Below are 57,061 nucleotides of genomic sequence, written 5' to 3' on the forward strand. Positions count from 1 at the left end.
GGCCAGGCGCAGTCCGTACGTCGCTAAACGGGCACTTGCGCTTTTGTTCTTACCATCGGTTTACGCGACTACATCACCCCACCCCAGCATGGCTAGAAGCAATCACGTCGCTAGGGTGAACGATTACGAGTTTTTCTACACATAAGGAATGGAAGTCTAGCATGATATTTTCTACTGCTATATTAGTTAGTTAAGTTCTTAACTTTTTATTCGGTTCATAAGATGAATGTGAGAGGGGGATGCATACGTGAAAAAACTCAGGCAGCGTGTCCAATCATTATTAATTAACTCTTTTGCACTTCCTTCTGATGTAATTCTCGAGTTACCTCGAATTACGGTTATTGGACAAATTCACGTGTATATTGAAAATCATCAGGGATTAGCAACATACTCAGATACGGAACTAAAATTAAAAATCAATAAAGGGTACGTTCAAATAAAGGGGAAATCCTTTGTTTTAAAAATGATGCTTCCAGAAGAAATTTTACTTGAAGGCACGATAACAGAAGTCAAATTTTTGCCAAATTAATATATTTTTTAGTTATAGGAGGAGGAAATGAGACAGGTACAGGGCACTTTTTTTTCAGGATATGTCACCATATTAATAAAAGGAAATCACCCTGAGCTATTTTTTCAAGAATGTACGAAAAGAGGAATCTCCGTTTGGAACATTAGAAAATCGGCGGACGATACTTGTGAGGGAAATATTAGGTTACGGGATGTAAAACACGTTAGGAAATTGATCAGGGGAACTCCTCATAAATTAACTTTTGTACGTAAAAAAGGCTATCCTTTTTTATTTAACCGATTTACTAAACGAAAACCTTTACTAATAGCGCTATTATTAAGTGTATTATTGGCTGTATTTCTATCCAATATTCTTTGGAAAGTAGAGATAACTGGTGTTCCTAAAGAAATTGAAGAGAAGATTATGAAACAATTAGACAGTTATGGTATTCACCGTGGTGCTTGGATTTTTTCTTTGGAACAGCCGAATACGATTCAACAAAAGCTGGTGGAGGATGTTCCTGAATTATTATGGGTTGGTGTGGACCAAAGAGGGACAACCTATCACCTTGAAGGTGTTGAGAAAGTTATCGTGACAGAAGAAGAAAAAAATGAACCAAGAAACCTTGTAGCAGCCAAAAAAGGTGTCATTAAAAATATGTATGTAGCAAAAGGACTACCAATGGTACAAGTAAACGATTATGTAGAACCGGGAGATTTGCTCGTATCTGGTGAAATTGGAGCCAATGATTTAGAAGAAAATGATGAGGAAAACGAGGAAGAAGATGAAGAAGAAAAAGCCAAAAAAGTTGATTATGTGGCTGCAGACGGAGAAATTACTGCCCAAACATGGTATGAAGTAAAGGTGACTGTTCCTTTGGAATATAATTATGAGGAATTAACAGGAAATAAAGAGAGAAAATACTTTATAGAAATTGGCGATTTTAAATTCCCGATTTGGGGATTTGGGGATCCGTCTTTTGATGAAGTGCATTATGAAACGAACGAAAGTCCAATTAATTTCCTCAAATGGGAATTACCAATAAAAATTGTGGATACAGTACTAAGTGAAAAGGTATATCGAAAAGGGGAAAGAACAAAAGCAGAAGCAATGGAAGCAGGAATTGAGCAGGCAAAATCAGAATTACTATTAGGGCTGGGACCGGAATCGAAAATATTGTCAGAAAAAGTTTTGCATGAAAGTATCGAGCATGATAAAGTTAAATTAAACCTAATATTTACTGTAGAGGAAAATATTGCACGTGTACAACCTATAAATCAAGGAGATTAGTTATGGCTGAACATTTAACAGAAATTGATTTGCATGTTGCAGATCCAAACGAAGCATTAGCTTTATTCGGTACAAACGATAAACACCTAAAATTAATTGAGAAAAAACTTCAAGTCTCTATCGTATCGAGAGGAGAACTTGTAAGAGTTTCAGGTGAAGCTGATGCGATTACACTTGTACAAAATATATTAACAACCCTCCTTACTGTTGTTCGAAAAGGAATAACTATTTCAGAGCGTGATATTGTTTATGCGGTTGATCTTGCAAAAGAAGGAAAAATTAACCAATTGGAGACGCTTTTTGAAGATGAAATCACAAAAAATGTAAAGGGTAAACCGATTCGAGTAAAAACGCTTGGTCAAAAAAGTTATATTTCGGCCATTAAATCCAAAGATCTTGTTTTTGGAATTGGCCCGGCTGGTACCGGTAAAACGTATCTTGCTGTTGTAATGGCTGTAAATGCGTTAAAAAATGGAGAAGTAAAACGAATTATTTTAACTCGACCGGCAGTGGAAGCCGGTGAGAGTTTAGGCTTCTTACCTGGAGATTTAAAAGAAAAAGTTGACCCTTATTTACGACCGCTATACGATGCATTACATGATGTTTTAGGCGCTGAACATACATTGCGTTTAATTGAGAGGGAAACGATAGAAATTGCACCTTTAGCTTATATGCGGGGCAGAACGTTAGATGATGCTTTCGTTATTCTTGATGAGGCACAGAATACAACGACAGCGCAAATGAAGATGTTTTTAACACGCCTTGGTTTTGGTTCGAAAATGGTAATTACCGGTGACATTACACAAATTGACTTACCTAAAGGAGTAAAGTCAGGCCTTCAGGTAGCAGAGGATTTATTATTGAATGTAAGGGATATTTCTTTTGTTTACTTAAATCAATCTGATGTAGTCAGACACCCATTAGTTCAGAAAATAATAGAAGCTTATGAAAAAAATGATTCATGATTATAGTAGATTATAGTAAGACCCTTCGATAATGGGTCTTATTTCTGTATCATGAGTTATTTAGGGGTGATTTCTCGTGAAGAAGAAATTAAAAGGCTTTATATCAATCTTATCAAAAAGCGGTTCGGGATGGCTGATTATTCCATCCGTTATTTTTCTGGGAATTTTTTTCTTTTTTATTACTTTAAACAATGTACAAACAGAAACATATGAGTTGGACCGTTTCAGCATAGCAACAGAAACGATTCGTTCCCCAATCACCATTGAAGATGAACAAGAAACCAAGCGTAAAACAAGAGAAACCGTTCAGTCTGTGGAGGATCGCTATAACATTTCCGATGAGGTGACCCAGGAGCAAATCAAATATGTAGAAGAAATATATGATGCTATATTGACGTTGGAAGAAGAAAATAGTGTATTGGAATCGGATGATGAGGAAGAAATTGAGAAACCACTTTCTAACCAGGAAAAAGTGCAAAAATTAAATCAGCTGTTATCAGTTGATATATCCAATAAAGTAGATGATCAAACACTCATTCAATTAATCGAAGTGTCAAGAGATGAGCGAGAAGCGGGTTTTGAATTGTTTAAAGATTCATTAGAAGAAACGTTAAATAATGGGGTTCGCACTGAAAACGTACAGACAGCTATTACCAATGTACAAGATAGTATTAAATATTCAACCATTGATGATGAATTAAAAGAGCCATTAATGGATCTATCAGAGTTTCTTGTTGTCGAAAACTCCTTTTTTGATGTGGAACAGACAATGGAAGCACGAAAAGAAGCTGCCAGCAGGGTAGATCCGGTTATGATTCAAGCTGGTGAAGTCATTGTTCGGGAAGGTCGGACGATTACTAATGAAGTATACGAAAATCTGGACTTAGTAGGTGTTCTGGATGACCAAAGGAATGTCTTTCCTGTTATTGGGTTAATGTTATTCATTTTGTTAATTTGTTCTGTCATAGCTTACGAAATGTATAAGATGGAGATGAATAAGCAGTTAGATAGAGCTAAAATTATAACAATAATAAGTGTTACGGTCATCGGAAGTGTCTTGATGAAAATCGTGAGCTTATTTACGGAAGAATATAGTGAGCTTTTTTATATCGTACCAATAGCTACTAGTGCTCTATTGCTTAAGATGATGATGAATGAACGTATTGCATTTGTTATGGCAACTCTTTATGCTGTTTTGGGCAGTATTATTTTTAATGGTGAAATTTCTGGATACATAAATGCAGAGGCTGCAATTTATTTATTCCTCTCACAAATTGCAGGTATTTATTTCTTGATAAATGTCAAGGATAGAACAACGATACTAAGGTCGAGTATAGGTATAGCTATTGTTAATGTCATGATTGTTATTTTATTTATATTTTTATCATTTGAAAAATATACCTTTCAGGATTTATTCATTCAATCAGGCTTTGCGATTATATCCGCTTTCTTATCTGCTATACTTGCTATCGGAATGCTTCCGTTTTTTGAATCGATTCTAAATATTTTATCAGATGTAAAATTATTACAGCTATCCAACCCGAATCAGCCATTGCTAAAGAAAATATTAACGGAAGCTCCAGGAACCTATCATCATTCTGTCATGGTGGCTAATTTAAGTGAGACAGCATGTGAAGCCATTGGAGCAAATGGTTTGTTAGCAAGAGTGGGTGCATATTATCATGATATTGGAAAAACTTTAAAACCGCATTATTTTATTGAGAATCAATTATCGATAAAAAATCCTCATGACTTTATTGACCCTAAAGAAAGTGCAAATATCATTATAAATCACCCGTATAATGGTGCAGAATACTTAAAAAAACATAAAATGCCAAAAGAAATTATTGATATTGCCACACAGCATCACGGGACAACATTGCTTGAATATTTTTACTACAAAGAGAAGGATAAAAATAAACATGTTAAAAAAGCTGATTTCAGATATCCAGGACCTAAGCCGCAAACAAGAGAAACGGCCATAATTTGTATTTGTGATTCGGTTGAAGCGGCCGTACGTTCCCTAAAAGAACCTACAGAAGGGAAAATTGAAGAAATTGTTTCGTCTATCATTAACAACCGTATGACAGATGGTCAATTCGATGAGAGTCCGCTTACACTAAGAGAACTAAAAACTATACAACAAACGATTTGTGAAACTTTAAAAGGAATTTTTCATTCCAGAATACAGTATCCAATAAAGGAGGCAAAATAAATGAATATTGACTTTCATGATCAGACTAGAACAGTAGATGAAGATATGGTGGATTTATTACACCGATTACTGCAATTTGCTGCTAAACAGGAAAATGTATTAAGAGAAGCGGAAATTTCCGTTAATTTTGTTAATAATAAAGAAATTCAGGAAATTAATCGAAATTACCGGCAAAAAGATATGCCAACAGATGTCATTTCCTTTGCTATGCAGGAATCGGTAGAGGGGGAATTGGAGATTGTTGGAGAGGATGCAGATATGCCCCTAAGTCTCGGAGACATTGTTATTTCTGTTGAAAAAGCCAAAGAACAAGCGGCAGAATATAATCATTCTTTTGAAAGAGAATTAGGCTTTCTTGCTGTTCACGGATTTCTTCACTTATTAGGATATGATCATATGACAGACGAGGAAGAGAAAAAAATGTTCTTACGACAAGAAGAAATCCTGGGTGAGTTTGGTCTTGAAAGGTAAAAGAAGAAAAATAGGCTTTTCTTATGCGTGGAATGGCTTGAAAGATATATATCAATCTGAGTTTAATTTCCGGATCCATGTAACGATAGCCTTTTTAGTGTTCTTTTTTGGGGTAGTTTTTCAGCTAACAAAAATGGAGTGGATAATCGTCATCTCTGTGATTGGGTTTGTTTTGGTTGTGGAAATTATTAATAGTGTTATTGAAAGAATCATCGATTATGTAAAACCGGAATATCATCCTCACGCAAAATTTATAAAGGATGCGGCTGCAGCAGCTGTACTTATTTCAGCAGCAGTTGCTGCTATTATTGGCATCATCATCTTTTTTCCAAAATTATATGAGTTATATTTAATGTAGGACAGACTGGACATAACTAACACACACAATCCTTAAAACGACTGATTCCATGTTAAATAACTAATTAATTCCTCTTTTCGCGAACTTTGTTGTTATGGAATTTATATAGAATGCAAATAAGTTTAATTTGAGATAATACTACCGCTACGGAAATACACTACGCGCACCTTAGGTTGGTGAGCCTCCTCATGCTGTCTTCTCTAGGGGGCACACCGATCCCACTTTTCCCCCAGGAGTCTCCGTGTATTTCCTTCGCTGGTTTTGAGCTTTTATATTTCTAACATTTTATTTTGCTAAATAAATTTTAGAATACTTACCATTATTAAGATGGTTGATTGGAGCGGAGGGCAGTCGACTCCTGCGGGAAAAGCACGTGTCTGAAGACCCCGCAGCGGCGGTTTTCCGCGAGGAGGCTGAAGCCGTGCCCGCGGAAAGCGACTGCCCGGAGCGGAAATCAACAATGCACATACTTAGTCAGGAATTTATATCAACTGCTAAATATTTTTTTGCATAAAGTAACAATCTTTTGGAAAAAGCCTTGTTAAAAGGAAAAATCCGAATTAATTCGAATTCTAACGGAAGAATTTTGAATGATGTTCGGGTTTTTCTTTTTAGTAAAATACTTTTGACTTTTGACCCCTCATATTTTTCACGTGAATAACTGGCTGTAAGACCATCATATCAAGTGTTTGAGATACATCAAGATTATAAGTGGGGGGAAAGGAGTCAGTAAACGTGATATTTTCAACGCATGTTCCTGCAAATAAAATCATATTTTAAATATAGAAAGGATTTTTTGGAAGCTTTTGTCGAATATATGAAAGAATTAACAAATTGTAGTATTATATGTATAACTATAACGTCCTGGAGGATTCAACATGGAAAATAACAATTATAAATCAGGGTTTATTGCAATAATCGGCCGACCAAATGTAGGAAAGTCTACTTTTTTAAATAGAGTAATTGGGCAAAAAATCGCTATTATGAGTGATAAACCACAAACAACGCGAAATAAAATTCAAGGTGTACTAACCAGGGATGATGCACAAATGGTTTTCATTGATACGCCAGGAATTCATAAACCTAAACACCGGTTAGGAGATTTTATGGTTCAGGTAGCCGAAAATACGCTTAATGAAGTAGATGCCGTACTATTTATGATCAATGCTAAAGAAGGATATGGAAAAGGTGATCAATTTATAATGGATCTTCTTGCAAAAACGAAAAGTCCAGTATTTTTAATCATCAATAAAATTGATCTCATTCATCCTGATGACCTATTCCCACTAATTGAACAATATAAGGATAAAGCAAATTTTGAAGAGGTTATTCCAATTTCCGCTTTGCAGGGAAATAATATCACTCATTTATTGGATGTTCTAAAGAGCAAATTGCCAGAAGGACCACAGTATTATCCGGAAGAACAAATTACCGATCATCCCGAACGGTTTATTATTACAGAACTAATAAGAGAAAAAGTGTTAGAATTAACTAGAGAGGAAATACCGCATTCGATTACTGTTGTTATGGAAAACCTTGAAAAACGAGATTCCAATGCGATCTTTATTCAGGCTACAATTATTACAGAACGAAAGACACAAAAAGGAATACTAATCGGAAAACAAGGCAGTATGCTGAAGGAAATTGGAAAAAAGGCTAGAAAAGATATCGAAGCATTATTGGGTTCAAAAGTGTATCTTGAATTATGGGTGAAAGTAAAAAAAGACTGGAGAAACAAGCAAAGTCAGCTATATGAATTTGGATTTCGAACAGATGAGTATTAATTATTAGCAAACATGGTAAATTTTTATACTTATGATTGTTCGAGTCTAGGTGAACCTAAGAGTACCGCTACATTATTAAACTAATTGAAAGGTGGGTTTTTATATGATCGACCTTACATGGAAACTTTTTAGTCAAACGGGTAATATTGAAACCTATTTACTTTATAAGGAATTAGAGAATGAACAAAGTTACGGAGAGTTTCAACAAAGGGAAAATGAAGAGGAATCACCATTGGAATCAAATATATAATGTAGCCTGAAAGCACTTGCTGTATAGGGAATAGTGAGCATGTCTGATAAAAAAAGAAAGGTGAAGCGATGTGCTTGAAAAAATTGATGGAATCATCATGAAAACGAAAGACTATGGTGAAACACATAAAATTGTCACGATTTTCAGTAAGAAACTAGGAAAGTTTACAGCATTAGCAAGAGGTGCTAAAAAACCGAAAAGCAGAATGGCTGCGGTGACGCAGCCATTCATCTTTGCACAGTTTTTTGTGTATGTAAATAAAGGTTTAGGTACAATTCAGCAAGGGGAAATCATTGATTCGAATCGCACCATTCGTGAAGATATTGTCAAAACAGCTTATGCAGCCTATATTATGGAATTAACAGATAAACTTATAGAAGATGACCGAATAGGGGCCCCGTATTTGTTTGAGCAGCTGCAGGAAACAATGAAATACATTACAGAGAATGAGGAGTCGGACATACCAATTATGATGTATGAGGTAAAGTTATATAAAAAAGGAGGGTTTGCTCCAACAGTAGATCGCTGTGCCAATTGCGGGAGTAAAGAAGCGCCATTCTCCTTTTCTGTTGCAGAAGGTGGGTTGCTATGTTTACAGTGCATACATATGGATTCAGAGGCGATACGCTTATCCAATACTTTAGTTAAACTATTGTATATATTGTCCGAAGTTAGTTTAGAAAGGGTTAATACAATATCGGTGAAAAAAGAAAATAAAGATGTTCTTCGTCAATTGCTGGATACATACTATGAACGCTATGGAGGATATTATATTAAATCACGAAAATTTTTAGGTCAGTTGGATATGCTGAAATAGACTTTTATTGACAGTTTTCATGTGATACAATATATTTATACATAATACGATTTGATATTCTATTGCCGAGAAGGAGAGGAGTATCTGCTGGCCACTCTATTAGTAGCGAATCCAGGATGGTGCAAGCTGGATAATAGGGAAGCAGAGAAGGGCGCTCCGGAGCAACGTATATAAAGGGGCTCTTTCAGAAAAGAGCAAGTAGGGTGGAACCGCGGTAAAAGCCGTCCCTATGCCTGTAAATAAGCAGGCATAGGGACGGCTTTTAACATTACTTTAGGAGGTATGGAAACAATGAATATCCAGGAAATGATATTAACACTTCAAAAATATTGGTCAGGACAAAATTGTATTTTAATGCAGGCATATGATGTTGAAAAAGGTGCAGGGACTATGTCACCTATGACATTACTTCGCAGTTTGGGCCCCGAACCATGGAATGTAGCGTACGTGGAACCTTCCAGAAGACCGGACGATGGAAGATATGGCGAAAATCCAAACAGGCTTTATCAGCATCATCAGTTTCAAGTTATTATGAAGCCTTCTCCTGAGAATATTCAGGAGTTGTACTTAGATTCTCTAAAGGAATTAGGAATAGACCCGTTGAAACATGATATTCGTTTTGTCGAGGATAATTGGGAAAATCCAACGTTAGGTGCTGCAGGTTTAGGCTGGGAAGTCTGGCTTGACGGAATGGAAATTACTCAATTTACTTACTTTCAGCAAATTGGCGGTTTAGAAGCAAACCCCGTATCTGTAGAATTAACGTATGGGATTGAACGGCTTGCATCCTATATTCAGGACAAGGAAAATGTATTTGATTTAGAGTGGAATAATGGAGTAACGATTCATGATATCTTTTATCAGCCAGAATTTGAACACTCAAAATATACATTTGAGGAATCCAATACAGAAATGCTTTTCAAGCTGTTTTCCATGTATGAGCAAGAAGCAAAAACAACGATGGAAAAGGGACTCGTTTTTCCAGCTTATGATTATGTGTTGAAATGTTCCCATACATTTAACCTGCTGGATGCAAAGGGTGTCATTTCTGTAACAGAACGTACCGGCTACATTTCGCGGATTCGCAATTTGGCACGCAGTATTGCAAAAGCATATGTTGCAGAAAGAGAACGGCTTGGGTTTCCAATGTTACAAAAGGAGGAGAAATAAATGGCAAAAGACGTTTTATTTGAAATTGGTCTAGAGGAATTACCTGCTCGATTTATAGATAATGCAGAAAAGCAATTATTGGAAAAAACAAGCAAATGGCTGGAAGATATAAGAATCTCCTTCGAAAAAATAACGAGCTTTTCCACACCTAGAAGATTAGCAGTGTTCATTCAAGGAATGGATGAAGTGCAGCAAAGTATAGAGGAAGAAGCAAAGGGACCAGCTGAAAAGATTGCCAAAGATGCGGACGGTAATTGGTCGAAAGCGGCAATCGGCTTTACAAAAGGTCAGGGCAAAACCGTTGACGATATATATACAAAAGAAGTAAAAGGTACTGCGTATATTTTTGTAAAAAAACATATTGAAGGAAAACAGACAGTAGATTTATTACCGGAATTTAAAACTATTATTGAATCGATTCAGTTTGGCAAAAACATGCGCTGGTCAACGGAAACAATGCGATATGCACGCCCAATACGCTGGCTTGCTGCACTCTATGGCAATGAGGTGATTCCATTTGAAATTGCTTCTGTCCAGACGGGTAATAAAACGTATGGTCATAGATTTCTAGGTAATGAAATTGTATTGGACAGTCCAATCGAGTATGAAGAAGCACTTCGGAATCAATATGTAATAGTTGATCCAAAAGAACGGGAACAAATGATTATAGAGCAAATTAGGGAAATCGAGGAAAAAGACAACTTCATTATTCCAATTGATCAGGTTCTTTTGGATGAAGTCCGAAACTTAGTGGAATATCCTACTGCATTTATTGGATCTTTTGATGAGAAGTTTTTAAAACTTCCATCAGAAGTATTGATCACTTCGATGAAGGAACATCAGCGTTATTTTCCTGTTAAGGACCAAAATAAACATTTGCTTCCTAAATTTATTGGTGTTCGAAATGGAGATGAACAATCCATAGAAACTGTAGTAAAAGGAAACGAAAAAGTCCTGCGTGCACGACTGTCTGATGCTGTATTTTTCTATGAAGAAGATCAAAAGCGTTCCATTGCATTTTATCTGGAAAAATTACAGCGTGTTATTTTTCAGGAAAAATTAGGAACTTATACGGATAAAGTTAATCGTGTTGTTTCGATAACGAAGGCGATAAGTGAAGCAATGAATATGGATGAAGCTACGACGGAAAAAGCGGTAAGAGCTGCTGAAATCAGCAAATTCGACTTAATGACAAACATGGTCAATGAGTTCACAGAGCTTCAAGGTATTATTGGTGAAAAATATGCCCTTATTTTCGGGGAGAATGAAGAAGTTGCGAAGGCAATTCGTGAGCATTATTTGCCAAAACAAGCTAATGGCCATTTGCCTGAAACCATATCAGGCTCTATTGTAAGTATTGCAGATAAGTTGGATACAATCGTAGGGTGCATTTCGATTGGACTTACTCCAACAGGTTCTCAGGACCCATATGGATTACGCCGTCAGGCTACAGGAATTTTACGCATATTAAGAGAAAAGAAATGGAATATCACATTAGAATCTCTTTTGAATATAGCCAAATCAGTATATGATCAAACTGACATTGAACTGATGGATAAGGAAGAGATAATAAAAGCGCTGAATGATTTCTTCCGGCTGCGCGCAACCTTCCTGTTAAGGGAAATCGATGTAGAACCAGATGTTATAAATGCTGTTATTAAAAAGGACATTGGTATATTCGAATATACGGAAAAGAAAGCGAAGTTACTATCTGATAAGCGTAATGATGCCAGCTTTAAACCGGTTCAGGAAGCTTTAGTCCGTGTGTTGAATCTAGCAAATAAAACAGATTATACAAATGTAGCCGCCAGCCAATTTGAAACGGAGTCAGAAAAAGGGTTATATGATACATTCCTGGGAATAGTCGATGAATATCGTCAGGCTAATAAAGAATTGGATGCGGATGTGGCATTAAAGTGCCTGAGTAAATTAGCAGAACCAATTCATGCATTCTTTGACCATAATATGGTTATGGCAGAGGATGAAGAAGTACGGAATAACCGTTTAGGCTTGGTTAATGTTATTGCGGAAACCATTATAGAGTTCGCCGATTTGTCCTTGATTGAATGGAAACAACATCAATAGATAACTTAAAAGTATAACATAATTCCCTTTCTAATTTGAATGGTTTATAATTATTGTGAAATAGTATGTTATATTTAGCAAGGCGGTGAAAGGGTGGAATTATCAAGCAGGCAAGAGGAAATTATTGAAATAGTTAAGGCTAATGGACCTATCACCGGTGAAAATATCGCAGAGAAGCTAAATTTAACGCGAGCCACACTCAGACCGGATTTAGCGATTTTAACCATGTCCGGTTTTTTGGAAGCGAGACCTCGCGTGGGTTATTTTTTCACCGGTAAAACAGGTTCAGAGCTCCTTTCGGAAAAGATTAAAAAATATAAAGTACATGAATTTCAACAAGTTCCAATTGTTGTGAAAGAAGATGTATCAGTATATGATGCTATCTCCACGATGTTTTTAGAAGACGTTGGAACTTTGTTCGTCGTAAATGAAAATGGTTGTTTAAATGGTGTGCTGTCCCGTAAAGATTTGTTGCGTGCTAGTATGGGGCAGCAGGATTTAAATAACATCGCAGTGCACATTATTATGACAAGAATGCCAAATATTACGGTATGCCGTAAAGATGATTTGTTATTGGATGCTGCCCAAAAACTAATAAATAAGCAAATTGATGGATTGCCAGTTGTGAAAGATAAAGAAGAGGGATTGGTGGTCATTGGCAGGATTACTAAGACAACAATTACAAAAGTATTTGTCGAGCTTGCTTTAGATCATCATGTATAGATGAATGGAGGGGAAAAGAAAGCATGAGTTCCGAACGTATTGTCTATGTTCTTTCTGATTCGGTTGGAGAGACTGCAGAATTAGTGGTGAAAGCGGGATTGAGCCAGTTTAACGGTCAGGAATATAAAATATTTCGTGTTCCATATGTAGAAGATTGCCAGACTATTGATGATTCTCTGCAATTAGCAAAGGAAAATTATGGTATCATCGGCTTTACTTTAGTAAATCCTGATTTACGAAACTATTTAAATGAACAAGCAAAAAAATTAAACATTGAAGCAATAGATATTATGGGACCGATGATAACGGCCATGGAGCGGGTATTTGATAAGTCGCCGAGACTTGAAGCGGGACTAGTTCATAAACTGGATGAAGACTATTTTAAGCGGGTGGAAGCGATAGAATTTGCAGTTAAATATGATGATGGCAGAGATCCCAGAGGAATTGCCAGAGCTGATATTATCCTAATCGGGGTTTCACGAACTTCCAAAACTCCATTATCTCAGTATTTGGCACATAAACGATTGAAAGTAGCTAATGTTCCAATCGTGCCAGAAGTGGACCCGCCGGAGGAATTATTTGATGTAAACCCGAATAAATGTATCGGATTAAGTATTAGACCGGAAAAATTGAACGAAATCAGAAAAGAACGTTTAAAAGCGCTGGGGCTCGGAAATCAGGCAACATATGCAAATTTGGACAGAATTCACCAGGAACTTGATTATTTCAACAAAGTAGTGGATAGAATAGGTTGTAAAGTCATCGACGTTTCCAACAAAGCAGTTGAGGAAACGGCGAATGTTATTTTGCAAATGATGCACAAGTAAAGTTTCTAATATTTGAATAAGGCATTAGGAAAGCATTCTACTCTATATCGTAGAATGTTTTTCTTTTATTTGGAAAAAAAACAAACTTTTTGATAGAAATTTTGTTTAAACTGTATTATAATAAATATTTGTGTAAAGATATATACTATAGGAAAACAACCTGATTTAAGGATATTCTGAAAAGTAAAACATTCGTCATAAAGAAGGAATCTTACATTTTATGTAGAAATATAAAATAAAGCTGTTTTATGGCTTTTTATATAGATTGGTTCTCCTTCAGACTTCAATTCAAACAAAGGAAGGAAATTTTTTTCCAGTTTAAGAAAAAAATGTCGAATCATGAAGGATTTTTTCAAATGACAACGAATAATATATAGTATGGTGGTTTATATGGCCAATCAAATACCAGAGGAAGTAATTGAAGAGGTACGAAAGTCCAATGATATTGTGGATGTTGTTGGAGAATATGTTCAATTAAAGAAACAAGGTCGAAATTATTTTGGGCTTTGTCCATTCCACGGTGAAAATACACCTTCTTTTTCCGTTACCCAGGAGAAACAAATTTTCCATTGTTTTGGATGCGGTAAAGGTGGAAATGTCGTTACTTTTATTATGGAAATGGAGAGTTTTTCGTTTGTTGAAGCAATAAAGCATCTAGCAAGCCGGAGCGGTACACAACTACCGGAACTTGGTGGTGAGAAGGAATCTTCCTTATCTCAGGATACACAAAACATTCTATCTGCTTATGAATGGTTAACGAAACTATATCATCATTTGCTTAGATTTACAAGAGATGGTAAAGAAGGTTACAACTATTTAAAAAGCAGAGGAATTAGTGATACAGCAATTGATGAATTCCAACTAGGTTTTGCTCCAACTGCGAAAAGTTTTACAGCTGAATTTCTAAAGAAAAAGGGGTTTAATCAAGCATTATCAGTAAAAGCAGGTTTACTTTCTTTACAAAATGACAATAGTGTAACTGACCGATTTAGGGGAAGAGTTATTTTTCCGATACGCAACCATTTAGGTAAAACGATTGCTTTTGGAGGCAGATCCATATCAGGTGGAGAACCAAAATACTTAAATAGTGCGGAGAGTGAACTGTTTCATAAAGGAAAAATTTTATATAACTTTGACTTAGCAAAAAAACATATTCGCAAAGAAAATGAAGTAATATTATTTGAAGGCTATATGGATGTAATAACTGCTTATCAAGCGGGTATAAATAATGTTATAGCAACCTTAGGTACTGCATTATCCGAATATCAGGCGAAGTTGTTAAATCGTTATGTTGATACCGTTGTGATTTGTTATGACGGTGATAAAGCCGGACTGGAGGCAACATACAAAGCAGCTAATTTACTTCGAAATGTTGGCTGTCAGGTTAAAATCGCCAACATGCAGGATGATTTGGATCCAGATAGTTTTATTAAAGCGCATGGTGGAAAGGCTTTTAAAAATGAAGTTCTCAACACAAGTGATACTTATGTAAGTTTCTATATGCGATATCTGAAAAAAGACTATAACCTTAGTATAGAAGGAGATCGCATTAACTATATAGAAAAAGTTATCAAAGAACTTGCACTTATCGATAGTTCTGTCGAAAGGGAATATTACTTACAGGAGCTTCATAAAGAATATAATATTTCCATGGAATCACTTACACAAGAGGTTGAAATTCAAAGAAATAAACAAGGACAACAACCGAAGAAGGATAATCCGGATAAGAACAGAAATACTAATAGAGGATTAAGTTATCGTTCAAATAAGAAATTACTGCCAGCTTTTCAAAATGCAGAAAGAAAATTGTTGTCATATATGCTTCACAATCCATTAATAGCGGAAAAAGTACAGGAAGAAATGGGTGCTGGTTTTAATATAGAAGCACATCAGATTATTGCTACTCATTTATATGCTTTTTACGAAGAAGGCCACCTTTCAGATATTAGTTTGTTTATTGAAAAGTTAAGTGATTCCGAATTACAAAAATTAGTTACTGAAATCGCAATGTATCCTGTACTAGAGGAAATAAGCGACAAAGAGATAAATGATTATATTCGAATTATTCAGGAACACCGAAATGATTATGTGAGCATTCAAACATTAAAAGAACAGCAAAAATTAGCCGAACAGCAGAAAGACCCGTTAAAAGCTGCCCAAATTGCAATGCAAATCATTGAAATTAAGAAGCAGTTAAAACGCACAAATTAAAAGTTCTATAAAATTGGAAGGAGGGGGACTCATGGCTGATAAAGAACAATCACAACCAACAAAAGAAACAGAACAGACCCTGGATCAAGTAAAAGAAGGCTTGGTTGAAGCGGGGAAAAAGCGTGGTACTTTAGCATATGAGGAAATCGCGGATCGTTTAGCCAATTTTGAGATTGAATCAGATCAAATGGATGAGTTCTATGAACATTTGGAGGAACAAGGGGTTGAAGTAATTGGCGAATCTGACGATGATCCAAATATGAAGGAAATTGCCAAAGAAGAAGAGTTTAATTTAGAAGACTTGAGTGTTCCACTTGGAATTAAAATAAATGACCCTGTAAGAATGTATTTAAAAGAAATTGGCCGTGTAAATTTATTATCTGCAGCAGAAGAAATTGAACTCGCTACCCGAATTGAAGAAGGTGATGAGGAAGCGAAAAGACGGCTTGCAGAAGCCAACTTAAGATTGGTTGTAAGCATAGCCAAGCGTTATGTAGGCCGTGGAATGCTATTTTTGGACTTAATACAAGAAGGAAATATGGGCTTAATAAAGGCTGTTGAAAAATTTGACTATCGTAAAGGATTTAAATTCAGTACCTATGCTACCTGGTGGATTCGCCAAGCTATAACAAGAGCTATTGCCGATCAGGCAAGAACCATTCGTATCCCTGTTCATATGGTAGAAACGATTAATAAATTAATTCGCGTTCAGCGCTCTCTTTTACAAGATTTGGGCAGAGAACCAACACCAGAAGAAATTGGTGAAGAAATGGAATTAGCTCCAGACAAGGTCCGGGAAATATTAAAAATTGCTCAAGAACCAGTTTCACTTGAAACTCCAATTGGTGAGGAAGATGACTCCCATTTAGGAGATTTCATTGAAGATCAGGAGGCAGTTTCACCATCTGATCATGCTGCATACGAATTGCTGAAAGAGCAGCTGGAAGATGTATTAGATACACTTACAGATAGAGAAGAAAATGTCTTACGCCTCCGTTTTGGTCTGGATGATGGACGTACAAGAACCCTGGAAGAAGTTGGTAAAGTATTTGGTGTTACCAGGGAACGTATTCGTCAAATTGAAGCAAAAGCACTTCGTAAATTGAGACATCCAAGCCGCAGTAAACGTTTGAAAGACTTTATGGATTAAAGACTACAGTCATTGAGAGCTAAGAATGGTTCTTAATGACTCTTCTCTTTGCTTTTTACATATGTACTGAGGTGAAAATGATGTCAGATAATCGTGTTTCTACTATTGTCAAAGAGATAAAATATTGGAAAGAACATAAATTATTACCTGAAACGTATTGCGATTTTCTCCTAGCTCTTTATACCAATGGAGATGGTGAGTTATCGGGTACTTCTAAGAAAAATAAAGTAATGGTACTTCTTCCAGCTATTTTGTGCATAATGCTGTTACCGTTTTCTTTTCTTGTGATTTATTTTACGAAATTTGAAGCGGTTTTGCAACTGACTATACTAATTCTTTTTTTTAGCTACTCTTTCTGGTGTTCGATATATTTAAAAAAGCATACGACTTACCTTTATCATATGGCTCTTGTTATTTCCCTGTTACTATTACTTATGTTTACTGTCTTCATAGGAAATTTATGGAATGGTCATAGTTATCTTATAGCTGGTATTATCCTGTTAAATTTTATTTTTTGGCTCTTTTTGAGTAATAGACAACATTTACATTATTTGAAATTTACCGGTGTCATTGGGCTAGTCTTTTCCATTATTTATATTATTTTATAAAATTTCACATCTAAATTCTTTAAACTAAGTTGATTTTCGAGTAAACTATAAATAGTTTGATGTAATATAAAAAGAAAAGGGGATTACATAAGGAGGAAACGTAATGAAGAAAAACCCACTTATACCTTATGCAATTATTGCTGTAGTAGGTGTACTAGCCGTAATTATTATATCTTTCGTTGGTCTTGGACAGCGTGATGCGATCCATCAGGCGGAAGAGGGGGGTACTGAACAATCTGCAGAAGAAGGGGAAGTGTCAACAGACCCTGAAGCGATTTTCACAAATAATTGTGCTCAATGTCACGGAGCGGATTTATCTGGGGGAATGGGACCGGATTTAACAACAATTGGCTCTAAGTACAGTGCAGATGAAATTGTAGATATTATTCAACAAGGTATTGGTAGCATGCCTGCTCAGCAGCAAGTACCTGCCGAAGAAGCCGACTTACTTGCCGAATGGCTTAGTGAAAAACAATAATTGATAAAACAGTTAAGCTTTCTGCTATCATTCAGAAAGCTTTTCTTTTTGCATGCATGGCCAGTATAATGATATATACTATTAAACGTAAGTATTTTACTTAGAAGTAAGTTCCAGTAAAGGAGAGAGAAATGGTTAAAACAATTAATTTGTCCACACGGTTGACTGCCGTTGCATCATACATAAATAAAGGCGCACATTTTGCTGATATTGGTTCCGACCATGCTTATTTACCATGTTATGTATGTTTGAAGGACAAGACGGCAAAAGCGATTGCAGGAGAAGTTAATGAAGGCCCTTATAATAGTGCCAGAGAAACGGTTACATCCTATCAGCTTACGGATGTGATTGACGTAAGGTTAGGCAATGGTCTGGAAGTTATCAGACCGGGTGATGAGCTGAATCATGTTGTAATAGCGGGAATGGGTGGTTCCCTAATAAAGAGTATCCTTGAAGATGGAAAAGACAAATTAAAACATGTAAAACGTATTATTGCTCAGCCTAATGTAGATGCAAGAAACGTCAGGAAATGGCTGGTGGAAAATCATTATTTCCTTACGAATGAAGAAATTGTCGAAGAAAATGGGCACATATACGAAATAATAGTTGCAGATTACAGCGAAAGAACCAGTGAAAAAGAGAAGATTAGTGGTAAAGAACTATTATTTGGTCCGATTTTATTAAAAAAGAAAACGAAGGAATTCTATAAAAAATGGCAGCATGAATTTGAAAAACTGCAGCGTATCGTGTTACAGATGAAACATGCGAAGGTACAGGATATAGAAAAAATAAAACAATTTGAACAGGAATTAGTATGGATGGAGGAGGTACTGCAAGATGGAAAATCCAATCAATAATTCAAATGTGTTTCAATTAATGGAGAAATGGGCCCCGAAGAGTTTAGCATATGACTGGGATAATGTTGGCTTGCAAGTTGGATCCTATAATCAGAGAGCAAAAAAAATCATGGTTACACTTGATGTGTTGGAAACGGTCGTGGATGAAGCAATAGAAAAAGAAGTAAATCTCATTGTTGCGCATCATCCGTTATTGTTTAAACCATTGAAGCAAGTGAACTATGATACACCACAAGGAAGGATTGTTAAAAAGCTAATAGATCATCAAATTACAGTCTATGCAGCACATACTAATCTGGATGCAGCAAATGGCGGTGTAAATGATATGCTTTCTCGTACCCTTGGGATAGAAAAGACAGATTTATTGCTCGAATCCACAGTTCAAACATTATTTAAAATAGCAGTATATGTTCCATTATCACATGCGGATGAAGTCAGGGACGCTCTTTCAGCTAGTGGAGCAGGTCATATTGGAAATTACAGTCATTGCACCTTCCAAACAGAAGGAAAGGGAACGTTCAAACCATTGGAAGGAACCAATCCGTATATTGGAACAACAAACAAACTACAATTTGTAGAAGAAGTGCGCATGGAGACCATTGTACAGGAAGATAAATTAAATGCGGTTATTACTTCTATGGTCAAGGCCCATCCTTATGAAGAGCCAGCTTATGATATTTATCCATTAAAAAACCCAGGGCAACGTTATGGTGTTGGACGTATTGGAAAATTACCGTATAAAATGACCTTACATGATTTATGTGAACAAGTAAAGGAATCCTTGAAAATGCCTCGTTTACGAGTAACAGGGGACTTAAATAAAACGGTCACTAACGTAGCTGTACTGGGTGGTAGTGGAGAAAAATATATTCATGCAGCTCGTCAAAAAGGTGCAGAGGTGTACATTACTGGGGATATGTCTTTCCATATGGCACAAGATGCATGGCAAATGGGATTATCTGTAATAGATGCTGGACATTATATAGAAAAGGTCATGAAACAGGAAACGGTCATGTATTTAAGAAGAGAATTAAATGATAGGTCCATTGAGATAATCGCTTCTGAGACAAATACAGACCCTTTTCAATTTGTATAACAACAACCTAAAGGAGTTTTTGCACATATGAGTCAAAATCAATTTAGCGGCTTCCATTTACAACAAGTTATGCTCGATGTTATTGAACAATTAAACTTTAAACAACCGACAGAAATTCAGGAACAGGTAATACCTAAAATTTTGGACGGTACGAGTGTTATTGGACAGTCACGTACTGGATCAGGGAAAACCCATGCGTATTTGCTTCCGTTGTTTAATCAAATGGATAGCTCGAATAGAGAAGTGCAATTTGTCATAACTGCACCAACTCGAGAACTTGCTACACAAATATATGACGAAGTCCGTAAAATTATTCAATATGCAAATAAAGAAGGAAAATGGATTGCCAAGTTACTAGTTGGAGGAACCGATAAGCAAAAAATGGTGGAAAAACTGAAAGAACCTCCACATATTATTGTTGGAACACCCGGAAGAATTTTGGATTTAGTTAAAGAGGAGGCACTGTCTATCTATTCCGCAGCATCATTTGTTATAGATGAAGCTGACTTAATGCTTGACCTTGGTTTTATTGATGATGTCGATCAATTGCTCATTCGTTCAAAAAGAGATATTCAGCTCTTGGTTTTCTCAGCAACCATTCCACAACGATTGCAGCATTTCTTTAAAAAGTATTTAGAAAATCCTACTTATGTCAAAGTGGATGACCATTTTTCACCTGAAACGATGGAGCATCGATTAATTGCAACAAAACATCGGGATGAAGCAGATATAATTTATGAAATTTCCAAAGCAATTAATCCTTATTTAGCAATTATCTTTACAAATGGAAAGAAACAAGCGGATGAACTGGCACACTCATTACAGGAGAGAGGGTTGGAAGTTGGCATTATCCATGGAGGTTTGGCACCGAGGGAGCGTAAACGTGTCTTAAAGGAGATACAGAACCTTCGTTATCAATATATTGTGGCTACCGATCTTGCGGCAAGAGGAATTGATATTAAAGGCGTCAGCCACGTTATTAATGCACAGATTCCGAAAGAGGAAGAATTTTATATTCATCGGGTAGGTAGAACAGCAAGAGCGGGTATGGAAGGTACTGCAATCAGCTTATATCAGGAAGATGACCTAAACCTTATAAGAAAGCTTGAGGACAAGGGTTTGCAATTCACTTATGCAGATGTAAAAAATGGAGAATGGAAAGAAGCCAAAGCATGGAATGAGCGTCATTTAAGAACAAAGACGACAACAGATCTTGAAAAAGAAGCGTGGAAACATGTCCGGAAGACAAAAAAAGTGAAACCAGGATATAAGAAAAAAATGAAAAAACAGCAAGCCTCCATAAAAAGACAATTAGCTAAGAAAACAAAATATAAGAAATAGGTCCCCATTTATGATAGTATCGTGTACAGCAAATAGGGAGAGGTGTATAAAATGTTAAAAATAGGATCACACGTATCCATGAGCGGAAAAAAAATGCTCCTGGGTTCAAGCGAAGAAGCAGCAGCGTATGGTGCAAATACATTTATGATTTATACAGGTGCACCACAAAATACGAGAAGAAAACCAATCGAAGAACTTAATATCGAAGCGGGTAAAGAATACATGGAGAAAAACGGTTTTTCAGATATTGTCGTTCATGCTCCATATATTATCAATATAGGGAATAGTACAAAACCAGCTACTTTTGAATTAGGGGTTAATTTTCTTAAAAGTGAAATAGAACGTACAGAGGCAATTGGTGCAAAGCAAATTGTACTCCATCCAGGAGCGCACGTTGGTGCTGGGTCTGGTGAGGGAATTAAGAAAATCATCGAGGGCCTTAATGAAGTTCTTGAGAAGGAGAAAGACGTTCAAATCGCATTAGAAACGATGGCTGGGAAAGGCTCAGAAATAGGACGAAACTTTGATGAAATAGCAAAGATTATAGATGGTGTCACATTAAACGAGAAACTTTCTGTTTGTTTGGATACATGTCATATTCATGATGCAGGCTATGATATTGTGAACGATTTTGACGGTGTTTTACAGGAATTTGATAAAATAATTGGTATAGAACGAATTAAAGTAGTCCATGTTAATGACAGTAAGAATGAACGGGGGGCACATAAAGACCGTCACGAAAATATCGGTTTTGGTCATATTGGTTTTCAAGCCCTTCATTACGTTATTCAACATCCCCAGCTGGAACACCTACCAAAAATTCTTGAAACGCCATATGTTGGAGAGGATAAAAAGAATAAAAAAGCACCATATAAATATGAAATCGAAATGATAAAAAATGGTATATTTGAAGATGACTTAAAAGAGAAAATTTTAAATAGTTAATGATACCATTTTTGATGAAAATAATGGAGGGGTAGCATAAAATCCTCCTATAAAAAGAGAAAAATCCGAACCAATTAAAATTCTAACTGAGGAAGTTTGAATCATGGTTCGGTTTTTTTTCAGCCACTCTTTTTTAACATTTACTCGAATAAATTTTCCAGTCCATATGATTTAATGACCTCATCCAATAGGCTTCTTGCCTCTTTTGCTGTTTGTAAGTCAGTAATTCTCGCTAACTCACGAAACATTCTTTCACGGTCTTTAAGCTTAAACGGATCAACGGTACTTTGTTTTAAATAGTTGGATATTTGCATGGCTTGCTGTCTGGATATAGAAAAACCATATTGCTTGGCATAAAATTGTAATTCATCGGGCGTTATTTGTTTCAGCTTTTTTTTAACTAATTCTTTTATGAATATCGACATGTTAAAAACTCCTTAATAAGGTTCTCTTGTACTATATGCATTTCAATGAAAAAAATAAACTTGTTTTATGTCACTTCCACAAAATAACATTATATTCAGGCGAAGATTCCATACACTATAAATGCACCTCATTAAAAAAGGAGGTCAACAGATGGCTGATTACAAAGACAGAAATGATCATGTAGAAGAGGCTCCAAGACATGGAGAAAACGATGGAGAAGAAGTTAAAAATCAAGATTTTGTTGGCGTAGAACCTGATAGTTCCAGAAATGAGGAGTATGCTGCCGAGTTCACTGCAGATGATTATGAAGTAAGGGATAGAGCAGAAGCAGATGGTGATGTAAATAGCATGTACGGATGGATTGGTTTAGCTCTTTCCATTATTTCATTCTTTATGTGGCCAATCATATTAGGTGCGGCAGGGATTATCTTAGGGTTTGTCTCCAGAGCTCGTGGAGCAGATACGTTAGGTAATATTGCAATTGCTGCCGGGGCAATATCCATTTTAATAACGGTCTTTATATTGCCTTTCGTCTAGCTGAATAAACCAAAATTAAGGAGACTGAGACATAAGTTTCAGTCTCCTTTTCTTATAGTTCATATACTGGAAAATAATAAAATGTATTAGGCTGAAGTCTGTAAGGATTTACTTCTGGATTCAGCTGTTGAAAGTCTGTCATCATTTGATCAATAGCTATTTCTCCCTTTCCTTCATTAATATTTTCTACAATGGATAAAACTGTATCTCCAGACGTTACCTTCACTTTCATAGCGGAGTAATTTTCATTTATTTGTATGGTGGTTTCTTGGGTGGGGACATTCTCATTTGGCTCGGTACCTAAAGATAAGTCTTTATAAATACTGGCGACTAACAGTATAATGATGATATAGATAAAAATTTTCTTAGAAAAGTACATATAAATTCTCCTTTAAAATGAAACCATTTATATTAACATTTCGTACATCTACTATGGAGAGGAGGAAATACTTTGGGTATTTTCGAATTAGAATGGATTGGTATGATTATCACCGGACTTGGAACATTGTTTTTAATTGGGGAGGTTTTAGTCAATGCCCGCGGTATTTTTGGATTACTGGGCATTGGTTTTATAACCGTATATTTTGGTGCATATGTCATTGATACAAGCTCCTTTATCATTATGCTTATTTTATATTTTATAGGATTATTACTAATAATTATTGATGGGGAAATTGTTAATGATGGGACATTGGCAACGATAGGTTTAGCGGTTATGCTTATCGCTGTTGCATTAGCAGCACCATCATTTACTGCTGGATTATATGCGGTTATAGGTGTTATTTTAGGTGCAGCAAGTTCATTCCTATTTCTTAAAGTATTTAAGAAGCGGGAAATGTGGACGAAACTCGCATTAAAAGATCCATTAACAAGTGAGGCGGGCTATAATTCCTTAAATGAAGAATATGAAAAGCTTCTTAATCAATCAGGGATTACGATTACGGACCTGCGCCCTGTTGGAACCATTCTAATAGATAATAAAGATTATAGTGCAATTTCAAATGGGCAATGGATAGAAAGAAATACCGAAATTAAAGTAATTCAAGTAGATGGTACGAAAATATTGGTTGAAAAGATGAAGAAATAAGCTTGGGTATCCAAGCTTTTTTTTATGGCTTGAATAAAAAACTTCCTCATCCACATGTAACATCCATATATTTAAAGCATGAATTCTTTCTACTGGGAAATATCTAAAGAAAGAAGCCCTATATGTCATTTATCTACCCGATTATTAATTTAATGTAAAAAATTGACGAAATATCTTTACAAAAAATTTACCTATATTTAATATGTATTAGGGTACAGTACCATTTACACAACAAGATGAAGGGATGTTATGAATTGGAATTAGATATACAAACATTAATTTTTGAATTTATTGGTGGACTAGGTATCTTCTTATTAGGTATCAAGTATATGGGAGATGGTCTGCAAAAGTCTGCGGGAGATCGGTTAAGGGATATACTTGATAGGTTTACTACTAACCCCTTCCTGGGAGTTCTGGCAGGTATCATTGTTACAATATTATTACAGACCAGCACCGGTACAACTGTATTGACGATAGGTCTGGTTAATGCTGGGTTTATGACATTAAGACAAGCAATTGGTGTCATCATGGGGGCTAATATTGGTACAACTGTAACTGCATTTATTATTGGGATTGACATTGGAGAATACGCTTTGCCAATACTTGCTGTTGGAGCTTTTATGCTGTTTTTCTTTAGAAATCCTAAAGTTAATAACTGGGGTCAAACTGTTTTCGGCTTTGGTGCGTTGTTCTTCGGGCTGGAACTAATGGGAGGGTCTTTAAAACCTTTAGCTGGCTTACAGGCTTTCTATGATTTAACTGCTGAAATGAGTACTAATCCAATATTAGGGGTTACAATTGGTACGATTTTAACCGTTATTGTTCAAAGTTCTAGTGCAACCATCGGAATTCTTCAAACAATATTTGCTCAAGGAACGATGGAATTATCTGCTGCATTACCGGTATTATTTGGAGATAATATCGGAACAACGATAACGGCAGTTCTAGCATCGATTGGTGCAACGGTAGCAGCAAGAAGAGCTGCATTAACACATGTTATCTTTAATTTGATTGGAACTACTATTGTTCTAGTTTTGCTTGTGCCATTTACGTATTATGTTTCATACTTACAAAGTACTTTAGATTTGAATCCGGAGATGACGATAGCATTTGCACACGGAAGTTTCAATGTGGTAAACACTATTATTCAATTTCCTTTTATTGGCGCATTAGCATGGCTTGTTACGAAAATTGTCCCAGGAAAGGATGCTATTGTCGAATACAAACCAGTACATTTGGATCCAATCTTTGTTCAACAGTCCTCATCCGTTGCTCTTGATCAAGCTAAATCTGAGGTTGTTCGCATGGGCGAATATGCTTATAAAGGGTTAGAAGAATCTAACATGTATTTATCAACTAATTCAAATAAGCATGCAGAAATGGCAATGCAAATTGAAGATGCCCTTAATAATTTAGATCGAAAAATCACAGATTATCTTGTTCATGTATCAGGCGGTTCCTTAACAGAGGCAGAAAGTGAAAAACATACAGCATTAATGAACTCAGTTCGTGATTTTGAAAGAATTGGTGACCATTTTGAAAATATCGTAGAATTGGTCGATTATAAGATTTCAAACAAGGTTCATTTGACCGAGCAAGCTATGGAAGATTTGAATAACATGTTTGACCTTACTTTAATGACGGTAAAACAGGCAATTGGTGCATTACAAGAATCCGATAGGGAAATGGCACTGGAAGTTATTCAAAAAGAAGAAGAAATTGATAAGATGGAAAGAGATTATCGCAAGAAGCATATTATCCGTATGAATGAAGGACATTGTAATGGATCTGCAGGTATCGTATTTGTTGATATTATCAGTAACCTAGAACGTATTGGTGACCATGCAGTAAACATTGCTGAATATGTCCTTGGAGGAGAATAAATAAAAAGGATGGGGTGGAGAAAGAAGTATCTTTCTCTACCTTTTATCTTTCTTACGTTAGGCTGTTGTAGAGCCCATATTTCGGCAAGTTTTTGTCAATAAGCTAAATGGAATATTGAAATATCATAATCTTAAGCTGTTAACCCATATTTCTATTGAAAATACCAACTATTGATGTTAATATAAATATTGTCGTTTCTTTAAGTAAATTTACATATAATTTGTTGACAAAAATAAAAATACATGGTAAATTATATTTCGTTGCTATTCAACATAAGGCAATCATGATTATTCCACAGTAGCTCAGTGGTAGAGCAATCGGCTGTTAACCGATCGGTCGTAGGTTCGAATCCTACCTGTGGAGCCAATGGCGGCGTAGCTCAGCTGGCGAGAGCGTACGGTTCATACCCGTGAGGTCGTGGGTTCGATCCCCTCCGCCGCTACCATATTCTATAAGACGGCGGTCGTGGCGAAGTGGTTAACGCACCGGATTGTGGCTCCGGCATTCGTGGGTTCGATTCCCACCGGTCGCCCCAATAACATACGGACCCTTAGCTCAGTTGGTTAGAGCTATCGGCTCATAACCGATCGGTCGCAGGTTCGAGTCCTGCAGGGTCCACCATATTTTATTTTCGGAGGTATACCCAAGTCTGGCTGAAGGGATCGGTCTTGAAAACCGACAGGCGGGTCAAACCGCGCGGGGGTTCGAATCCCTCTACCTCCTCCATACATATTTCGGCTCGGTAGCTCAGTCGGTAGAGCAAAGGACTGAAAATCCTTGTGTCGGCGGTTCGATTCCGTCCCGCGCCATCTGTAAAAAACAAGTACAATTGGTACTTGTTTTTTCTTTTATATCGATATATATAGCTATGACCAATTTGGTGATAGCTATTTTCATTTAGAGGGCATTCCAAAAGTCCAGGGAAATGTCACATGGAATTTCTTATGGTTTTCTAATTAATTCACATTACCAATCAAATAATCAACTTATAAAATAATCATTCACTAATTAGGCAAATTATTTGCAAGAATAGTTAAGCAGTGATAATCTTCTAGATAAAGGGTTAATAACCTATTTTAACCATTTTATTAAATTAAGGAGGAAGATATTCATGGCTAAATTTGAATTACCGGAACTACCATATGCGTACGACGCATTGGAACCAACAATTGACAAAGAAACAATGACTATTCATCATACGAAACATCACAACACATATGTTACCAACTTAAATGGTGCTGTAGATGGACTTTCTGAATTGGAAGGTAAATCTGTAGAAGAACTAATTAGCGATCTGGATGCAGTTCCAGAAGAAAAACGTACAGCAGTACGCAATAATGGCGGTGGACATGCTAACCACAGCTTATTCTGGAAAGTTCTATCCCCAAATGGTGGAGGAGAACCAACAGGTGAATTGGCTGACAAGATTAATGCTAAATTCGGCGGCTTTGACAAGTTCAAAGAAGAATTTGAAACTGCTGCGAAAACACGCTTTGGTTCTGGTTGGGCTTGGCTAGTACTAAATAACGGTGAACTTGAAGTAACAAGCACGCCAAACCAAGACTCACCACTAATGGAAGGGAAAACTCCACTATTAGGTGTCGATGTTTGGGAACATGCTTATTACCTAAAATATCAAAATAGACGTCCTGAATACCTTTCAGCTTTCTGGAATGTTGTGAATTGGGATGAAGTAGCAAAAAATTATAACGAAGCAAAATAATATGTTTGTTTTGAAAACACGTGGGATTTTTTCCCGCGTGTTTTTTTGCATATCTAACATTGATTCGCTCAAACTAATAAGAGAACAAAAGGAGTAGTTTAGATATGTCAAAAATACTACAAGCATTTGAAAATAAAATCGACGTAAACCGAGATTTGTTATTGCTGTTGCTCATAGGTGGTCTCTATTCATTAGGTATTTTTCTGTCCAACACATTTGTAAATATTTACTTATGGAGACAGTCCGGGGATTATGTAACGATTGCAATTTATAATCTTGGAATTAATCTATTTCAGGCCTTGACCTTTGTACTTGCTGGAAGACTTGCTAAAAAGGTTGATCGAATCATTGTTCTTCGATTAGGGGTTATCTTCTTATCCTTGTTTTTTTTATGTGTTTTAATTATCGGTGAAAAGGCATCTACATTCAATTTTTTGCTGGGTTGTTTATTAGGGATTGGTTATGGTTTCTATTGGCTTGCATTTAATGTATTGACATTTGAGATAACCGAACCTGATACAAGAGATTTTTTTAATGGATTTTTAGGTGTTCTCCAGTCACTGGGTGGAATGATTGGGCCTCTGCTTGCTGGGATCATTATTTCAAAACTGGATGGAAATATTGGTTATACGACAATCTTTACTATTTCATTTATTTTGTTTATATGTGCTGTTGCTGCAAGTTTCTTTCTCCAGCGAAGAAGTGCGAAAGGGAATTTTTATTTCAAAAGGATTCTGTTGGAAAAAAATAATAACAAAAACTGGAGCAGAATATTATATGCCCATTTTTTTCAAGGAATACGAGAGGGCGTATTCGCATTTGTAATATCCATTTGGGTATTTGTTGTAACACAAAGTGAATTTGCTTTAGGTACGTTTAATTTATTTTTATCTGGACTTTCAGCTGTACTTTATTTTGTAGTTACAAAATTTATTAAACCTTCTATAAGGAAAAAAGCGATATTATTAGGTGCCATACTTCTATATTTCTCTATTTTTATCATCTTATTTGATATCAGCTATTTCCTCCTAATTATTTATGCAATTGTCATCGGGTTTGCCTATCCAATTATTAACGTACCATATGTATCTTTAACATATGATGTGATAGGAAAGGCTTGGAAGGCTGGTGAATTAAGAATTGAGTATATTGTGGTTCGTGAATTATTTTTAAATTGTGGCAGAATTGTTTCTGTGCTTGTGTTCTTATTTGCCGTTTCTATTTATGACGCAGAACAGATTATTCCAATTATTCTAGTTGTCTTTGGTGCAGGCCATTTAGTCATCTATTTCTTTATAAAGAATATTTATTTGGGAAGCTCCTCGCAAAAAGAAATATTAATGAAAGAACAGATTACCGACGAAAAAAATCGGTAAATATGGTAAAATCAAATATATAAGTAAATGTTTGATTTTGGGGGAGAACCATATGACTAAGAAACGGAAGAAAAAGAAAAAATCACAGTTACCCTTCCGAATAAATATATTGTTTTTTGTGATATTCCTGTTATTTTCGGTACTTATTCTACAATTAGGTGTCGTACAAATCTTAAATGGAGAGGACTTCCAAAAAGAAATTGAACGGACGATTCAGGATACAACGAAAATACCTGTTCCTAGAGGAAAGATATATGATAGGGACCATAACGTTATTGTCGATAATGACCCGGTTTATTCCATTACGTATACGCCTGAAAAAGGTGTACAGGCAGAAGACAGACTCGATGTTGCAAAAAAACTGGCAGAGTTTATAACGATGGTACCAGAAGATGAAGATAATCCGGAAGAATATTTTGATCGTGTATTAACAGAAAGAAATTTAAAAGAATACTGGTATTTAGAAAACAAAGAAGAAGCTGACGAGAGGTTATCTGCCAAGGACCGGGAAGAGTTAAGTAACGCAGAAGCTTATAATAAAACGTTGGATTTAATTACAGAAGAAGAGATAAGTCAATTTACTCTGCAGGAAAAAGAAATCATTGCCATTAAAAAAGAATTAGATAAGGCATACTCTTTAACACCACAAATTGTAAAAAATGAAGGAGTAACAGCAAAAGAGTATGCGCTGGTTTCAGAACACTTATCTGAACTTCCGGGTATTAATGCTACAACGGATTGGAATCGGGAGTACCCCTATGGTGATACGATAAGGAGTTTATTAGGTTCCGTTACGTCACAGGAGGAAGGAATTCCGGCGGATGGTGAAGATTACTATCTAACAAGAGGGTATAGTAGAAATGATCGAGTAGGGAAAAGTGGTTTGGAAGAATACTATGAAGAAGTGTTGCGGGGAAGGAAAGAGCAAATCCAATATACAACAACCAAAAATGGAGTAGTCGTTGGTACTGAAACCATTGTGGAAGGACAGCGTGGTAAAGATTTAGTCTTAACCATTGATATGGAGTTTCAGGAAGAAGTGGATAAAATTGTTAAGGAAGAGTTATTGACTGCGATTCAAAAGCATCCTAGTGCCAATCGATTTTTAGATCAGGCACTTGCGGTAGTGATGGACCCCCAAACGGGAGAACTATTAGCAGTATCCGGACAACGGTATGATAGAGAAGAAAAGAAATTTTATAATGAATCGTTCCGAACATTATATGATTCCCATCGTCCGGGTTCAATAGTTAAAGGAGCTACCGTATTAGCAGGGTATGAATCTGGAGTGATTACACCAGGTGAGACATTTTATGACAGTCCGATTAAAATTGCTGGAACACCTGAAAAATCATCGTATAGAAATTTAGGAACAGTCAATGATTATGATGCATTAAAGCTGTCCTCCAACGTGTATATGTTCTATATTGCATTACGGTTGGGTGGGGATTATCGATATCCGTTTCCTAATGGTAAAAGTGCATCCATTGATTATAGTGCATTCCAGGAATTTCGTAATTATTTCTGGCAGTTTGGCCTAGGTGTAAAAACAGGAATTGACTATCCGTATGAAGCAACCGGATTTGTTGGAACAGAACCCGATGCCGGAAACCTGCTGGACTTTGCGATTGGTCAGTATGACACGTATACAGCTATGCAGTTGGCGCAGTATGTTTCCACCATAGCAAATGGAGGATACCGTGTGAAGCCGCATTTTCTAAAAGAAATACGCGAACCAAATGGTACAGAAGAAAGCTTAGGATCCATCTATAGAACAGAAAACACAACGGTATTTAATAAGATAGACATGGACCATATTGACAGGGTTCAGGAAGGGTTCCGCAGGGTATTTCAAGAACCAGGAGGAACCGCGTCTTCTTACTTCTCCAATAAGGATTATAAGCCAGCTGGAAAAACGGGTACGGCACAAAGTGATTATTATCATCTCGAAGAAGAAAGATTATATACGACAGAAAATCGTACATTAATTGGTTATGCACCATATGAAAATCCCGAAGTGGCGTTTGCTATTATAATTCCCAACTTAGGCCCCAATGTTAGTGGTCAGCATCCGATTAATAATTTAATCGGTGAAAGAATTTTAGACAAATATTTTGAAATGAAGGAAAATAATGATCAGGAAAAGCAGGAACAGATAGAAGAGAATGAAGGAGACACAGAAGAGGATAGTGAATAATTATCTATCGTCATAAATCTTATTGGAAGATTTATGACTTTTTTATCTAGGGTAGTAAAAAGGGCTAATTATTTAACATGAAATTAACAATAGGTTAATAATTTTAAGTTATAATAGGAATAATTATTCTTTATCATGAATATATATCTGTTTAATGTTTCAAATTATGTAAAAAGGAGATGTCTATATGGCGACTCGTAATCAATTTAAAAATGAATTAGAGGAATTAAATAAGCGCATTGTGAAATTAGCTAAATTATCTGGAGAGGCATTGACAGAATCCATTGACGCATTGTATACACAGGATGTAGTAAAGGCGAAAAAGGTGATTGAAGATGACAAACATATTGACCGCGGAGAATTAGAAATAAACGATAAAACAATTTTATTAATTGCAAAACAGCAGCCTGTTGCTACAGATCTTAGAAGAGTAATTATGGTTTTAAGAATAGTGACAGACATTGAAAGAATGGCAGATAATGCAAAAAATATTGCGAAATCAACGATTCATTTAGGAGAAAATTATGTTTCCATTCCAGAAGGTTTAAAAAAGATGCATGAGTTTGCATTAGAAATGTTAAGAAAAGCAATTATTGCGATTGAGAACGAAGATATTACCATAGCTAAAGAATTAGGTACAATGGACGATGAAGTAGATAATCTATATGAAAATATTGTAAGTGAACTGCTAGGAGAAACAGCGACAAAACCGGATAAAATACAATATGTTATGCAAGTTGCCTTCGTAGGCAGGTACTTAGAGAGATTTGCAGACCACATAACCAATATAGGGGAGAGCATTTTATATTTAGTAAGAGGAGAGAACTATAGTCTTAATTAATAAAAAGGGGCTAAAGACAAAGGTGTTTGAGTTAAAGAACAATCTGAACCATGATTCAAAATGCTCCATTTAGCATTCGAATTAGTTTTTCAGATTTTTTCTTTTACACTTTATGAAAACATAAAAATAAACCAACAAGAGGATTCGATGTAGTAAAAATTTTAAAAGTCCAAAGTATAAGAGGATGTTCAAAAAGTCCGGTGAAAATGACACATCTATATAGGGGATCTTCTACTAAAATCGCCCACGTCCTGTGGGCAACGTAGAAGTCAACACAATACGCTCGGGGCCCGTTACTCAAAGCTTCGCCACCTCGAACTTTAGGGCGCACAGGACGTGCTAGTGTCGCGCCCGCAACAAATGTTTTCGGTGGGACGAGTAACCGCCGCAGTCCCAGGACGTTGTTCTTAGCCGACCGGTCCTTTTCATCCACCTTTTTGAACACGAACTATAAGAAAAACTCGCATTCGCTAAAAGAAAAGCAAATGCGAGTTTTTTAATAAGTGGATGGCGGTTATTTGTCCCACCAAAAAGTTTTGTTATTTCCGTCACTAATCTAATGTTCCAATCCTCTTTTTAGTACGTTGTTAAAGCTTCTGCCAGTTCATAGAAACTCATATCACTATATACCTCAACTTCACGGGCTTTCACTTTCAAAGTATAGTCATGTTCTTCCATATACTCGGTGAATTCGGATGCATCATCAATTATTCCATTCTCTTCCAATTGCGAACTAATAGTTGAAGTAGGCATGCCGGATTCTATGTTCAGTGCGTAAGAAGTTTTCTCATCTGAAGATTGTTCCGAATCGTCCTCCTTAGAAGTTTCCTCTTCCTCTTCTTTATCTCCGTTATCTTCGGAAACATCTTCCTTATTTTCTTCTTCATCAGCTTCTGTTACTTCCGAGTTGTTATCTTCTTCCTCTTCATTATTGTTTTCACTGGAATTTACCGTCATGGAAATATATTCGTTGTTCGATAGTACGTGGTAACCTTCTTTTTCTAAAAGTGGAACCATCTCTTCAGCAGAAAGTTCATCCATCTTATTGCTATCAGAGAAATAGATACCTATCAACATGATGATCCCCGCGGTAAATAGACCAAGTGAAAAATATCGTGTTAGCTGTTTCATTGGTTTCTCCTTTTTAACAATTATTATTTATTGACAATCATATCATTTTCGAGTTCTTCTGGAAGCAGTTCTTCTTCCAATACCTTAATTTTTTTCTTTAATTGATATGCATCCTGCATCGTTGTAATAGATAATTGTTCTACTTGACTCTCTAACTCTTCCAGCCTATCATTCATAAAAAATGATAAGGCAAATAAAGCAACAGCTACAATGAGGATAGTAATTACTGCATAAATCATTTGTCTTCCTCCTTTTTCTACATTATTAGTTATATCATAGATTAGCCTATGAAACCATTGGTAATTATAGGTGAGCATGGTCTGTCACGTAAAATAACCGCCGTATGACCCACTTCAACGATTTAAGCATATTTATATTATAAGTGGGTGGACCACGAGTAAACAACCGATTCATTCATTAAGCAAACTATGAGGATGAACGAAAACTACAAGTAAAGATCTACTTTAATAGATACGGCTCTAATCATTTGATATAATTCGACAGAGTTTCGACATTTCTGGTGGTTCGTTTTATTTTTATTTTGGGTATTCTTTAACTTTTAAAGTTTTTCTATTTGTTTCTTGATTGAATGGAAAAACTTTGATATTATTAATAAAGTCTGAAACGTATTTGTTCTATTTTTGCAAGTTTTTATAGTTTGGAGGGAAAATCATGCGCGTAAACATTACTTTAGCTTGTACTGAAACAGGTGACCGTAATTATATTACAACAAAAAATAAACGTACAAATCCTGAGCGTATCGAGCTTATGAAATATTGCCCACGTCTTAAAAAACATACTTTACATCGCGAAACAAAATAAGTTAAAAATAAACCCCTTGCCCATTTAAAGCAAGGGGTTTTATTATTTGTAAAGGGTAGAGCGGGGATTATTCCTGTACCTTACTATATATGTATAAATAACGCACAATTTCAAAAAATAATTACACCAAAATAAAAAGAAGGTGTTGTAAATGAGGGGTTTTTTTCAATTTGTTCTTTTAGTAGCAGTTGTTCTCTTATTGTATAGATGGAGATACCGTTTACTGAATTTCATGATGACAATTGGTATTCTTCGTAAGCTTGCAGTTCGATTGTCCATGAACATTCCCGAAATGCGCTCTAAAATATTGCCGAGCTTATTCAGTAATGATATGGAAGGTTAAATCTTTTCAAACAGAAGTTGTCTTTGCGCAACTTCTTTTTTGTTCAAAATACAAAGTGGTTCTGCTATTATATAGGGGAGGAAGGTGAATAAATGCATTTTAATGAATTGTATTTCATGTACAAATTTGCTCATCATCTCATTATGAAGGAAAATTTTGATTTAATACATATAGATCAAAACAACGAGATATGGATCGAGAAATATGATAGGAAGACTTCCCATGTTATTCGACTGACCCATCATGGTTTTGACTGGCAGAATCACTTGCGGAAAGATATTGCCCTTGTTTTTCAAAAGGCAAAAAATATGAAACGATTGTTAAAAGGAAAAAATATTTTCGTTCATAATATATATATTTCTACTCATGCCCCAGTTGACAGCTGGGAAAACTTAAAACAACCAATGCAATTAAAAGAAAAAAATCCAGTTAAAATGAATATGTATTACCTGCATGAAGAGGATTTTGATGAAGAGCTTTTAAGATTACAGGATTCACTAGGTGTAAATAAGTTTAGTGTAAATGATGAAGTTCATGAAGATAATAAACTTCAAGAAGAAATAGAAGAGAGAATAAAAGAATACAGAAATGATTTATTTACGTTGTTGGAGAACAAACGGAAAGCGATTCAGGAAGTCTTTTCATATGGTAAACCATTCTTCACTTATGTGATTATTCTCATCAATTTATTGATGTTTTACCTTTTGGAAACGAGTGGAGGAAGTACATCTATTGATACTTTAATAGATTTTGGTGCAAAATATAATCCGGATATGATAGAAGAAGGTCAATGGTGGCGAATTGTTAGTTCCATGTTTTTGCATATCGGGTTATTGCATTTTCTGATGAATATGCTTGCAGTTTACTACTTGGGAACGTTAGTGGAAAAAATATATGGAAGATGGCGTTTTTTGTTTATTTATTTCCTGGCTGGTATAGGCGGCGGAATTGCTAGTTTTGCGTTTTCCATGAGTATATCAGCTGGAGCATCAGGAGCTATTTTTGGTTTGTTTGGGGCCTTATTATTTTTTGGACTTATTTATAAACAAATCTTCTTTCAAACAATGGGATTAAGCGTACTGGTTATTCTTGCGATTAATATTGTTTTTGGTTTTATGGTACAGCAAATCGATATGGCAGCTCACTTGGGAGGACTAATAGCCGGATTTGTCGCTTCGGTCATTTTTTATCTTCCTAAAAAGAAAAATACTCTTATACAATTTACAGCTGTATTGGTTTATGGTTTGATTATTTCTGGATTGGTTGTCTTTGGGGTTCATAATAATTTTAATAGCCAGGCATACCATTTAATGGTAATTGAAAAATCCATTAGCGACAGCGATTTTGAAAAAGTTGTGGATGTTTCAACAGAAGCATTGGATGTTCGAGGAGACTTGGAGGCAATTATTTATTTTCAGAGAGCATATGCTTACATTGAGCTAAATGAAGCAGAATTAGCCATTCAGGACTTAGAAGAGAGCATTACTTATGAAGGTATGCCAGAAGCTTATTATAACTTGGCGCTTTTATATTATAATAATGGAGAAATAGATAAAGCAGAAGAAAACATAAGAAAAGCTTATTCCAGCAATCCAGAACAAGGTGATTTTATCCAGCTGTATGAAGAAATAACCGGAGAGTCTCTATAGGAATCGATTTAGTATAAACCATTTTTAAGTAAAAGCTCTTTTGGCGGCTGGTGATCCTCCTCGTGCTGTCTTCTTTGGGGGTCTCACCGAGGCCTCTTTTCCAGCAGGAGTCTCCGTGTATTTCTTTCGCTAGTATAGTGCTTTGAAACTTAAAAGTTATCTGCCATTATACGGGTTGATTGGAGCGGAGGGCAGTCGACTTCTGCGGGAAAACGGGCAGCTTGAATACCCCGCAGGACAAGGAAGGCTTTGGCAGCGTTACATCACACGCAGAAAAAGTGCTTTTCTTTTTCAAGTAAGTGTTTTCTTCCGAGGAGGCTGAAGTGTTTCCCGCGGAAAGCGTACTGCCCGGAGCGGAAATCAACGGAGCACTATAATAGTTCGCAGTTTTTTAAAATATGGAACAACTTCTCCTGTAAAAGCAACAATCTTCTATAATACAGCCTAAGTAAAAATGGATGTATCATCAGTATAAAAAATCCAGATTGAGTTAAACTAATCCTATCATTTACTTAATGATAGGTGTGAAAATATGGAAACTGATAAACAACCACTCTTTCCTTCGTATGAACAAAACGTAAATTACATTAATGAACGGCTTGGTGTGGACGATAGCTTTGACTTAGTAAGACTCGAATTAGAATACGCTGGAAGACAAATGACATTATTTCTAGTTGATGGCTTTGCTAAAGATGACATTATGGTTCATATTATGAAAGTATTGGCCAGCCTGGAACCTGGAGATCTTGAACCGAATCCATTAACTAAATTAATGAAGACATACATACCATATATAGAATTGGATCAAGTGGATGATTTAAATGAAGCGGCTGATTCTATTCTTGCTGGTCCAACTGTCCTTGTAGTAGAAGGTCTTGATAAAATAATCGTGATTGATGCACGTACATATACTACCCGGTCTTCGGAAGAACCCGATTTAGAACGGGTGGTAAGGGGTTCACGTGACGGGTATGTAGAAACGATTGTTTTTAATACTTCTTTGACACGAAGAAGGGTTCGTGACCGTTCGTTGCGGATGGAATATATGCAGATAGGCAGAAGGTCAAAAACCGATATTGCCGTATGCTATCTCGCGGATATAGCTGATCAGGAACGGGTGGATTATTTAAAGGATGTATTAAAGAAAATCGATACAGATGGTTTACCTATGGCAGAAAAAACAGTGGAAGAATACTTAAGTGGAAGACATTGGAATCCGTATCCATCCATCCGCTATACGGAGAGACCAGATACCGCTGCTGCTCATTTGTATGAAGGACACGTTCTCATAATGATTGATGGTTCTCCTAGTGTCATGATAACGCCAGCTACTTATTGGCATCACCTGCAGCATGCGGAGGAATACAGACAAAAGCCATTGGTTGGAGCCTATTTGCGTATAGTAAGATATATAGCGGTATTTTTGTCGATTTTTCTGTTACCGCTTTATTACCTCGTGTCTGTTCAGCCAGATTATTTACCGGCCGGACTTCAGTTCATTGGACCGAATGAAGAGGGAAATATTCCTTTATTGCTGCAATTTCTGTTTGCTGAAGTCGGGATGGATATGCTGCGAATGGCTGCTATACACAGTCCATCATCACTTGCTACTGCATTAGGGCTAGTCGCAGCAATTTTAATTGGGCAAATTTCTGTGGAAGTTGGTTGGTTTTCCAATGAGGTTATTTTATATATCGCTGTAGCCGCAATTGGAACATATGCCACACCAAGCTATGAAATGAGCCTTTCTAATCATATTGTGCGGATTGTACTGCTGCTTATTACTGCATTGTTTGGTGGACCGGGATATGTAGCGGGAATAACTCTTTGGATTCTTTATTTGTCAAGAATGAAAACCTTTCATATTCCCTATTTTTGGCCGGTTATTCCGTTTTCACTAAGAGCGTTTAAAGAAGTTCTGCTTCGTTCTCCAATTCCATTAAAACGTCAAAGACCAGAATTCTTACATCCTCAAGACCCAGATCGTTAAAGCGATTTGGGTTTTTTTAACTGATAAGAAAGTATAAATTTGCGCTTCATGTCTAGCTTCATCGCCCAGTGACTAGCGGACTTCCCTCACCCCCGTACGATAAAGAAGACTTGCCGATTGGTGAAACCAGAGGCTTAGTCGCACTTATACCCTTGCGGTGATAGTCAACATCGACTCACTCCGTTCGTCGTGTTTCCTTTATCTCCTACGGTAGGGGAATGTCCGATTAAAAACGCCGCTTTGCGCGGTAACAACGGACCACCTGGCATGGCCAGGCGCAGTCCGTACGTCGCTAAACGGGCGCTTGCGCTTTTCTTATATGTTTGGAAAGTATAAAATTTTAGACAGGAAGAGGATTGGACGTAGTTTAACATCCAACGAATAAGAAAATCGAATCTAAATGTGCTAACATTCTCCAAGTTATTTAGTAAGCAGCACTCCCCCTACACTCTAAGTTAGTCATCATATTGTAACGCAATTTTAATTCATTTATTAAATGGGATTTGGTATAATGGAAGTTGGTGATTTTAAATGAAAACCGTATATGATGTTCAACAACTCTTAAAAAGGTTTCATACGTTTATATATACAGGAGACCGAATGGGAGATTTAGAATTAATGGAAATGGAAATAGATGAGTTATATAAGGAATATCAATTTATTTCTAAAGAAGAATTTATACAAGCCAAACTGATCTTGAAAAAGGAAAAGTCGAAACTACTTTGAACGGAGCGAAATACATATGGATAAAATTATGGTTGGTGTAGATATTGGTGGAACAACTGTTAAAATAGGATTTATCCATTACCATGGTGACATCCTGGAAAAATGGGAGATCCCAACCAATACATCCAGTGGCGGCCAGAAAATTGTAGATGATATTTGGAATTCTGCTCATCATAAACTAAATGAATTGAAGATAAATAAAGTATCGGTATTAGGAATTGGAATTGGTGCGCCTGGTTTTATTGATGCAGAAACAGGTTTTGTGTATGAAGCGGTAAATATCGGCTGGAAAAACATGGACTTAGCTAAACAAATGAAAGAAAAGTCTAACCTTCCTATTTTTGTGCAAAATGACGCAAACATTGCAGCATTAGGGGAGAACTGGATAGGTGCTGGCAATGGTGCAGTGAATATGATTGCTGTTACCCTTGGAACAGGAGTAGGTGGAGGAGTTATCGCAAACGGTTCTATATTAAATGGTGAAAGTGGTATGGCTGGTGAAATCGGACATATAAAAGTAGAACCGGATGGTGTACCTTGCAATTGTGGGGGGATTGGCTGTTTAGAAACGATATGTTCCGCGACTGGAATCAAACGTCAAGGCATGGATGCTATTGCTTTAAATCCCCATTCTAAATTAGCAAGATATTACGAAAAGAGAGGAACAATCACAGCAAAAGATGTAATTGATTTTGCGAAGGATGGAGACGAAATGAGTATTCAGATAATGAAGAATACTGTAAATGTGTTAGGAATGGCTATTGCCAACATGGCAACAATGATAAATCCTTCCAAAATTATTATTGGTGGTGGAGTTTCTAAAGCAGGAGAATATTTACTTGATCAGCTCACTGCCGCTTTTGAAAAATATGCCATTCCAAAACTGCGAGAGGTTTGTGAAATTAAAATTGCTCAACTGGGTAATGATGCAGGCATCATCGGCGGTGCATATCTTGTTAAGCAGTATGTTAAGGAATTGTAAAAATTATTTCTATGATTAATATTTACGAAAACAGGATATTAAGTATATAATTATTAAGAAATTGTAAATTAAGTGAAACCTTTTTTACGTAATTTTCGTCATATACTATAATGATTGAAATATGCGTACTAACTATGATTCAATGTATCTGTTTCGTATAAGAATAGATATATAGAAATATTGTGGAAACTGCTTAGGAGGAATTACCTTATGAATTTTAGGAAACCGACAATACCATTATATATTATTGCAAGTTTATTATTCGGTTTAAAAACATACATTGTATACCGATTTATGTTTAATGTTGAATTAGATAATACGATGCAGGAATTTATTCTTTTCATCAATCCATTTGTATCTGCATTTCTGATGTTTGCATTAGCGGTATGGTTCAATAAGCCATCGAGACAAATGAAATTTATCCGTTATACTGGATTTATAGCGACATTTGTTGTCTTTGCTAATCTTGTATTCTACCGTCAATTTACTGACTTTATTACGATACCCCAGTTGTTTATGGGCAGTAATATGTCTGATTTAGGTTCCAGTATAATGACTTTAATTAAGCCTTTTGATGTTCTGCTTTTTGCTGATACGGTTATTATTTGGATTTTAAGCAAACGCAAGGTTGAAACATTAAGTGTATCATACCTGAAAAGAGGGAAAGTATTTGCACTTGCCGTGTCTATGTTATTGTTAGCGGGGAACTTCTTCCTTGCTGAAATGGAAAGACCACAATTATTTACTCGCGGTTTTGACCGTGAATACCTGGTTAAAAATATTGGGCTATTTAATTATCACATTTACGATATTGTGCAGCATTCTAAAGCAGAGACACAGCGTGTATTTGCCGATGGAAACGAGTTAAACGAAATTGAAGAATTTATTGAAGAAAATGTGAAAAACGATGAAAAATCGGAAATGTTTGGTGCTGCAGAGGGTAAAAATGTCATTTGGATTCACGCTGAATCACTACAATCATTCGTTATTAACAATGAGGTGAATGGGGAAGAGGTCACACCATTCGTTAATAGTTTGATAAAAGATGAGGACACGTATTATTTTGATAATTTTTATGAGCAGACAGGTCAGGGGAATACGTCCGATTCGGAGTTTCTTATCGAAAATTCCATGTATCCATTATCAAGAGGTGCTGTATTCTTCACGCATGGTGGAAATGAATATCATGCATTGTCAGAGATAATAGGCAATGACGGTTATACTTCCGCAGTATTACATGCCAATAATGGAAGTTTTTGGAATAGATTTCAAATGTATAACAGCTTAGGAATTGATCATTTTTATGACGAAAGAGCTTATGAAATAAATGAGGAAAATTCAATAGGATGGGGATTAAAAGATAAGCCATTCTTTGAACAATCCATTAAATATTTGCAGTCGTTGGAAGAACCATATTTTGCAAAATTAATTACGTTAACCAATCATTTCCCATTTGAATTGGATGAAGAAGATAAATCCATTGAACCTTATGATTCAAATTCTAATACGCTAAATAATTATTTTCCGACAGTTCGATATATGGATGAAGCAATTGAAGATTTCTTTGCACAGCTGAAAGCTTCCGGGTTATATGAAGATTCTATTATCGTTATTATGGGAGACCATATTGGTATTAGTGCAAACCATAATAAAGCGATGAGTATGTACTTGAATAAAGAAGAAATCACCCCTTATGATCAAGTTCAACTACAGCGTGTACCATTGTTAATTCATTTACCTGGTGATGGGGATGGTGAAACGATATCTAACGTTTCCGCTCAAATTGATATAAAACCAACGATGCTCAGTCTTTTAGGTGTTGAAGTAGAAAATGACATTTATTTCGGCAATGATTTGTTTGCTGAAAACCGAAAAGATTATATTGCACTCAGAAATGGTGATTTTGTAAGTGATGATTATGTGTCAACAGCAGGAATTTGTTATGATCGTGAAACAGGCGAACCATTAGAAGAAAACATTGATAAGGTACCAGAAACAACGGATACGGATGAAACTAATGCTTGCAGTACGATAAATGAAAAAGTACAAATGGAATTACAGTACTCTGATGATTTGATTTATGGTGATTTGCTGAGATTTTATGACTTTGATTAGTTATAAGTAAATCTGCAATTATTGAGGATTTCTTGTCCCACTAATTGTTGGATTAACGAATCAGGTGCGTTCTGGTTGTTAATGCAATCTCGTAGTTATGAAAGTTTTAGAGTCAGTTAATTTGTGATAACCCATTGTAAATTGCCACATTCCGCTTATTAGCAGGTTAATGTGGCAATTTTTCATATAATTGGGGCTTTTAACTTTTAGCTGCGCAGAAACCTCTTTTTGGCTAAAGTGTTATTTTTCTTAAACACGGAACATAGAAAAAAGCTGCTTAATGAAATAAGCAGCTTTTTCAATAGATGGTTTGTGTATAATCATCCAGTAATTTCGGATATAATTGTTGCGATAGAAAAGAAGCCAAATACCAAAGCAGTTAGCGCAGAAAAAATTAATGCGAACATATTTTTGAATTTTAGCTGGCGTATTACAGATACAACTGCTAATAATGCTACAAATAGAAAGAGTATCCCTAAAACGATATGCATTTTTTTAAATACCTCCTTATGCCCTTTCTCCCGAGTAGTAATTTTTTGATTTGGGAAATACATTTATATTATTATGTAATTAATCAATACATTTACATTTTATAGTAATATATGGATTTTGTCGAGATATATACGGGTAAATTCATAATTATGTTAAATTCATTTGGAGGTTTATATGATGGATGTAATCGGCTTATCTGTTGGTCCTTTAGGAACGAATTGTTACATTGTATTAAATGGTAAAGATGCTCTTATTATTGATCCAGGGGGAGATGCAAATCAAATAATTGAAGTACTGAACGCTCAAAATGCTTCACCAAAAGCAATTCTTTTAACACATGCCCACTTTGATCATATCGGTGCGGTAGAAGAACTGCGAAGCTATTTTAATATAGAAGTTTATTTGCATGATAATGAAAAGGATTGGCTTGGAGATGCTGCATTAAATCGATCACTAGCATTTATAGGTAATCCTGTTCAAACAGCACATGCTGAACATGATTTAAAGGAAGGTGATCTAACGGTTGCTTCATTTACTTTTGAGGTCATACATACTCCTGGTCATTCACCAGGAAGTGTAAGTTTTATCTTTCATAATGAAAATTGGCTGTTTGGTGGAGATGTGTTATTTCGTGAAGGAATTGGACGAACGGATTTACCTGGTGGAGACATGGAACAGCTCGAAGCATCGATTCGCCAAAAATTTTATACACTCAATGATGCGTATATTGTTTACCCTGGTCATGGTCCAAAAACTACTATAGAGAATGAGAAAAGAAATAATCCATTTATAAGAGACTAAAGAAAAAATTAAAAAACCTGTACGGATAAAATGTACAGGTTTTTTAGCTGGCGCTTTTCATTCTAGTGTCCGAAACCAGGTACGAGTATAAATTCGGAATACCATGTAAAACCAATCATGAAGATTGTGCAATAGGCACCGAATAAATACATATACATTCTTTCAGACAATCTTAAATAACTTAATGTAAGGAAAAACACCGTTTGAACGAGGAATAGTAGCGCCGTTCCAACCATATCACCAACATAGAACATGACTGTAAATATACCTGTCCAAAAGGCAAGAACACGAAACATACGATCCACGTTAGTTCCCCCCTTTAGATAACGTTATCAAACATAATTATAAACAAGAATTTCCATCTTGTAAACGAATGTCAATTATTTAATTTTAAGTTCGCCGTATAAGCGCAGCTTTCACAGCTATTTATAATCATATTATCTTCCATAATTAAATCAATATTCGTAAACAATACCTCAAACATTCCTTTCATATAATAATGGTGCATATCACAAATTAATTCCTGGTTTTAGAGGCTAATTCTTTAAAAGGACAATTATTGACTTCAAATTTCATCGTATTTTCCTTTTCATTGTAAACGAAGTTGGAATACATTCCTAACATGGTGGAAGCGTCCTCTAGAATGTTTAATTTTTCATAGGTTGTAAGTATTTTTGTCTGGTGATAATCATTTATTATTTGTTTACCGTATTTTTCGCCAGTGGTATAAAATGCCCGTTTGCCGTTTTCTCCCATTTCAGCTAATGACTCGATAAGGATGGAAGAGAGAAGCTTATAATCACGATGCGGGAAATTTAATTCAATGACGTTATCCGATAATCGGTATAGTCTACTTGGCCTTCCGCCTTTGCCTGTTTTTTGAGAATAGGAAATAACCATACGTACATCTTCTAATTTGGATAAGTGTAAACGGGCTACATTTGGATGAATATCAAATTATTTAGCGATTTCAGTCACATTAACTTCTTTATGTTTTTCCACTAAATATTCATATATATGATATCTGGTAGGATCGCTTAATACATTTGTAACTTTTAGTGTCTGCTCCAAGTTCAACACCTCACATTTTCAATTTATATCATTATTATAATTGGTAAACTGAACTAAATGGTTAAGAGGGAAATTTGTAAAAATATATTCATAAATTGAAAACGGTTTTATCAGTGATAACTTGCTCTCAAGCCCCACTTCAAGTAATGGAGATACTTGAAGTGGGGGATTAGCAGCCAGTAAACTTCTGATTGGTTCTATTAATAACCATAATCAATGGGAAATGAAAAAAACGCCCAGTGTCTGAGATTTGCTTTAGATGTTATTCGGGAATTGGCAACGTGTGAGGGAATGTATACTTGAAATTCCGTTTATTTGTTGTAACGGTAATTAGTAAAGAGCAGTAATGTTCTGTTATTTGACTAACCACTATATTAACTTTTCCGTCTGGAAATTCATATTGAATTTGAGCGGGAGGTGGTAAATTCCGTTGTAATATCTCCTGCTTAAATTTCATCTGCCCCATTTGAAATATTGTTTCCACCCGGACATGTTCCACGTATTGTTCTGTCAAATATATATCGTTACGATAAAGTTGAATGCTAGATAAAATCAAAATGAGCATCATCGTGGTGATAAATAGTACATATGGCAGCATGAAGCCTTTTTGTTCAGTGATAAAAGACAATGTTTTTGTCATATATTTCTCCTTTGGAATTAGTAATTTGTATGGTAATTCCATATGGACTTCTCCGAAAGTCTGCGTTCTGGACGTCGCGCAACAGTATTTCATGACCAGTTCCATCGACTTGCCTGCGAATAACATCCTCATAGTGTTCGATGGTTGCAATTGTCTCCCCTTGAGTAAGCTTCATTTTATTGTTGTAAATATTTACTTCTGTAGATTGAATCAGTTCATCACGTAAAAATTGAAAAAACTGTTGTGTAGAAAGTTCGTGATAATTAGAGGATAATTGACTTGTTGCCTGGATCAAATATCCGATAAAGGGAAGCGTCATACTTATAATGGTGATTGCTAACAACATCGTGACATAAGAGAATCCTTTTTCAATTTTCAGGCAGCCCATAAAGACAGAGTGTTTCTGCTTTTTTTCTAGCATTTTCCCAACTGGCACATCCTTTTATATAATTATTTTCCTTTGTAAATGTGTAAGTGATCATTTTTCCATCTCTACTCGTAATATAGTCAATAGGGGTCGGTGCACTGTCCCAAAGGTAGGGCTGTAATTCATCATGTAATTCATACAAAATAAAGCGTCTTTCACTAAGAACCGATTGTTCTTTTGCAAGCAGTGAAATCATTGGTACAAATACAATTACTGCCGTCATGAAGATTCCAGTCGCAACAACTACTTCTATTAATGTAAACCCATTAGATTTCAACAATGTTAATTCTTCCTTTCCCAAGTGGAAAGACGATATGGTATACGGCTTGATTGGTTGTCACTTTTATGATTTTACGGTTGACTATTGCACCTGTTATTTTGAAAACAATGATTGGATTTCCTCTTGTATCTAATTGTATTCCATTAGGGTAATATCGGGTGATTAAAGTTTCCGACCCGCTTTTTATTTTATAATTGTCTGTATAAAATCGAATACGTACATATTCTTCCGTAGTAGTAGACAGGTTTTGGGTATATAAGACATCGGATTGAAAAACAGTAAGAAACTGCTGTTCCTGAATGGTTTCAAGACTGGAAACGTTCATAGAGGGACTTAGCAGGGTAATTACAGATAGTGTTGCCAGGACAAAAAGAACTTCCATTAAAGTAAAACCTTTGTTATTCCTCGTCATGGTCACTCCCACTATCCATCATAAGGGTTTATAACGGTACTTCCCTCTAATGATAGGGCTTCTCCGTTTGGACATTTTTGCTGATCGGCTGTTATAAAATCATCGTTTTGTAAAATAGTTAGGCTCTCGGGATATTCATTTTCTTCAATATAATAAGCATCTACTTGCGCCTGAACTAAGGATACAAGGGCATCACACCCTTTTTCATTTACCTCCGCACTTCTTCCACCTAAATTTGGAACGATGAGCATGATTAGGACAGAGATTACCATTAATACAATTAACATTTCGATTAGTATAGGCGAATACCCATATAACTCATAAAGAAGTGCGGGCATTGTTTTTTGTATGATGCCAAGTATGCTGATCTGTTTCGATTGGTATAGTGACTTCGATTGGAATACCTTTAAATACCTCTGTAATTAAAATAATCTTATCTTTGTACAAAACACCGAGAGGGAAGAGAGTACCCATCAATTGTGCTCTTTCTAACCCTGTTAATTCTGTTTCAATGTTTTGTGCGATTGCCATATATTGAAATAAATTTTCATAAGTAAACGCACTTGAATCAATAGCTTGTAGTTTTCTTTCTAACTTATTTAATGTTTCTTCCTGGACTTCAATTTTCGAGTTGATTTCTTTATCCTTTTCTAAATATTTCTCTCTTTTGAGTTTACCAATCAGATATAAATCCAATAATTTATCTGCTGATGACTTTAAATTATCTATAGACTTTTTACATTCTTTTATTTCCTTTTTTAAATTCGTTATTTCTTTTTCGTCATATTCAATATTTATATACTTTTTGGCAAGATTTTCACTCGTTAAAACATCTTTAAGAGCTCTAATAACGTTGCCATCAAATCGTTCCGTATTAATGCTAATATCGCATGTATGGCCATCTTTCATTCGCGTTTTTCGCCCATGTTTCGCATAATATTTTGGTTTTTGTTTTGTACCATGCATTTGTACAGCGATTTTCCTTCCACAATGCCCGCACTTGATACTGGTTCTTCTCAGCATGTGGATATTATTCGTATTTTTTCTACCGGACACACTAAATTGGTTTCCTCTTTTTTCACGTTCGATTTGTAGTTTCTTATAAGTTTCTTCTGTTCGCAATGGTTCGTAAACATTTGGTACAGTAATAACTTCTCCATTATTAAATTCTTTTTCCATTACACCGTGGTAAGCCTTAGACATTAGTCGGGTTTGAACAAGATGTTCGTTCCACTGATTACCGGAAGGAGTCTTAGAAACCTCGTTTAATCTGTCACTAATTAGTTTCATTCCCAGCTGCTCATTTAAATATAAATTATCTATAAATGGAATAACCCATTTCCATTCTTCTTTTGCTTTGTATTTCGCTTCTTGTTTGTCGTAATAGTATTCGAGAGGTGGTAATCCCCATCCTTTTCCTTCGCGAGTTCTTTGACGTTTTCCTCGCATCATACGTCTTACTACTGATTTCTTTTCTCGGCGAGCGATAAGATTCTTTATGTCAGATATAAATTCATCATCTTCATTCGTAAGGTCAATGATGCTTCCTGGCTCAGCAATTTTAACGTTGTTATCTCTAAGAGTAGATTTTAAATATTCCCAGGCGACAGTATCCAATCGTGACAAGCGGTCTTGATCCACGACAAGCACAACGTCCACACTGCCTTCTTCCACCAGATCAAGAAGTTTATTTAAACCTTCTTTATTCAACTTTCCGCCAGTTTCAACATCAACAAACTCCCCAATTAAATTCCAACCCTGGTTGGCTGCATAAACTGTTAGTTCTTGTTTTTGCGCTGGTAAACTAAACTTCTTTTCTTGTAGCTTTGTTGATACACGATAATAATTAGCAGCTCTCATATTTTCTATCTCCTTCAATTATTTTTAAATAAAACTAGAACATTTGTTCTGTTTATGATATGATTATATCAGATAAATAACAGATGTGTTACAAAAATGTAACAAATTACCATAATAAAAAGCGATTTTTGTCACAATTTTTCCAAGTTATATGGTATTATTTAACCAAGCTATTTGGCTTTGTTTTGTCGGTGAGTAGATAATCATCTACTCCTTGTTAGCCTACTTGAACCATTCATATAAATCCTCCATGCGGCATCCGAGGATTATGGCTATATTATACGCAACTTGATATGACATACCTTGACGATTATTTACATACTTGTTTATTTGCGGTTCAGATACACCAAGTTTTTCTGCTAATTCACGTTGCGTCATACCAGCTTCCTTTAAACGGTATCGAAGTAGGCATCTTCCGACTTTATAAGCCAAACAGACACCTCATTCATATTTAATTTTCTTATTATTCACTCGAAAAGGCGGCGATGTTGATGACAGAAACAGATTTAAAAAACTTTGTAATGCTTGTACGAATGATGAAAAAAGGATATTTAGATGAATCTACTATAGATGAATCGCTAATCCATTTTCTCAAAGAGTTCAACAGCACGCTTCACTTGATCTAACAGTTCTTTTCTTTCATTGCCCTCTAATAAGAGGGCTTTGTCTAATAACATTCTGACAAGATCTATATCTTTGATGTTTAAATCTTTCCCTCCATCCAATTCCATTGCTTTTTCATATTCATTATCTTGGGATTGTGTAGGAGGGAATAGATCGCCGATGCCTATTTCGAATACGTTAGCTAATTTATGCAAATTCTCATAATTAAGCTCAGATTCTCCACGTTCGTATCCAGCTATAGTGTTTTGTTTTACTCCAATCTTTTCTCCTAATTGCGTTTGGTTTAATCGATTCTTTCTCCTGTATTCCCTAATTTTATTTCCGACATATTTGTTAATGTCCATTTTTACTTCCTCCATTGTTTTTTAAAATTTATTTGATATTTTAGTACGACTTTTCTTTTTCCTACAATTTATATCCAAAAATAAGTATATATCAGTACTATTCACATTTCAATAAAAAGTATCACATTTGTTGATTTTTTCTATTGACTTATCGAGAATCATGATATAAATTAGAATTACAAAGTTCAGAAAGGAGAGAAAAAGGATGTTTGATAGATTACATAAAGGAGGGAGGTGACTTCGTGCACTGGGAGTTAATAAAGCTACGGAAAGAAAAGAAAATCAACCAAGAACAAATGGCTTTGCTTTTAGGTATAGACAGAAGCACTTATTCTCTAAAAGAATCTGGGAAGTATGATTTTAAACTGCAAGAAATTTTCATCATTGCCAAATTCTTTAATAAACAAATTGATGAAATTTTTTTACCTATAAATATCGAGAAACATGATATTATAAATAAAAATATCAAGAAAAGCGCTAATTAAAAGGAGCAAAACCTATGAATCTACCAATTGACTTAGAACTCCTTAAAAAGAGAGAAGAGATACCTATTAAACTAGCAGAATTATCTTATAGAAACTCAGAACAAGCAGTCATCTTATTAAGAAAATGGGGAGAAAAGAAATCACCTGTCTCTGTTTTACACAAGGAAATTTGCGATTACATAAATCGGGAGGGGGTGAAAGCTTGAACGCATTAAAGCGTACTATGCTAAATCGGTTTGAACAACGGTTCCAGGAAATATTAATTGCCGGTGCAAGTAAGAAGCGTCTAGACATGCTGCTCTATGACATGGGCGAAGTTTATCAGATTCATAATCGTGTGGATGATGTAGATCCGGAAGTGAAAGAACTATATCAACGCATTTCGGATGCGAGGGAGGTAATGGTGTGATTAAAAGAACATGGGAATCTCCAAATGTTAAATATCACGTCAGCGTAAGGAAGTTTGAAGATGGCGCTGTGCTAGTCGGATTCTGGAAAATTGCTGCTGATGGGAATTTAAAAGATATTCGCTATCGTAACCTTCCACAATATGTAAAGGATAAAATCGATGAATTAAAGCAGGAGGTTAAGGAATGGCCGATTTAATTAAAGAGTTGCGAACCATTAAACGGGAATTACGGCAAGCAGAAGCCGAAATAGACGTCGCTCTTGTTGAAGAGTTGATGGAAAGAAAATATCAAGTGGAAATGGAGATTTTGGAAAGGGTGGATTGAATGGCTCTGAAAAATCACTACCTGGTTGAGGATTACGAAATGATGGCAGATGAATTGGACAATCTTCACCGCACTTGCATGCAGGTATTAGATAGTGCAACCAATGCAAATTTTACTTCCAAAGAAGACCAGCTGCAGAGTATTAATCATTCTTTAAATGTTTTGAAGGCTCTTCACACTAAAAAACAGGAAAGAGAAAGAGTGTGGTATTAATGCCTAGGATTATGTGGATTGGTTTTATGGAGTGGCGTTTGGTGCCGTGTTAGTCGCTTGGTTTTGGTTGTTGGTGAGTTATTGAAACAAAATGCGAAGGAAGGAGTGTTATCGTGGCAAGAACATTTTTTGTAAAGATTGAAGGAAATGACCCTATTATTATAACCGTTAAAAATGATGTAAACAGACCTAAACAATTAGACTGTCACAGCGTTTTGGAGAAATGGGTGACTGATAAATACGACTTCAAACAATACGATTATTGGGAAATTAATACTTGCGAAAAACACGATATTTACTGAACAGTTCGGATAAATTCCACACTTTTAAGGAGGTGAAAAAACAATGCCGTTATGCCCATATTGCAATCGCGAACCAAAAGAAATTCCAGAGTATGTTGAGCTGGCTAACCGATTAGAAATGAGTCCAGCTGAATATGTACGAATGGATGAAGGAACGTATCACTTACAAACTGATTTGTTCTGCTGCACAGATTGCTACATTAAACAAGGATTGCCATTAAATACGGATTTAATACATGCGTTTAGGCGGTATCGTGCAAAAGTTCTTGAATTTGAGAGGAGATAAAAAAGATGAAACAAACAAAGAAAATCGATTTTGAATTTGTACATGATGAATTTTATGGAATTGCATTAGAAGTAAGTAAGAAGTTTATACAAAAAGGTGATACCAGACCATTGTTGAATTACACTCAACATCGTTCGAATGGTGATCTTGTCGCAACAGATTCTCACAGGTTGATTCATATAAAGGATATTCATGGTTTTAAAGAGGATTTCCTAGTTAGTCCAAAGACTTTTATGTTTGCAAAAGGTAAGTTCCCAGAAACGGACAAAATTAGCAGTAGAGAAAACCATAAAAAGTCTATTGTATTGGATAAAGTAAAAATCAAATTGTGGTTACAAATCTTCAAGTCTATTAATCAAACAATGAAGATTATGAAAGACTATAACAAGGTTGTAAGATTTAACTTTAATGAAGAATCTGTTGAAGTTGAACTAAAAGAACTCGGAATAATTATGCAGCTTCCCACTAATGAATATACAAAAATAAAAGATTTAGATGTAATTTCATACAATCCAGAATATTTAAGGGACGCACTGGAAGCGCACTTTAAATTGAATTCTGAAGAGTTGACTATATATTTTAGAGGAAATATGACACCTTTTATTCTTGATGATAATGAACGAGTTAGAACTCTTATTCTGCCAGTAAGAACATATTAAGGTGGTGAATAATGATTGGTCAAAGGAATTTTTATTGGTGCGCTATTAATAACTTTATCTTTATTTATCGTAACACTGTAAGACAAAAAAACTCGTGCAGCAACACGAGAAATTTAATCGGTAAGTTCATTCTACCACTTAACAAAATATTTAGCAAGGAAGGTTAGTCCTTCCTTTCGTGGTCAGGAGCGCCTTTCTATTTTCGTCCTTCCCCCTGGTTCCTGATCACGAAAGGGGAGATTATCCCAATATATATGGAAGGAGGGAGAGAAAATGAACGATAGTTACAGAAGAATAAACCAAGATATCAAAGAGATATTAGAGTATCCGGAAGCAGAACCAGCGTTTGAAGGGACGGTAAAAGAAGGGCTTAAGCGAAGATACACTATCATTAATGAGCGTGATGTAAACAAATACTTGTCTCAACATACTAAAGATGAGCTACGAATTGCTTTAAATACAGCTTTACAAGTCATAGAAGACGGTCGCATTGAAGATGGGAAGAAACCTTATAACAATTATGTTGTCATTAATTTGGACGAGCCTTATGCAGATGAAGTAATTGAAATTATGAAGCATCATGACCATTGGGGTTAATTCATTCATATTTGACCCAAAATGCGACATAAGGAGGCAGAATAATGGAAAGACAACACTTTTATATTTCAATGACAGGATTGACTGAAGAACAGATTCAGGAGGAATTAAGTACGTTTTTGAATGACTTAGTACAGAAATATGAGGAAAACAAGTTTGGCGCAACTGTTCTTGGAATTACAGAGGATGCCGCCAAAAGAGTTGAAAAAATGTTGAATGAGTGACTTTAAATGCAACATAAGGAAGGAGAATTAAAAATGCCAGTAGTTCAAGTATGTGATGAGTGTGGGGCAAAAGCTGGAACTTGCAATTGTTACGATTGGGAAATAAAGAAAAAGGCTAAATGCTTTTATTGTGATGAAGAATTTGTTTGGGATGATTACGTTGTAATTGTTGAGGATGAACTTTACCACAAAGATTGTGTGGAACTTTATCCAACAGGATATTTTGCAATGTTAGATGGTGAACCATTAGGAGAAACGGAAAACGAAGATGGTCAAATGGCTTCGGAAATTATAGATGACCTTCTTGATGAAGAAGAAGCTTAATGTCGCATTCCGGATAAATTGCGAAGTAATAATTAGGAGGAATTTATATGGGGAAAGAAAGCAAATCATTCAGATGTTGGAATACAAATTTGTCCGTTCCGTTTGATTCAGATATTTCTCATCCAACTATGAAAAGACTTTTAGAAATGATGCAGAAACGGGGATGGAAAATACAGACAGACCAACGGATTTTGGAAGAATATCCAATTCTGGCAGATGATCATTTTGAAGGACGAAAAGGGGACTTGAAATTCAAAGCAGAGAAGTACCCAGCAGGTTTTAATTTTGAATTCTTTCAAGATATCAATGTTGAAAATACCAATGGTGGTTATTATGACTTTGATAAGTTTGAAAAAATGCCATATCTAATAAAACTTAGATTTCTTCTTGAAAAAAAATACATGATTAAATTGCTTGATGATGAAGGATACTCCGACGGCAGCGAATCAACATTCAAATACGCTTATGAAGAAGTGATGCACCGTATTAAAAGTTGTTGCCATTATAAAGAAGGGAAAGAGTTGCCAGATTTTGAGATAGAAGAATACAATGCAAAGGACAAAGATGGAAAAATTCTAAAAAACGGTCAAGTCAAGTATTTTAGAGATCGAAAAGGAAGATTACAAAGAGGAGTTATTTATCACAACATTAACAATATGTGGTGGACAATACTTAATAAATATGAATTTACAAATATAGCAAGCTTCTATTTCTTTGATTTAGACACGGAAGAGAATAGAAAGAGAAAGCTTGTAAAACCTTCTGGGAAACATAACCCAAAATCAAGAAGTGTACCTGATGAAAACCAAATTGAAAAATGGAAATCTAAGGCCAAGAAATCAACTAAACAGGAACGAATTACTAAAGCTAACGGCATTTTAGATTATCTATATTCTCTTAATTTGACCTCTAGAAATTTTCAGTTCTACTTAAAAACAAATGGACGAGTCGGTTTAAAGGAGACAGAGAGCAGAGCTTGGGGGATTCACAAAAAATTTGAAGAACCAATAGAGTTACCTTTATATACAAGGACATTACCAATGTCATCGACTGAAAGTAGTTGGGTAAAAGGATTAAGAGAATATGTTGTCCATGGAAAACCAGGTATTACTCAATGGTTCTGCACTGATCATAACGGTGAAGGATCTACAGCTTACAAATGGCCCGAAGTAAGAGAGAAACTTTGGAAAATAGGTGCTTTAGCAAGTTGATTGCTGCACATTCGGGATAAAACTCGTACAACAACACGGTTAATTTAATCGGAGATAAGGGAGGGAATGTATGCTAACACCATTTAAAGTATTGCTTCCAGAACGGATATTAAACAAATCAAATAAAGACGATCTATGGAGCGATACGTTGGATTATATGCTGCGTTATCCTCATTATCATTTAATCGATATAGAAGGAAAATATGCGATATGCGAAAGAAAAACAGTAAAGGGGGATAGAAATGGCAAAATTTAGAATGGTGCACACAGAATTTTGGGACGATGCTAAGGTTGTCGAAGAAATGACTCCTGAAGACAAGTATTTTTATTTATATCTGTTAACTAATTCCAACACGACTCAAATCGGAATATATCAAATCACAAAAAAACAAATGGCATTTGATACCGGATATTCGATTGACACAATAAATTTGTTACTGGATCGCTTTATCAAACAACATGAAGTCGTTGTTTACAACAGCGAAACAAGAGAAATTGCTCTAAAAAACTGGGGTAAATACAATTTCAATCGTGGCGGAAAACCGATGATGGATTGTGTTCGTTCGGAATTAAAAAACGTCAAAGACACTTCTTTAATTGATTTTGTTAAAGAAAACGTCAAACGCAGTGATATCAAGGGTTTATACGATACGTACACGACACGTGGACAAGAAGAAGAAAAAGAAGAAGAAAAAGAAGAAGAAAAAGAAGAAGAAGAAAAAGAAGAAAAAATACCTTTCGTCGAGATAATAAATTATCTCAACAGTGCAGCTGCAAAAAACTATCGTTCCAAAACATCTAAAACTAGAACTCTAATAAAAGCACGCTGGAATGATGGTTTTCGATTGGATGATTTTAAAAAGGTTATCGATATCAAAACAGAAGAATGGCTAAAAGACAATAAAATGAATAAATTTTTAAGGCCAGAAACATTGTTTGGTACTAAGTTCGAAGGGTATTTAAATCAATCAAATCAAAGTAATCAACCACCCGATGATTATGACAATTTGTTCTAGGAGGATAACAAGTGAAAAGTATTAAAGACCTAGACATTATGCAAACGTTAAATTTTACGTTGATTGGTGAACGTATTTGTGAAAAATGTGATTCAAAGGTTCCCGTTTATGAAAAAAACGGTGAAAAAATAAGTCATTGTTTAAATTGCGAACGACTGAAATTGTCCAAAGAGCTTACGGAGGGTTACGAACCTCCTAAAAGAAGATTGTTATCAGATCGTGCAAAAGCTATCGAGTTTATACCTTCTGATTTAGAATATGTCACGTTTGATGATTATATTCCTAAAACCGAATCACAAATGGAAGCAAAGCAAATTTCACTGGATTATATAAAAGGGAAACACACAGCAATTCTTCTCAACGGTGATCCCGGAACCGGAAAATCGCATTTATTTAGATGCATAGCAAGGGAACTTGAAAAACAAACAGTTGATTGGAAAGAAAATGGACGAACATACAAAGTTCGGAAAATCGCTCTGTTTGCAAAAGTTCCTGAACTTATGAAACTGATTCAGAGAACTTACAACAATAAGAAAATAGGCCTTACGGAAGAAATTATTTTAGATACGCTTGCTACGGTTGATGTATTAATCCTAGATGAAATTGCTGGAGAACGTTCGAAAAGGGAGCCAAATGGTTTCGAAACGTGGAGTGGGGATATTATTTATCAAATATTAGACCGCAGGCAAGGAAAACAAAATCTGTACAACCTTAACTATTCAAGTGCAGAAGTGAAAAAGAAATATGATGAAACACCAGGAAAGAGAATACTTAGCCGAATGGCATCTGGCGCTAAAATGCTAAAAGTTGATGGTCCTGACCACAGAATGAAAGGAGCAAACTAAATTGTGCGAAACTTGTAATGGTACCGGAGGAGTGAATATTGAGAATAGTTGGGGAATATCGTTCCACTCTTGCTCAGACACAAATTGCGATTATGACCGAGGTAAAGCAGTTTCAGAGACTTTGAGATTTATAGATGCAAAGTTAGAACTATTACAAAGACGTGAAAGTGCATGAGTGCTATTACACACTTAGATGAACATCGGAGAAGGCAATGGATAAATGATGAAAATATACCAGGCGGCGGTCTTGTTTATGTTTTCAAAAGTAAATATGATGATGCCTTCTCAGAAGGCCTACTAAATGAAATAACAGTTTTGTATAATAACGGATTTGAAATTGAAGATTTGATGGATAAATTCAATCGTGAATTCGTGGAGATATTAATGGCTTTAATATACCAGGCAGAAGAAGGAAAGATTACTAGACCTTTCGCTTACAGGAGGAAATAACTGTGGACCAAACAATGATTTACGATTATTTAGGGATTAATCAGGATCCATTGCTTCAAAAATTAAAAAGAATGAAAAAAGGCCAGCAAATAGTAATCGGTGAGTTAACTATTTATTTGAATAAGCTCGGGTTGTTTGAAATCTCATCTGAGAATTATGAAGAATGCTGCAGCAATGTTACCAAGTGTTATCAAAAGGTTTGTCTATTAGAAAAAAGTATTGCCAATTAAAGGAGGGTGAGGGATGGGGAAATTTTGGACTCAGGAAGAACTTGATTTTTTAGAAGATAAATGGGGAGTTTTTAACAGAGAAACTATCGCTAAAAAGCTGGGAAGGTCATCTAATGCCGTTATGTTAAAAGCTCAAAGGATGGGGTTAGGAGATCCTCTGACTCATATTGATGGGATCACTATTAGCAAACTTTCCCAAGTATTGAACACTCATTACGGGATATTAAAAAACTGGATTAAAAAATATAAGATGCCTGCAAAACAAAAACGGTTAACCAAAGAGAAAAGCGTTTGGATGATTTCTTACCAAGATTTCTGGAAATGGGCAGAAAAAAATAGGCACATGTTGGATTTTAGCAGATTAGAAAGATTATCACTTGGTCCTGAACCGGGATGGGTAGAAGAAAAACGAAGAGCTGATCAGCTAAAGAAATTGCATGTTCCTAAACCGCATAACACCCCTTGGAGCCTGAAGGATGATTCAAAACTCAAATGGATGTTGTCTAAACACAAATATTCATACCCGGAAATATCGGATGAACTGAAACGCAGCCAA

69 protein-coding genes, 6 tRNA genes and 1 pseudogene (1 of these 76 cut by a window edge) are annotated in these 57,061 nt (G+C 35.7%); 61 read left to right on the forward strand and 15 right to left on the reverse strand.

Annotation, left to right across the window (positions count from 1 at the left end):
• Positions 1-247 precede the first annotated feature (247 nt).
• The 21 genes from yqfC (at position 248) to GMJ66_RS12775 (ending at position 22,149) form a co-directional block, all read left to right on the forward strand.
• Positions 248-529 (forward strand): sporulation protein YqfC, encoded by a 282-nt coding sequence (gene yqfC / locus GMJ66_RS12675; RefSeq protein ID WP_156290694.1) that lies wholly within the window; start codon positions 248-250, stop codon positions 527-529.
• Between the two features lie 27 nt (positions 530-556).
• Positions 557-1,798 (forward strand): sporulation protein YqfD, encoded by a 1,242-nt coding sequence (yqfD, locus tag GMJ66_RS12680; RefSeq protein WP_156290695.1) that lies wholly within the window; start codon positions 557-559, stop codon positions 1,796-1,798.
• A gap of 2 nt (positions 1,799-1,800) precedes the next feature.
• The gene (locus GMJ66_RS12685; protein ID WP_156290696.1) at positions 1,801-2,763 is read left to right on the forward strand and encodes a PhoH family protein; all 963 of its coding nucleotides are present in this window, start codon (positions 1,801-1,803) and stop codon (positions 2,761-2,763) included.
• Positions 2,764-2,839: 76 nt separating this feature from the next.
• The gene (locus GMJ66_RS12690; protein ID WP_156290697.1) at positions 2,840-4,978 is read left to right on the forward strand and encodes an HD family phosphohydrolase; all 2,139 of its coding nucleotides are present in this window, start codon (positions 2,840-2,842) and stop codon (positions 4,976-4,978) included.
• The gene (gene ybeY, locus GMJ66_RS12695; RefSeq protein ID WP_156290698.1) at positions 4,979-5,449 is read left to right on the forward strand and encodes an rRNA maturation RNase YbeY; all 471 of its coding nucleotides are present in this window, start codon (positions 4,979-4,981) and stop codon (positions 5,447-5,449) included. It abuts the gene before it with no gap.
• Positions 5,439-5,807, forward strand: a complete 369-nt coding sequence (locus GMJ66_RS12700; protein ID WP_197046690.1) for a diacylglycerol kinase — start codon at positions 5,439-5,441, stop codon at positions 5,805-5,807. Before ybeY ends, GMJ66_RS12700 begins: the two co-directional genes overlap by 11 nt.
• A gap of 878 nt (positions 5,808-6,685) precedes the next feature.
• Positions 6,686-7,591, forward strand: a complete 906-nt coding sequence (gene era, locus GMJ66_RS12705; RefSeq protein ID WP_156290700.1) for a GTPase Era — start codon at positions 6,686-6,688, stop codon at positions 7,589-7,591.
• Positions 7,592-7,694: 103 nt separating this feature from the next.
• Positions 7,695-7,841, forward strand: a complete 147-nt coding sequence (locus GMJ66_RS12710) for a YqzL family protein (protein WP_156290701.1) — start codon at positions 7,695-7,697, stop codon at positions 7,839-7,841.
• 70 nt (positions 7,842-7,911) lie between these two features.
• A complete protein-coding gene (gene recO / locus GMJ66_RS12715; protein ID WP_156290702.1) occupies positions 7,912-8,658 on the forward strand; it encodes a DNA repair protein RecO in 747 nt (248 codons plus the stop codon).
• 291 nt (positions 8,659-8,949) lie between these two features.
• Positions 8,950-9,828 (forward strand): glycine--tRNA ligase subunit alpha, encoded by an 879-nt coding sequence (gene glyQ, locus GMJ66_RS12720; protein WP_156290703.1) that lies wholly within the window; start codon positions 8,950-8,952, stop codon positions 9,826-9,828.
• Entirely contained in the window at positions 9,829-11,913 is a 2,085-nt protein-coding gene (gene glyS, locus GMJ66_RS12725; RefSeq protein WP_156290704.1) for a glycine--tRNA ligase subunit beta, read from the forward strand.
• Positions 11,914-12,006: 93 nt separating this feature from the next.
• On the forward strand, positions 12,007-12,636 hold the full coding sequence (locus GMJ66_RS12730) for a helix-turn-helix transcriptional regulator (RefSeq protein WP_156290705.1): 630 nt from the start codon (positions 12,007-12,009) through the stop codon (positions 12,634-12,636).
• Between the two features lie 23 nt (positions 12,637-12,659).
• A complete protein-coding gene (locus GMJ66_RS12735; protein ID WP_156290706.1) occupies positions 12,660-13,463 on the forward strand; it encodes a pyruvate, water dikinase regulatory protein in 804 nt (267 codons plus the stop codon).
• A gap of 390 nt (positions 13,464-13,853) precedes the next feature.
• The gene (gene dnaG, locus GMJ66_RS12740) at positions 13,854-15,674 is read left to right on the forward strand and encodes a DNA primase (protein ID WP_156290707.1); all 1,821 of its coding nucleotides are present in this window, start codon (positions 13,854-13,856) and stop codon (positions 15,672-15,674) included.
• Between the two features lie 31 nt (positions 15,675-15,705).
• Positions 15,706-16,824, forward strand: a complete 1,119-nt coding sequence (rpoD, locus tag GMJ66_RS12745; protein ID WP_156290708.1) for an RNA polymerase sigma factor RpoD — start codon at positions 15,706-15,708, stop codon at positions 16,822-16,824.
• An 80-nt stretch (positions 16,825-16,904) separates the two neighbouring features.
• A complete protein-coding gene (locus GMJ66_RS12750; RefSeq protein WP_156290709.1) occupies positions 16,905-17,432 on the forward strand; it encodes a hypothetical protein in 528 nt (175 codons plus the stop codon).
• Between the two features lie 103 nt (positions 17,433-17,535).
• Positions 17,536-17,910, forward strand: coding sequence for a cytochrome c550 (gene cccA, locus GMJ66_RS12755; RefSeq protein ID WP_156290710.1), 375 nt, complete (start codon positions 17,536-17,538; stop codon positions 17,908-17,910).
• 131 nt (positions 17,911-18,041) lie between these two features.
• Positions 18,042-18,767, forward strand: coding sequence for a tRNA (adenine(22)-N(1))-methyltransferase (locus GMJ66_RS12760; RefSeq protein ID WP_156290711.1), 726 nt, complete (start codon positions 18,042-18,044; stop codon positions 18,765-18,767).
• The gene (locus GMJ66_RS12765; RefSeq protein ID WP_156290712.1) at positions 18,748-19,863 is read left to right on the forward strand and encodes a Nif3-like dinuclear metal center hexameric protein; all 1,116 of its coding nucleotides are present in this window, start codon (positions 18,748-18,750) and stop codon (positions 19,861-19,863) included. Before GMJ66_RS12760 ends, GMJ66_RS12765 begins: the two co-directional genes overlap by 20 nt.
• A gap of 27 nt (positions 19,864-19,890) precedes the next feature.
• Positions 19,891-21,204 carry a DEAD/DEAH box helicase gene (locus GMJ66_RS12770; RefSeq protein ID WP_156290713.1) on the forward strand — a complete coding sequence of 438 codons (1,314 nt, stop codon included), beginning with the start codon at positions 19,891-19,893 and terminating at the stop codon, positions 21,202-21,204.
• Positions 21,205-21,255: 51 nt separating this feature from the next.
• On the forward strand, positions 21,256-22,149 hold the full coding sequence (locus GMJ66_RS12775) for a deoxyribonuclease IV (RefSeq protein ID WP_156290714.1): 894 nt from the start codon (positions 21,256-21,258) through the stop codon (positions 22,147-22,149).
• Positions 22,150-22,289: 140 nt separating this feature from the next.
• Here the strand turns inward: GMJ66_RS12775 and GMJ66_RS12780 are convergent, their stop codons facing one another.
• Positions 22,290-22,574, reverse strand: a complete 285-nt coding sequence (locus tag GMJ66_RS12780) for a DUF2624 domain-containing protein (RefSeq protein ID WP_156290715.1) — start codon at positions 22,572-22,574, stop codon at positions 22,290-22,292.
• A 151-nt stretch (positions 22,575-22,725) separates the two neighbouring features.
• Between GMJ66_RS12780 and GMJ66_RS12785 the strand changes: the two genes are divergently transcribed.
• Positions 22,726-23,112, forward strand: a complete 387-nt coding sequence (locus GMJ66_RS12785; RefSeq protein ID WP_156290716.1) for a hypothetical protein — start codon at positions 22,726-22,728, stop codon at positions 23,110-23,112.
• Positions 23,113-23,164: 52 nt separating this feature from the next.
• On the opposite strand, the gene GMJ66_RS12790 is transcribed toward GMJ66_RS12785, so the two are convergent.
• Positions 23,165-23,491, reverse strand: a complete 327-nt coding sequence (locus tag GMJ66_RS12790) for a hypothetical protein (protein ID WP_156290717.1) — start codon at positions 23,489-23,491, stop codon at positions 23,165-23,167.
• 72 nt (positions 23,492-23,563) lie between these two features.
• Between GMJ66_RS12790 and GMJ66_RS12795 the strand changes: the two genes are divergently transcribed.
• From GMJ66_RS12795 to phoU, 12 genes are all read left to right on the forward strand, one after another.
• Positions 23,564-24,199 (forward strand): NfeD family protein, encoded by a 636-nt coding sequence (locus GMJ66_RS12795; RefSeq protein ID WP_156290718.1) that lies wholly within the window; start codon positions 23,564-23,566, stop codon positions 24,197-24,199.
• A 254-nt stretch (positions 24,200-24,453) separates the two neighbouring features.
• Positions 24,454-26,082 (forward strand): Na/Pi cotransporter family protein, encoded by a 1,629-nt coding sequence (locus GMJ66_RS12800; protein WP_156290719.1) that lies wholly within the window; start codon positions 24,454-24,456, stop codon positions 26,080-26,082.
• A 292-nt stretch (positions 26,083-26,374) separates the two neighbouring features.
• Positions 26,375-26,449 (forward strand) — tRNA-Asn (locus tag GMJ66_RS12805).
• 2 nt (positions 26,450-26,451) lie between these two features.
• Positions 26,452-26,528 (forward strand) — tRNA-Met (locus GMJ66_RS12810).
• A 14-nt stretch (positions 26,529-26,542) separates the two neighbouring features.
• Positions 26,543-26,618 (forward strand) — tRNA-His (locus GMJ66_RS12815).
• A 9-nt stretch (positions 26,619-26,627) separates the two neighbouring features.
• Positions 26,628-26,704: transfer RNA gene (locus tag GMJ66_RS12820), tRNA-Ile, on the forward strand.
• A 12-nt stretch (positions 26,705-26,716) separates the two neighbouring features.
• Positions 26,717-26,809, forward strand: a tRNA-Ser gene (locus GMJ66_RS12825).
• Positions 26,810-26,819: 10 nt separating this feature from the next.
• Positions 26,820-26,892, forward strand: a tRNA-Phe gene (locus tag GMJ66_RS12830).
• Between the two features lie 302 nt (positions 26,893-27,194).
• A complete protein-coding gene (sodA, locus tag GMJ66_RS12835; RefSeq protein ID WP_156290720.1) occupies positions 27,195-27,806 on the forward strand; it encodes a superoxide dismutase SodA in 612 nt (203 codons plus the stop codon).
• 104 nt (positions 27,807-27,910) lie between these two features.
• Entirely contained in the window at positions 27,911-29,182 is a 1,272-nt protein-coding gene (locus GMJ66_RS12840) for an MFS transporter (RefSeq protein ID WP_156290721.1), read from the forward strand.
• Between the two features lie 52 nt (positions 29,183-29,234).
• Positions 29,235-31,379, forward strand: coding sequence for a peptidoglycan D,D-transpeptidase FtsI family protein (locus GMJ66_RS12845; RefSeq protein WP_156290722.1), 2,145 nt, complete (start codon positions 29,235-29,237; stop codon positions 31,377-31,379).
• Positions 31,380-31,566: 187 nt separating this feature from the next.
• A complete protein-coding gene (gene phoU, locus GMJ66_RS12850) occupies positions 31,567-32,220 on the forward strand; it encodes a phosphate signaling complex protein PhoU (protein ID WP_156290723.1) in 654 nt (217 codons plus the stop codon).
• A gap of 576 nt (positions 32,221-32,796) precedes the next feature.
• On the opposite strand, the gene GMJ66_RS20745 is transcribed toward phoU, so the two are convergent.
• Both GMJ66_RS20745 and GMJ66_RS12860 read right to left on the reverse strand, forming a co-directional pair.
• The gene (locus GMJ66_RS20745; RefSeq protein WP_231514927.1) at positions 32,797-33,351 is read right to left on the reverse strand and encodes an endolytic transglycosylase MltG; all 555 of its coding nucleotides are present in this window, start codon (positions 33,349-33,351) and stop codon (positions 32,797-32,799) included.
• 23 nt (positions 33,352-33,374) lie between these two features.
• Complete coding sequence (locus GMJ66_RS12860) at positions 33,375-33,590, reverse strand: hypothetical protein (protein WP_156290724.1); 216 nt, start codon at positions 33,588-33,590, stop codon at positions 33,375-33,377.
• A gap of 433 nt (positions 33,591-34,023) precedes the next feature.
• Here GMJ66_RS12860 and rpmG point away from each other — a divergent pair, with 433 nt between their 5' ends.
• The 7 genes from rpmG to GMJ66_RS12895 all read left to right on the forward strand — a co-directional run bounded on the left by rpmG (position 34,024) and on the right by GMJ66_RS12895 (position 41,978).
• Positions 34,024-34,173, forward strand: coding sequence for a 50S ribosomal protein L33 (gene rpmG, locus GMJ66_RS12865; RefSeq protein WP_026681152.1), 150 nt, complete (start codon positions 34,024-34,026; stop codon positions 34,171-34,173).
• A 151-nt stretch (positions 34,174-34,324) separates the two neighbouring features.
• A complete protein-coding gene (locus GMJ66_RS12870) occupies positions 34,325-34,516 on the forward strand; it encodes a hypothetical protein (protein ID WP_156290725.1) in 192 nt (63 codons plus the stop codon).
• A gap of 92 nt (positions 34,517-34,608) precedes the next feature.
• The gene (locus GMJ66_RS12875) at positions 34,609-36,165 is read left to right on the forward strand and encodes a rhomboid family intramembrane serine protease (protein ID WP_156290726.1); all 1,557 of its coding nucleotides are present in this window, start codon (positions 34,609-34,611) and stop codon (positions 36,163-36,165) included.
• Between the two features lie 532 nt (positions 36,166-36,697).
• Complete coding sequence (locus GMJ66_RS12880) at positions 36,698-38,155, forward strand: spore germination protein (RefSeq protein WP_156290727.1); 1,458 nt, start codon at positions 36,698-36,700, stop codon at positions 38,153-38,155.
• A gap of 531 nt (positions 38,156-38,686) precedes the next feature.
• The gene (locus tag GMJ66_RS12885; RefSeq protein WP_156290728.1) at positions 38,687-38,881 is read left to right on the forward strand and encodes a YqgQ family protein; all 195 of its coding nucleotides are present in this window, start codon (positions 38,687-38,689) and stop codon (positions 38,879-38,881) included.
• Between the two features lie 16 nt (positions 38,882-38,897).
• Positions 38,898-39,863 carry an ROK family glucokinase gene (locus tag GMJ66_RS12890; RefSeq protein ID WP_156290729.1) on the forward strand — a complete coding sequence of 322 codons (966 nt, stop codon included), beginning with the start codon at positions 38,898-38,900 and terminating at the stop codon, positions 39,861-39,863.
• Between the two features lie 210 nt (positions 39,864-40,073).
• Positions 40,074-41,978 carry an LTA synthase family protein gene (locus GMJ66_RS12895; RefSeq protein WP_156290730.1) on the forward strand — a complete coding sequence of 635 codons (1,905 nt, stop codon included), beginning with the start codon at positions 40,074-40,076 and terminating at the stop codon, positions 41,976-41,978.
• Positions 41,979-42,298: 320 nt separating this feature from the next.
• Here the strand turns inward: GMJ66_RS12895 and GMJ66_RS12900 are convergent, their stop codons facing one another.
• Positions 42,299-42,532 carry a DUF2759 domain-containing protein gene (locus GMJ66_RS12900; RefSeq protein WP_407939233.1) on the reverse strand — a complete coding sequence of 78 codons (234 nt, stop codon included), beginning with the start codon at positions 42,530-42,532 and terminating at the stop codon, positions 42,299-42,301.
• Positions 42,533-42,647: 115 nt separating this feature from the next.
• Here GMJ66_RS12900 and GMJ66_RS12905 point away from each other — a divergent pair, with 115 nt between their 5' ends.
• Positions 42,648-43,271 carry an MBL fold metallo-hydrolase gene (locus tag GMJ66_RS12905; protein ID WP_156290732.1) on the forward strand — a complete coding sequence of 208 codons (624 nt, stop codon included), beginning with the start codon at positions 42,648-42,650 and terminating at the stop codon, positions 43,269-43,271.
• Between the two features lie 62 nt (positions 43,272-43,333).
• On the opposite strand, the gene GMJ66_RS12910 is transcribed toward GMJ66_RS12905, so the two are convergent.
• From GMJ66_RS12910 to GMJ66_RS12955, 10 genes and pseudogenes are all read right to left on the reverse strand, one after another.
• The gene (locus GMJ66_RS12910; protein ID WP_156290733.1) at positions 43,334-43,576 is read right to left on the reverse strand and encodes a DUF2626 domain-containing protein; all 243 of its coding nucleotides are present in this window, start codon (positions 43,574-43,576) and stop codon (positions 43,334-43,336) included.
• A 71-nt stretch (positions 43,577-43,647) separates the two neighbouring features.
• A pseudogene (locus GMJ66_RS12915) lies at positions 43,648-44,342 on the reverse strand (helix-turn-helix transcriptional regulator).
• Positions 44,343-44,604: 262 nt separating this feature from the next.
• Entirely contained in the window at positions 44,605-44,982 is a 378-nt protein-coding gene (locus tag GMJ66_RS12920) for a hypothetical protein (protein ID WP_156290734.1), read from the reverse strand.
• On the reverse strand, positions 44,954-45,403 hold the full coding sequence (gene comGF / locus GMJ66_RS12925) for a competence type IV pilus minor pilin ComGF (RefSeq protein ID WP_156290735.1): 450 nt from the start codon (positions 45,401-45,403) through the stop codon (positions 44,954-44,956). Before comGF ends, GMJ66_RS12920 begins: the two co-directional genes overlap by 29 nt.
• Positions 45,351-45,689, reverse strand: coding sequence for a prepilin-type N-terminal cleavage/methylation domain-containing protein (locus GMJ66_RS12930; protein WP_197046691.1), 339 nt, complete (start codon positions 45,687-45,689; stop codon positions 45,351-45,353). The genes comGF and GMJ66_RS12930 overlap by 53 nt, the downstream gene beginning before the upstream one ends.
• The gene (gene comGD / locus GMJ66_RS12935) at positions 45,676-46,101 is read right to left on the reverse strand and encodes a competence type IV pilus minor pilin ComGD (RefSeq protein ID WP_156290737.1); all 426 of its coding nucleotides are present in this window, start codon (positions 46,099-46,101) and stop codon (positions 45,676-45,678) included. The genes GMJ66_RS12930 and comGD overlap by 14 nt, the downstream gene beginning before the upstream one ends.
• Positions 46,102-46,112: 11 nt before the next feature.
• Entirely contained in the window at positions 46,113-46,439 is a 327-nt protein-coding gene (gene comGC / locus GMJ66_RS12940; protein ID WP_156290738.1) for a competence type IV pilus major pilin ComGC, read from the reverse strand.
• On the reverse strand, positions 46,420-47,961 hold the full coding sequence (locus GMJ66_RS12945; RefSeq protein WP_156290739.1) for a recombinase family protein: 1,542 nt from the start codon (positions 47,959-47,961) through the stop codon (positions 46,420-46,422). Before GMJ66_RS12945 ends, comGC begins: the two co-directional genes overlap by 20 nt.
• A gap of 222 nt (positions 47,962-48,183) precedes the next feature.
• Positions 48,184-48,393 carry a helix-turn-helix transcriptional regulator gene (locus tag GMJ66_RS12950; protein ID WP_156290740.1) on the reverse strand — a complete coding sequence of 70 codons (210 nt, stop codon included), beginning with the start codon at positions 48,391-48,393 and terminating at the stop codon, positions 48,184-48,186.
• A gap of 146 nt (positions 48,394-48,539) precedes the next feature.
• A complete protein-coding gene (locus GMJ66_RS12955) occupies positions 48,540-48,929 on the reverse strand; it encodes a helix-turn-helix domain-containing protein (protein WP_197046692.1) in 390 nt (129 codons plus the stop codon).
• A 242-nt stretch (positions 48,930-49,171) separates the two neighbouring features.
• On the opposite strand from GMJ66_RS12955, the gene GMJ66_RS12960 reads away from it, so the two are divergent.
• The 19 genes from GMJ66_RS12960 to GMJ66_RS13050 all read left to right on the forward strand — a co-directional run.
• Positions 49,172-49,414 (forward strand): helix-turn-helix transcriptional regulator, encoded by a 243-nt coding sequence (locus tag GMJ66_RS12960; protein ID WP_156290742.1) that lies wholly within the window; start codon positions 49,172-49,174, stop codon positions 49,412-49,414.
• A 14-nt stretch (positions 49,415-49,428) separates the two neighbouring features.
• The gene (locus tag GMJ66_RS12965) at positions 49,429-49,620 is read left to right on the forward strand and encodes a hypothetical protein (RefSeq protein WP_156290743.1); all 192 of its coding nucleotides are present in this window, start codon (positions 49,429-49,431) and stop codon (positions 49,618-49,620) included.
• Entirely contained in the window at positions 49,617-49,823 is a 207-nt protein-coding gene (locus GMJ66_RS12970; protein ID WP_156290744.1) for a hypothetical protein, read from the forward strand. The genes GMJ66_RS12965 and GMJ66_RS12970 overlap by 4 nt, the downstream gene beginning before the upstream one ends.
• Positions 49,820-50,020, forward strand: a complete 201-nt coding sequence (locus GMJ66_RS12975) for a hypothetical protein (RefSeq protein ID WP_156290745.1) — start codon at positions 49,820-49,822, stop codon at positions 50,018-50,020. The genes GMJ66_RS12970 and GMJ66_RS12975 overlap by 4 nt, the downstream gene beginning before the upstream one ends.
• Positions 50,008-50,148, forward strand: a complete 141-nt coding sequence (locus GMJ66_RS12980) for a hypothetical protein (protein WP_156290746.1) — start codon at positions 50,008-50,010, stop codon at positions 50,146-50,148. The genes GMJ66_RS12975 and GMJ66_RS12980 overlap by 13 nt, the downstream gene beginning before the upstream one ends.
• Positions 50,149-50,361, forward strand: a complete 213-nt coding sequence (locus GMJ66_RS12985) for a hypothetical protein (RefSeq protein ID WP_156290747.1) — start codon at positions 50,149-50,151, stop codon at positions 50,359-50,361.
• A 113-nt stretch (positions 50,362-50,474) separates the two neighbouring features.
• Positions 50,475-50,663, forward strand: a complete 189-nt coding sequence (locus GMJ66_RS12990; RefSeq protein WP_156290748.1) for a hypothetical protein — start codon at positions 50,475-50,477, stop codon at positions 50,661-50,663.
• A 43-nt stretch (positions 50,664-50,706) separates the two neighbouring features.
• Entirely contained in the window at positions 50,707-50,949 is a 243-nt protein-coding gene (locus tag GMJ66_RS12995) for a hypothetical protein (protein ID WP_156290749.1), read from the forward strand.
• A gap of 5 nt (positions 50,950-50,954) precedes the next feature.
• The gene (locus tag GMJ66_RS13000; RefSeq protein WP_156290750.1) at positions 50,955-51,608 is read left to right on the forward strand and encodes a hypothetical protein; all 654 of its coding nucleotides are present in this window, start codon (positions 50,955-50,957) and stop codon (positions 51,606-51,608) included.
• 273 nt (positions 51,609-51,881) lie between these two features.
• On the forward strand, positions 51,882-52,205 hold the full coding sequence (locus GMJ66_RS13005) for a hypothetical protein (RefSeq protein ID WP_156290751.1): 324 nt from the start codon (positions 51,882-51,884) through the stop codon (positions 52,203-52,205).
• Positions 52,206-52,249: 44 nt separating this feature from the next.
• Positions 52,250-52,429, forward strand: a complete 180-nt coding sequence (locus tag GMJ66_RS13010) for a hypothetical protein (RefSeq protein WP_156290752.1) — start codon at positions 52,250-52,252, stop codon at positions 52,427-52,429.
• A 33-nt stretch (positions 52,430-52,462) separates the two neighbouring features.
• The gene (locus tag GMJ66_RS13015) at positions 52,463-52,753 is read left to right on the forward strand and encodes a hypothetical protein (protein ID WP_197046693.1); all 291 of its coding nucleotides are present in this window, start codon (positions 52,463-52,465) and stop codon (positions 52,751-52,753) included.
• Positions 52,754-52,800: 47 nt separating this feature from the next.
• Entirely contained in the window at positions 52,801-53,964 is a 1,164-nt protein-coding gene (locus tag GMJ66_RS13020) for a hypothetical protein (protein WP_156290753.1), read from the forward strand.
• Between the two features lie 70 nt (positions 53,965-54,034).
• Positions 54,035-54,220: a hypothetical protein gene (locus tag GMJ66_RS13025; protein ID WP_156290754.1), complete on the forward strand. Its 186-nt coding sequence runs from the start codon at positions 54,035-54,037 to the stop codon at positions 54,218-54,220.
• Positions 54,207-54,980 (forward strand): conserved phage C-terminal domain-containing protein, encoded by a 774-nt coding sequence (locus tag GMJ66_RS13030; protein ID WP_156290755.1) that lies wholly within the window; start codon positions 54,207-54,209, stop codon positions 54,978-54,980. Before GMJ66_RS13025 ends, GMJ66_RS13030 begins: the two co-directional genes overlap by 14 nt.
• Before the next feature lie 11 nt (positions 54,981-54,991).
• Positions 54,992-55,825: an AAA family ATPase gene (locus tag GMJ66_RS13035; RefSeq protein WP_156290756.1), complete on the forward strand. Its 834-nt coding sequence runs from the start codon at positions 54,992-54,994 to the stop codon at positions 55,823-55,825.
• Positions 55,826-55,996: 171 nt separating this feature from the next.
• Positions 55,997-56,275, forward strand: coding sequence for a hypothetical protein (locus GMJ66_RS13040; protein ID WP_156290757.1), 279 nt, complete (start codon positions 55,997-55,999; stop codon positions 56,273-56,275).
• Between the two features lie 2 nt (positions 56,276-56,277).
• Positions 56,278-56,505, forward strand: a complete 228-nt coding sequence (locus GMJ66_RS13045; protein WP_156290758.1) for a hypothetical protein — start codon at positions 56,278-56,280, stop codon at positions 56,503-56,505.
• Positions 56,506-56,518: 13 nt separating this feature from the next.
• Positions 56,519-57,061 carry the 5' portion of a hypothetical protein gene (locus tag GMJ66_RS13050; RefSeq protein ID WP_156290759.1) on the forward strand. It continues 249 nt past the right edge of the window, so only the first 543 of its 792 coding nucleotides appear in the window; its start codon is at positions 56,519-56,521; the stop codon falls past the right edge of the window.

Origin of the sequence: Oceanobacillus salinisoli, assembly GCF_009733865.1 — a bacterium.
Classification (GTDB): Bacteria; Bacillota; Bacilli; order Bacillales; family Amphibacillaceae; genus Oceanobacillus; species Oceanobacillus salinisoli.

What these genes read in the sequence shown, in the direction of transcription:
- yqfD (WP_156290695.1), top strand. Translation starts at nt 557, where the DNA reads ATGAGACAGGTACAGGGCACTTTTTTTTCAGGATATGTCACCATATTA.
- GMJ66_RS12685 (WP_156290696.1), top strand. Translation starts at nt 1,801, where the DNA reads ATGGCTGAACATTTAACAGAAATTGATTTGCATGTTGCAGATCCAAAC.
- ybeY (WP_156290698.1), top strand. Translation starts at nt 4,979, where the DNA reads ATGAATATTGACTTTCATGATCAGACTAGAACAGTAGATGAAGATATG.
- era (WP_156290700.1), top strand. Translation starts at nt 6,686, where the DNA reads ATGGAAAATAACAATTATAAATCAGGGTTTATTGCAATAATCGGCCGA.
- GMJ66_RS12710 (WP_156290701.1), top strand. Translation starts at nt 7,695, where the DNA reads ATGATCGACCTTACATGGAAACTTTTTAGTCAAACGGGTAATATTGAA.
- glyQ (WP_156290703.1), top strand. Translation starts at nt 8,950, where the DNA reads ATGAATATCCAGGAAATGATATTAACACTTCAAAAATATTGGTCAGGA.
- glyS (WP_156290704.1), top strand. Translation starts at nt 9,829, where the DNA reads ATGGCAAAAGACGTTTTATTTGAAATTGGTCTAGAGGAATTACCTGCT.
- GMJ66_RS12735 (WP_156290706.1), top strand. Translation starts at nt 12,660, where the DNA reads ATGAGTTCCGAACGTATTGTCTATGTTCTTTCTGATTCGGTTGGAGAG.
- dnaG (WP_156290707.1), top strand. Translation starts at nt 13,854, where the DNA reads ATGGCCAATCAAATACCAGAGGAAGTAATTGAAGAGGTACGAAAGTCC.
- rpoD (WP_156290708.1), top strand. Translation starts at nt 15,706, where the DNA reads ATGGCTGATAAAGAACAATCACAACCAACAAAAGAAACAGAACAGACC.
- GMJ66_RS12750 (WP_156290709.1), top strand. Translation starts at nt 16,905, where the DNA reads ATGTCAGATAATCGTGTTTCTACTATTGTCAAAGAGATAAAATATTGG.
- cccA (WP_156290710.1), top strand. Translation starts at nt 17,536, where the DNA reads ATGAAGAAAAACCCACTTATACCTTATGCAATTATTGCTGTAGTAGGT.
- GMJ66_RS12760 (WP_156290711.1), top strand. Translation starts at nt 18,042, where the DNA reads ATGGTTAAAACAATTAATTTGTCCACACGGTTGACTGCCGTTGCATCA.
- GMJ66_RS12765 (WP_156290712.1), top strand. Translation starts at nt 18,748, where the DNA reads ATGGAAAATCCAATCAATAATTCAAATGTGTTTCAATTAATGGAGAAA.
- GMJ66_RS12770 (WP_156290713.1), top strand. Translation starts at nt 19,891, where the DNA reads ATGAGTCAAAATCAATTTAGCGGCTTCCATTTACAACAAGTTATGCTC.
- GMJ66_RS12775 (WP_156290714.1), top strand. Translation starts at nt 21,256, where the DNA reads ATGTTAAAAATAGGATCACACGTATCCATGAGCGGAAAAAAAATGCTC.
- GMJ66_RS12780 (WP_156290715.1), bottom strand. Translation starts at nt 22,574, where the DNA reads ATGTCGATATTCATAAAAGAATTAGTTAAAAAAAAGCTGAAACAAATA.
- GMJ66_RS12785 (WP_156290716.1), top strand. Translation starts at nt 22,726, where the DNA reads ATGGCTGATTACAAAGACAGAAATGATCATGTAGAAGAGGCTCCAAGA.
- GMJ66_RS12790 (WP_156290717.1), bottom strand. Translation starts at nt 23,491, where the DNA reads ATGTACTTTTCTAAGAAAATTTTTATCTATATCATCATTATACTGTTA.
- sodA (WP_156290720.1), top strand. Translation starts at nt 27,195, where the DNA reads ATGGCTAAATTTGAATTACCGGAACTACCATATGCGTACGACGCATTG.
- GMJ66_RS12840 (WP_156290721.1), top strand. Translation starts at nt 27,911, where the DNA reads ATGTCAAAAATACTACAAGCATTTGAAAATAAAATCGACGTAAACCGA.
- GMJ66_RS12845 (WP_156290722.1), top strand. Translation starts at nt 29,235, where the DNA reads ATGACTAAGAAACGGAAGAAAAAGAAAAAATCACAGTTACCCTTCCGA.
- phoU (WP_156290723.1), top strand. Translation starts at nt 31,567, where the DNA reads ATGGCGACTCGTAATCAATTTAAAAATGAATTAGAGGAATTAAATAAG.
- GMJ66_RS20745 (WP_231514927.1), bottom strand. Translation starts at nt 33,351, where the DNA reads ATGAAACAGCTAACACGATATTTTTCACTTGGTCTATTTACCGCGGGG.
- GMJ66_RS12860 (WP_156290724.1), bottom strand. Translation starts at nt 33,590, where the DNA reads ATGATTTATGCAGTAATTACTATCCTCATTGTAGCTGTTGCTTTATTT.
- rpmG (WP_026681152.1), top strand. Translation starts at nt 34,024, where the DNA reads ATGCGCGTAAACATTACTTTAGCTTGTACTGAAACAGGTGACCGTAAT.
- GMJ66_RS12870 (WP_156290725.1), top strand. Translation starts at nt 34,325, where the DNA reads ATGAGGGGTTTTTTTCAATTTGTTCTTTTAGTAGCAGTTGTTCTCTTA.
- GMJ66_RS12875 (WP_156290726.1), top strand. Translation starts at nt 34,609, where the DNA reads ATGCATTTTAATGAATTGTATTTCATGTACAAATTTGCTCATCATCTC.
- GMJ66_RS12880 (WP_156290727.1), top strand. Translation starts at nt 36,698, where the DNA reads ATGGAAACTGATAAACAACCACTCTTTCCTTCGTATGAACAAAACGTA.
- GMJ66_RS12885 (WP_156290728.1), top strand. Translation starts at nt 38,687, where the DNA reads ATGAAAACCGTATATGATGTTCAACAACTCTTAAAAAGGTTTCATACG.
- GMJ66_RS12890 (WP_156290729.1), top strand. Translation starts at nt 38,898, where the DNA reads ATGGATAAAATTATGGTTGGTGTAGATATTGGTGGAACAACTGTTAAA.
- GMJ66_RS12895 (WP_156290730.1), top strand. Translation starts at nt 40,074, where the DNA reads ATGAATTTTAGGAAACCGACAATACCATTATATATTATTGCAAGTTTA.
- GMJ66_RS12900 (WP_407939233.1), bottom strand. Translation starts at nt 42,532, where the DNA reads ATGTATTTCCCAAATCAAAAAATTACTACTCGGGAGAAAGGGCATAAG.
- GMJ66_RS12905 (WP_156290732.1), top strand. Translation starts at nt 42,648, where the DNA reads ATGGATGTAATCGGCTTATCTGTTGGTCCTTTAGGAACGAATTGTTAC.
- GMJ66_RS12920 (WP_156290734.1), bottom strand. Translation starts at nt 44,982, where the DNA reads ATGACAAAAACATTGTCTTTTATCACTGAACAAAAAGGCTTCATGCTG.
- comGF (WP_156290735.1), bottom strand. Translation starts at nt 45,403, where the DNA reads ATGCTAGAAAAAAAGCAGAAACACTCTGTCTTTATGGGCTGCCTGAAA.
- comGD (WP_156290737.1), bottom strand. Translation starts at nt 46,101, where the DNA reads ATGACGAGGAATAACAAAGGTTTTACTTTAATGGAAGTTCTTTTTGTC.
- comGC (WP_156290738.1), bottom strand. Translation starts at nt 46,439, where the DNA reads ATGCCCGCACTTCTTTATGAGTTATATGGGTATTCGCCTATACTAATC.
- GMJ66_RS12945 (WP_156290739.1), bottom strand. Translation starts at nt 47,961, where the DNA reads ATGAGAGCTGCTAATTATTATCGTGTATCAACAAAGCTACAAGAAAAG.
- GMJ66_RS12955 (WP_197046692.1), bottom strand. Translation starts at nt 48,929, where the DNA reads ATGGACATTAACAAATATGTCGGAAATAAAATTAGGGAATACAGGAGA.
- GMJ66_RS12965 (WP_156290743.1), top strand. Translation starts at nt 49,429, where the DNA reads ATGAATCTACCAATTGACTTAGAACTCCTTAAAAAGAGAGAAGAGATA.
- GMJ66_RS12980 (WP_156290746.1), top strand. Translation starts at nt 50,008, where the DNA reads ATGGCCGATTTAATTAAAGAGTTGCGAACCATTAAACGGGAATTACGG.
- GMJ66_RS12985 (WP_156290747.1), top strand. Translation starts at nt 50,149, where the DNA reads ATGGCTCTGAAAAATCACTACCTGGTTGAGGATTACGAAATGATGGCA.
- GMJ66_RS12995 (WP_156290749.1), top strand. Translation starts at nt 50,707, where the DNA reads ATGCCGTTATGCCCATATTGCAATCGCGAACCAAAAGAAATTCCAGAG.
- GMJ66_RS13000 (WP_156290750.1), top strand. Translation starts at nt 50,955, where the DNA reads ATGAAACAAACAAAGAAAATCGATTTTGAATTTGTACATGATGAATTT.
- GMJ66_RS13005 (WP_156290751.1), top strand. Translation starts at nt 51,882, where the DNA reads ATGAACGATAGTTACAGAAGAATAAACCAAGATATCAAAGAGATATTA.
- GMJ66_RS13010 (WP_156290752.1), top strand. Translation starts at nt 52,250, where the DNA reads ATGGAAAGACAACACTTTTATATTTCAATGACAGGATTGACTGAAGAA.
- GMJ66_RS13015 (WP_197046693.1), top strand. Translation starts at nt 52,463, where the DNA reads ATGCCAGTAGTTCAAGTATGTGATGAGTGTGGGGCAAAAGCTGGAACT.
- GMJ66_RS13020 (WP_156290753.1), top strand. Translation starts at nt 52,801, where the DNA reads ATGGGGAAAGAAAGCAAATCATTCAGATGTTGGAATACAAATTTGTCC.
- GMJ66_RS13025 (WP_156290754.1), top strand. Translation starts at nt 54,035, where the DNA reads ATGCTAACACCATTTAAAGTATTGCTTCCAGAACGGATATTAAACAAA.
- GMJ66_RS13030 (WP_156290755.1), top strand. Translation starts at nt 54,207, where the DNA reads ATGGCAAAATTTAGAATGGTGCACACAGAATTTTGGGACGATGCTAAG.
- GMJ66_RS13040 (WP_156290757.1), top strand. Translation starts at nt 55,997, where the DNA reads ATGAGTGCTATTACACACTTAGATGAACATCGGAGAAGGCAATGGATA.